We start from the raw sequence: 55,664 nt of genomic DNA on the forward strand, positions 1-55,664 counted from the left end.
GGCTTCCCGCACGACATCAAGGGCCAGGGCATCTACGCCTATGTCACCCTGATGGCCGGCGTCGAGCCGACCGAGGACCTGCGCAAAGAGCTCGTGACCTGGGTGCGCAAGGAGATCGGCCCGATCGCCTCACCCGACCAGATCCAGTTCGCGCCCGGCCTGCCCAAGACGCGGTCCGGCAAGATCATGCGCCGCATCCTGCGCAAGATCGCCGAGGACGAGCCGGGCAGCCTCGGCGACACCTCGACGCTCGCCGATCCGGCCGTGGTCGACGACCTCGTCAAGAACCGCCAGAACAAGAAGCAGACCTCGGCGTAAGAACGCTCTCGTGCCCCGGACGCAGCGCAGCGCTTCTTCAGCGGTGCGCTGCAGAGCCGGGGCCTATCCATCCCCAACACTGGGTCCCGGCTCTGCGTCGCGTCATTCCATGCCGCGCCGCGTCCGGGAGACACGCGACTGCTTCCAGTCCGAAGCCATTTGATTCCGGCAAAACCCAACACCCTCACGCACTTGTCAGGGCGCGCGCCGGCGCGGCCGTATGTTTCCCGCCGAGTGTTGTTTTCCGGTCATTTACTTTAATTCGAACTTTTCCTTTGTTCCCCGTGCTGGCTGGACCCAAGGCGCGGCGCGTGGAAACCATCCGGTTAACGCGCGCGGTTAAGAATGCGTGGGCGAGCGGGCGATTTCCGGGTTTTGCGTGCATTTTTTGGACGACCCGTTCGGGGCAACGGATAAGGAAGCAAGTGATGTCGATGAGGATTGCGGTGGCGCTCGCCGCCACCATCGGGGCAGGGATATTGATGTCGACGGCGGCCGAGGCACGGCCGGAAATGGTGGGGCTGCACGGTGGCGAATATTCGCCGGGCACCATCGTGGTCAAAACCAACGAGCGCCGGCTCTATCTCATCCTCGATGGCGAGCACGCCATGCGCTACCCGGTCGGCGTCGGCAAGTCCGGCAAGCAGTGGGCCGGCACCACCCGCATCGACGGCAAGTACCGCAACCCGGCATGGTCGCCTCCGGCCGAAGTGAAGCGTGACAAGCCGAACATGCCCGACGTGATCCCGGGCGGCTCGCCGCGCAATCCGATGGGCGTCGCGGCGATGACGCTGGCCGGCGGTGAATACGCCATCCACGGCACCAACGTACCGGGCTCGGTCGGCGGCTTCGTCTCCTATGGCTGCATCCGCATGCTCAACGACGACATCAGCGATCTCTACAGCCGCGTCTCCGTCGGTACGACGGTGGTCGTCACGCGCTGAGAACCAACCGATTCAAGACGAAAAGCCGCGTCTTGACGCGGCTTTTTTCATTGCCAGAAGCGCCAGCTGCGCGCGCACCAGCCCTCGCGATGACCGCCATTGTAGCTGCGCGCATAACCGCCCGCGAGCAGCGCGGCCGAGACGTTGGGCGTGCGCTTGGTGGCAACATCGGCGAGAATGCGCCCGTATTTCTCTGGGCCAAGATTGTAGATCACAATGCCGCCCTGGCCGAGCAGATGGCGTAGCGCATCGGTGGCAGCTTCGGCCTTGTCCAACTCTTCCCGACAGGACGCCTTCATTTCGGGCGCATCGATGCCGCGCAGGCGAACCCGTGCGACGAGATCCCGCCCGTCGCGCTGATGCACGCGTGCGAGAAATGTGTCGCCGTCGATGGTGCGGATGACATCAACCGACTGGCGAATGTCGGGATTGCCTGCCTGCTGCAGGATGATCTCGGCGTCCTGCGCCCGTTCGTCACCGGCATGCGGCACGGGCCAGTTGGTGCCATGCCGGTAGATGAGCACGACCGCGGTTATGACAACGACCACGAACATCCACGGCAGCAAGCCCGCGAAGCGGCGGCCAAACGGTGCGCCACTGAACGAGGGCCGATACGGATTGATTCGGTCGCGGGGAGACATCAGCCGACGCTAGGGCTGAGTCGGGCGAGCCTGCAAGAGACCACCCGGTCTCAGAAATCCGAGGCGATGCCCTTGCGCTCCCAGTCGCCATAGCGCGTGGGCTCGGGACCCTTCGGCCCCTGCAATTCTTTTGGTGCGGCTTCGGCATTGGCCGCGGCGGCCTGCCGGCGTGCCTCGGCTTCCGCCAGCGCGCGCTGCGCGGCCGGCGTCAGCGGCTTGCGCTGGGGAGGGCTGGACGGAGTGTCGTTCATCTCTGGCTTCCTAGCCCAGGGACGCGCCGCGCGCGATCGGAAAAAACGCCGCGCATAGGGCAGAGATCGACATGCAGGGCTGAAAAAACCAGAGCCGATTCTTACATTTGGCATATTCGCGTGCCACAGATGCGCTTCTTCAGGCATGCGCCCATACCGGCGGAACTGCCGCTCGCTCAGAACCTTACCACCGCATGCCATCTCAACGTTTTGCTCCACCCTCCGAAGTGCCTGGTCTTGCGGCGCGGCGGATCGCCGCCGACATCGTCGACGGTGTCCTGCATAAGCACCGTACGCTGGACGACCAGCTCGACGGTGGCGGCGCCCATCCCGGGCTGAAGACGCTCGCCGATCGCGACCGCGCGCTGATGCGGCGCATGGTGGCAACCGTCCTGCGTCGGCTCGGCACGCTCGGCCACGTGCTGTCGCGTCTGCTCGACAAGGGCATCCCCGGCGAGGCGCCGCGCGCGCAAAGCGCGCTCCTGATCGGCGCTGCGCAAATTCTCTGGATGGATGTTCCCGATCACGCGGCCGTCGATCTCTCGGTCCGCCTGGTGCAATCCGATCGTCGAGCCGCGCGCTATGCCGGCCTCGTCAACGCCGTGCTGCGCCGCTGTGCGCGCGAGGGCAAGGCGCTGGTGGAGGAAGTCGCGACGCAATCGCTCGATCTGCCGCCCTGGCTGCTTGCGCGCTGGAGCGCGCATTATGGCGAGGCCACCGCGCGCGAGATGGCGCTTGCGCTCGGCCACGAGCCCTCGCTCGATCTGACGATGAAGTCGGATGTCGCGCAATGGGCGAGCCGCCTGCATGGCGAGGTGCTGCCGACCGGAACCGTGCGCACGCTGCTGCACGGCTCGGTGACCATGCTGCCCGGCTTCAGCGAAGGCCAATGGTGGGTCCAGGACGCCGCAGCCGCATTGCCGGCCCGGCTGTTCGGCGATATCGCCGGCAAATCCGTCGCCGATCTCTGCGCCGCTCCCGGCGGCAAGACGGCCCAACTGGTGCTCGCCGGCGCGAACGTCGTCGCGGTAGACCGTTCGCCGGCGCGCGTGGCACGGCTGCGCGAAAATCTCGCCCGATTGTCGCTACAGGCCGAAACCGTCGTCGCCGACGCCGTGGAATGGGCCGGACCGCAGCACGGCTTTGACGGCATCCTGATCGATGCGCCCTGCACCTCGACCGGCACGATCCGCCGCCATCCCGATGTGGCCTGGCTGCGCCAGGAGTCCGATATCGCGGCGCTCACGGCGCTTCAGCAGCGCCTGCTGCTGAAATCCGTCTCATTGCTCAAGCCCGGTGGAACGCTGGTCTATTGCACCTGCTCGCTGGAGCCCGAGGAAGGCGAGCACGCGATCGCCGCGCTGCTGGCCGCCGAGCCGGCGCTGCGCCGCGTGCCGATCCAGCCGTCCGAGGTCTTTGGGCTCAGTGAGATCATTACCACTGAGGGCGACCTGCGCACCCTGCCGAGCCACCTGCCAAACGCCGACCCAAGGCTCGGCGGGCTCGACGGATTCTTCGCTGCCCGGCTCGTTAAATCCTGATTTTGCACCGGATTTTGCGCCACTGATGCTGATTCGCCACCTTTCAAGGTGGTGTCAGCCGGCGGATTTTGGGATTAAAAGGATTCGTCAGGAATCCTCTCCCCCTTCAAGGCAAGGCGTGTCGGTCGCTCAACGCAGACGCATCTCGACGCTGGTCATGAACCGCTTCGCGCGGAACATGCTTGCGCGCGCGAGCGGCGGTTCCGTGGCGGTGTCGCGGCTCTGGCCAGGCCGCACCGACCGGCTGATCATCGCGCCGCACGACCTGCGCACCGCAGACGCCACGCGCGCGGCCGAGATCTATGCCGGGCGCTTCGTGTTCGCCGGCAAGATCGTCAATTGCCACGGCCGCTCGATCTTCGATCTCGAGCCGCCGTCGGAAGACTGGGAGGTCGCCCTGCTCGGCTTCGGTTGGCTGCGTCACTTGCGCGCTGCCGACACCGCGCTGACGCGGGCCAACGCCCGCGCGCTGATCGAGGACTGGATCTCCAATCCCGCCAACAAGCGACGCGCCGTGGCTCGTCGCGCCGACGTGCTGGCGCGGCGCGTGATCTCGCTGCTGTCGCAGGCGCCGCTGGTGCTTGGTGACACCGACAACAAATTCTATCGTCGTTACCTGCGGGCGCTGACGCGCGAGATCCGCTATCTGCGTTTCACCATGGTCGACATCCCGGACGGGGTGCCGCGGCTGCAAGTGTTGATCGCGCTCTGCTACGCCTCGTTGTGCCTTGCCAACCAGGCGCGCCACATCCGCAGCGCGTCGCGCAAGCTATCCGATGAATTACAGCGGCAGATCCTCCCCGACGGCGGACACGTCTGCCGCAATCCCGGCGCGTTGATCGAGCTCCTGATCGATTTGCTGCCGCTGCGGCAGACCTTCGCGGCGCGCAACATCGCGCCACCGCCGGCGCTGCTGAACGCGATCGACCGCATGATGCCCATGCTGCGTTTCTTCCGGCACGGCGACGGCAACTTTGCGCTGTTCAACGGCATGAGCGCGACGTCGTCGGATCTGCTCGCCACGCTGCTCGCCTATGACGACACCCACGGCGCGCCGATGGCGACCATGCCGCATACCGGCTTCCAGCGCCTCGATGCCGGAGCGTTGACGCTGATCATGGATACCGGTGCCCCGCCGCCGGCCAATGTCAGCCACGACGCCCATGCCGGCTGCCTGTCGTTCGAATTGTCCTCGGGCACGAGCCGCATCGTGACCAATTGCGGCATGCCGACGACGGGACGCGACAATTGGCGGCCATTCGCGCGCGGCACCGCGGCGCATTCGACGCTCACCTATCACGAAACATCATCATGCCAGTTCGTCGGATTGTCGGCGATGAAGAAGCTGCTGCACGGCGCGCCTGTGACCAGCGGGCCGGCCATGGTCGAGAATTATCGCGAGGTCGTGCAGAACGGCACGCTGCTGACGACGTCGCATGACGGCTATCTCGCCAAGTTCGGTGTGATCCACCGGCGCGTGGTGATGGTCGCCAATGACGGCACGCGGCTCGACGGCGAGGACACGCTGTCGCCGCCGCAGGGCGGACGCCTGAAGGGCGCGGGTACCGATTTCGCGCTGCGCTTCCATTTGCATCCGGCGGTGAAGGCGAGCCGGCTGTCGGATGCCCGCGGCGTGATGCTCGTGCTGCCGAACCGCGAGGTCTGGACCTTTGAAGCACTGGACGACAAGGTCGATCTCGAGGACAGCGTGTTCCTGGCCGGCAAGGACGGCCCGCGCCGCACCGCGCAGATCGTGATCCGGCAGGACGCGCGCCAGGCCCCCTCGATCCGCTGGAGCTTTGTCCGCTCCACGGCTTCGCCCCAAGTCACCAATGCCCGCCGCAACGCCCGGCGCGAGCCGGAACTTCCGCTGTAAACGCGCGCGGCCCACGCCTATCTAGCCGTTGTGAAGAGCACCGAAAGCTGGTACCGAGCACCCGCTCGCGCGACTGGCGACCTTGGATGGAGCACCATCGGGAAGCGCGGGATTTATCTGCCGCGCGCCTGGGCATAGGTACTCCCGACACAGAGGATCTTGCCCATGACTGATGCGATGACTGACCATCCCCGCCGCGTTACCCGCGCCCTGCTTTCCGTTTCCGACAAAACCGGTCTGATCGAGTTCGCCAGGGCGCTTGCCGCCCATGGCGTCGAGCTGGTGTCGACCGGCGGCACCGCCAAGGCGATTGCGAGCGCCGGCCTCAAGGTGAAGGACGTCTCCGAGCTGACCGGCTTTCCCGAGATGATGGACGGCCGCGTCAAGACGCTGCATCCGAAGGTGCATGGCGGCCTGCTCGCGATCCGCGACAACAAGGAACATGCGGACGCGATGAAGACGCACGGCATCGCGCCGATCGATCTGCTCGTCGTCAATCTCTATCCGTTCGAGGCAACCGTCGACAAAGGCGCGGGGTTCGAAGAGTGCATCGAGAACATCGACATCGGCGGTCCCGCGATGATCCGCGCCGCCGCAAAGAACAATGACGACGTCGCCGTGGTCGTCGAGGCGCAGGATTACCAGGCCGTGCTCGACGAGCTCGCCGCCCACAACGGTGCGACCACGTTGAAGCTGCGCCGGCGCCTCGCCGCAAAGGCCTATGCGCGCACCGGCGCCTATGATGCCGCGATCTCCAACTGGTTCAACCGGCAGCTCGAGATCGATGCGCCCGACTACCGCGCCTTCGGCGGCAAGCTGATCCAGGCCCTGCGCTATGGCGAGAACCCGCACCAGACCGCGGCGTTCTATGCGACGCCCGACAAGCGGCCGGGCGTCTCGACCGCGCGGCAGCTGCAGGGCAAGGAGCTCTCCTACAACAACATCAACGACACCGACGCGGCCTATGAGTGTATCGGCGAGTTCGATGCCAAGCGCACCGCGGCCTGCGTCATCGTCAAGCACGCCAACCCCTGCGGCGTCGCGGAAGGCTCTGATCTCGTCACCGCCTATCGCCGGGCGCTGGCCTGCGACTCGACCTCCGCCTTTGGCGGCATCATCGCGATGAACCGCGCGCTCGATGCCGACACCGCGCGCGAGATCACAAAGATCTTCACCGAGGTGATCATCGCACCCGATGCCAGCGAGGAAGCGATCGCCATCATCGGCGCGCGCAAGAATCTGCGCCTGCTGCTCGCCGGCGGCCTGCCCGACCCGCGTTCGGCGGGTCTCACCGCCAAGACCGTTGCCGGCGGCTTGCTGGTGCAGAGCCGCGACAACGCCGTGGTCGACGACATGACCTTCAAGGTGGTGACCAAGCGCGCGCCGACCGACGCCGAGATGCGCGACCTGAAGTTCGCCTTCCGCGTGGCAAAGCACGTCAAGTCCAACACCATCATCTACGCCAAGGATCTCGCCACCGTCGGCATCGGCGCGGGCCAGATGAGCCGGGTGGATTCAGCGCGGATCGCGGCACGCAAGGCGCAAGATGCGGCGAACGAGCTGAAGCTCGCCGAGCCGCTCACCAAGGGATCGGTCGTGGCCTCTGATGCGTTCTTCCCGTTCGCCGACGGCATGCTTGCCTGCATCGAGGCCGGCGCCACTGCCGTGGTGCAGCCCGGCGGTTCGGTGCGCGACGACGAGGTGATCAAGGCCGCAGACGAGCACGGCATCGCCATGGTGTTCACGGGGACGCGGCACTTCCGGCATTAACTCTCCACGAGTCGTCCCGGCCTTCGCCGGGACGACTGCAGAAATCATGGCTCCCTCACCCGCGTCAACAGCGCGAGCCCGGCGGCGAAGAACGCCACCAGCACGCCCATGCCGGCTTTTTGGCTCGCGGTCCCGGCCGTGATTGCGCCGATCAGCAGCGGGCCGATGAAGGACGTCACCTTTCCGGTGAGCGCGAACAGGCCGAAATACTGCGCGATGCGGTCCTTTGGCGCCAGCCGAATGAGGAGCGTGCGCGAGGCGGCCTGGAGCGGGCCGCCAGCGGCGCCGATCAGGCAGCCCAGCACGAGGTAGGCACGCTCGGCCGCGCCCGCGAACAGGGCGCCGCCCGGCTCGGGCGGCGCGACGCTGATGAACAAGATCGAATCCTTGTCGACCAGCAGGATCGCGGCGAGCGACAGCAGCAGGATCAGCATGCTGATGGCAATCACGCGCTTCGGTCCCAAGAGATCATCGAGCTTGCCGCCGAGCCACGCGCCGAACGTACCGGCGATCGCCAGGATGATGCCGAAGGTGCCGATCTGGATCGTGTGCCAGCCGAACGTGCCGGCGGCATAAATGCCGCCGAAGGCGAACAGCGACACCAGGCCGTCGGTGTAGATCATGTTCGCGAGCAGGAAGATCGCGAGCGATTTCTGCCGCGGCAGTTCGCCGAGCGATTGCTTCAGTTGCGCGAGTCCTGCGCGCAGCGCCGCGCGCACCGGCCGCTTGGCGGGATAGTCCGGCGTGAACAGGAACATCGGCGTCACGAACACGATGAACCAGAGTCCCGTCAGCGGTCCGGTGATGCGATCGCCCTCATGCATGGCCGGATCGAGCCCGAACAGCGGCTTGAAACCAAGCAGCGTGCGCCCCGTCTCAGGGTTCGCGGCGAGGAAGCCGAGCACGATGATCAGGCTGATGATGCCGCCGACATAGCCGGTGGCCCAGCCATTGCCGGAGAGGCGGCCGATTCGCTCCGGCGGCACAAGTGTCGGCATCATCGCATTGTTGAAGACTGTCGCGAACTCCGCGCCAACGCTCGCGAGTGCCACGGCCGCAAGCAGCGGCGGGATGATGGTGGGATCGCCGGGCTTGCCGATCCAGAGCGCCGAGGAGCCCAGCACCAGTATGGCGCCGAAAGCAGCAATCCAGGGCTTGCGGCGGCCCGCGGCGTCCGCAACGGCGCCTAACACCGGCGACAGCAGGGCGATGACCATGCCGGCTGCCGCCATCGCAAATCCCCACAGCGACTGTCCGGTCGCAGGGTCGGGCGCGACGCTGGTGGCGAAATAGGGCGCGAAGACGAACGTCGTGATCAGGGTGAAATAGGGCTGCGCAGCCCAGTCGAAGAAGATCCAACTGACAACGGCAACGCGCGGCGGATAGGTCCGCTCCTTATCGGCCATATCGGTGTCAGAGGCGATCGTCGTCATCAGCATTCCTTATCACGAACAGTTTTGCCTCTCTTGGCGCAAACGGTATAGCATTGCCGTGACGGCTGTGGAGTGACGGCAAGACACGACAGAAACAAGACACGGCGAAATTTTGATGATGTCGTTTGTCCTGACACGACGAAAAGTCGTAGCTGCCCTCACGCTTCTAGGTATCAGCCTGTTTCCAGCGCGCGCTCAGGATGCGCGCCGCATCTATGAACCGCCCGCACTCGGCACCGTTCACGCCATCGCCGCCGAGCACGGCATGGTGGTGGCGCAGGAGAGAATCTCCGCACAGATCGGCGCAGACATCCTGCGGAGCGGCGGCAACGCGGTGGACGCCGCGGTCGCGACCGGTTTCGCCATGGCCGTGACCTATCCGCGCGCGGGCAATATCGGCGGCGGCGGCTTCATGGTGATCCATTCCGCCGACCGCAAGGAAGACGTCGCGATCGACTATCGCGAGACCTCACCAGCTGCGACCACATCAGACATCTTCCTCGGCGCCGACGGCAAGCCCGATATCGCGAAGTCGCGCGATTCCGCGCTCGGCATCGGCGTGCCCGGCACGGTCGCAGGACTGTCGCTGGCGCTCGAGAAATACGGCTCCGGCCAGTTCACGCTGGCGCAATTGCTGGAGCCCGCGATCGCGCTCGCGCGCGACGGTTTCGTCATCAGCGACGACATCGCCGACACCTTGCCGGGCGCACACAAGCGATTTGCGCGCTGGCCGGCATCGGCGAAAATCTTCTCGCGACCGGACGGCACGCCGCTGCAAGAGAATGACCGGCTGGTGCAGGGCGATTTGGCGCAGACACTGTCGACCATCGCCGCCCAGGGTCCGCGCGGATTCTACGAGGGACCGGTCGCCGACAAGCTCGCCAAGGCCGTCACCGATGCTGGCGGCATCATGACATCAGGGGATCTGCAGACATACAGGCCCGTGATCCGCGAGCCGGTGCGCGGCAGCTATCGCGGCTTCGACATCGTCTCGATGCCGCAGCCCTCGTCGGGCGGCGTGGTGCTGGTGGAGACGCTGAACATCCTGGAAGGCTTTCAGCTTTCCGATCTGAAGCAGGGCTCGCCGGCCTCGCTGCATCTGCTGATCGAAGCCATGAAGCGCGGCTATGCCGATCGCGCGCGCTATCTCGGCGATCCCGCTTTCGTCAAGGCGCCGATCGAGACCCTGATCGCCCAGGACTATGCGGCTAAACTTCGCGCCAGCATCAGGGCCAACAGCGCCACGCCGGCGAGCGAGATCGTGGCGAGCGCGACGCCGCCGCGCGAAGGCAGCAACACCACGCATTTCTCGGTCGTCGACAGCCGCGGCAATGCGGTGAGCAACACTTATACGCTGAACTTCAGCTATGGCGTCGGCCTGGTCGCCGACGGCACCGGCGTGCTGCTCAACAACGAGCTCGACGATTTCACCGCGGCGGTTGGCGCCTCCAATGCCTATGGCCTCGTCGGCTACGAGGCCAATCTGCCAGGGCCGGGCAAGCGGCCGCTGTCCTCGATGTCTCCGACCATCGTACTGAAGGATGGCAAGCCGGTGCTGGTCACGGGCTCGCCCGGCGGCAGCCGCATCATCTCCACCGTGCTCCAGGTGATCGTCAACGTGCTCGATTATCATATGGATGTCGCCGCCGCCGTTGCAGCGCCGCGGCTGCATCACCAATGGCTGCCGGATGAAGTGCGCGTCGAGCGCGGCTTTTCTGACGACGTGCTGTTCGAGCTGAAGGCGATGGGTCACCTCGTCGTCGAGCCGATGGGCCAGACCTCGGCCAACTCGATCGCGGTGACGCCGAACGGCCCGTTCGGCGCACCCGACCCGCGCACGCGGGGCGCTGCGGCGGAGGGGCAATAACTTTCATGGTTTGAGCATCGAACCCGGAATCACGCGCCACAACTTCGGGATTCCGGGTTCGCCCACGTAAGGACGCGGGCGCCCCGGAATGACGATGGGAACGACGCTACCGCCCGACCTGGTACGGCCCGCCCTTCTCCAGCGCGCGTTGATAGGCTGGACGCGCGTGGATGCGCTCGAGGAACGCCATCGCCTTGGGATGGCCCTGCTCCAGGCCGCCGCGCGCTTGCGCCGCTTCCAGCGGAAAACTCATCTGGATGTCGGCCGCGGTGAAGTCGGGCCCGGCGAACCACTCGGTCTTGCCGAGCTCGCCTTCCCAATAATCCATGTGCTGCTTGATCTGCGGATTGACCAGCGCGGTCAGCGCCTGGTTCGAGACCTTGCGCACCAGCGGACGGAGCAGCGCCGGCGCGCGCTTCGGCATCAAGGTGAACAGCAATTTGAGCAGCAGCGGCTGCATCGCCGAGCCTTCGGCATAGTGCAGCCAATAGGTGTAGCGCAGCCGCTCCGGCGTGTTCGGCGGCGGAATCAGGCGTCCCTGACCATAGGTGCCGACGAGGTATTCGACGATCGCGCCCGATTCGGCGATGGTGTTGCCGTTGTCAGTGATCACGGGCGACTTGCCGAGCGGGTGGATCGCACGCAGCTCCTTCGGCGCGCGCATGTCGGGCTGACGCTGATAGCGCACGATCTCGTACGGCACGCCCAGCTCCTCGAGCAGCCACAGCACGCGCTGCGAGCGTGAATTGTTGAGATGATGAACGGTCAGCATTTGAGGTCCCCCGCTGGTCTCGGGCGCGTTCGTGCCAGCCCGGCGGGCGAATGTCGAGCCGGACGGTCGTTATTTTTACCCGGGCATATTGACGCTTCTATTTTACCCGGATATTAAGCGGGCCATCGTGTCAGATTTCGCAGTGATTTCAATGCAGGTAACCTTCACAGCCTTTGTCGGCCAGCGGCGCCTGGCCTCCGGGCCGATCGCGGACGTGGTCCTGGCGGTCAAGCGCGCGGACGCGTGGGCGGGCTCGCCGATCGTGATCTTCAGTGACTTGAGCGGGCGGGCGGTCGATTTCGACCTGCGCGGCGACGACCAGGAAGTGCTGGCCCGCCTGCCGACGATCGCGCCGGCGCAATCCGACGGGCACATTGAGTTGCCGAGTGCGCCGCGCGGCCGCGGCCGGCCCAGACTCGGCGTGGTGGCGCGCGAGGTGACGCTGCTGCCGCGGCACTGGGAATGGCTCAACGCGCAGCCGGGCGGCGCCTCGGTCGCGCTGCGCAAGCTCGTCGACGAGGCGCGGCGTGCCCGCGGCGATCGCGACCGCGAGCGGCAGGCGCGCGATGCCACCTACCACTTCATGTCGGCGATGGCCGGCAATCTCGCGCATTTCGAGGAGGCCTCGCGCGCGCTGTTCGCAGGCGATCGCCGGCGCTTTGCGGCAGAGATCGCCGACTGGCCCGCCGACATCCGCGACCACGTCGTGAAACTCGCAAGCAGCGACCGCGCGTAGGCAGAAGGCGCCTCCGATCAAAGTAGTATTATGGCCATCATGAAACGGGTGGACCTGCCGCGCGCGCTGCGCCACAATGTGCGCAAAGCGAGCTCACGGGAGGACGGTTTGACGCGCGCGGCCCCACAATTCCTGTTCGATTTCGGCAGTCCCAATGCGTTTCTCAGCCATGAGGCGATCCCCGCGATCGAGACGCGGATCGGCGTGAAATTCGAGTATGTGCCGATCCTGCTCGGCGGCATCTTCAAGGCGACCAACAACAAATCGCCGGCCGAGACGCTCGCCGGCATCAAGAACAAGCGCGAATTCCAGGCTGTCGAGACCGAGCGTTTCCTCAAACGCTTCCACGTGCAGCCCTATGTCTGGAACCCGTTCTTCCCCGTCAACACGCTGAACCTGATGCGCGCGGCGATCGCGGCCCAGCTCGAAGGCGTGTTGGAACAATATGTCGAAGCCGCATTTCATCACATGTGGCGCGAGCCGAAGAAGATGGACGATCCGGAAGTCGCGATGAAGGCGATCACCTCGTCAGGCCTCGATGCGCAGAAGCTGTTCACACGTGCCCAAGAACCCGATGTGAAGGCAAGGCTGATCAAGAATACCGAGGAGGCCGTCGCGCGCGGCGCGTTCGGTTCACCGACATTCTTCGTCGGTAACGAGATGTTCTTCGGCAAGGAGCAGCTGCGCGAGGTCGAGGAGATGGTGTCGGGAAAGTGATTCTGACCCAACGAGCGAAGTGAGGTATCTCCCCGGTGTCGTCCTGGCGAAAAACATGACGACGGCGAAAAAAGAGCAAGAACAAACGGAGCACCCGCATGCGCATTCTCGTCGTCGGCGCCGGCGCCATCGGCGGTTATTTTGGTGGCAGGCTGCTGCAGGCCGGGCGCGATGTCACCTTTCTGGTGCGGCCGCGGCGCGCGAGCGAGCTTGCGAGCGCCGGCCTCGTCATCAAGAGCCCGAACGGCGATGCGACGCTGACGAACCCGCCGGCGGTGCAGGCGGGCAAGCTCGCCGAAAAGTTCGACGTCGTGCTGCTGAGCTGCAAGGCGTTCGACCTCGACGATGCCATCAAATCGTTCGCGCCGGCGGTCGGGCCGAACACCACGATCATTCCCGTGCTCAACGGCATGCGGCATCTCGACGTGCTGGACCAGAAGTTCGGCGCCGAGCGCGTGCTCGGCGGGCTCTGCGCCATCGCCGCGACGCTGAACGAGAAGCGCGAGGTGGTGCAGCTCCAGCCGATGCAGGCGATCAATTACGGCGAGCGCGACGGGAAACTGTCGGCGCGTGTGAGGGCGATCGACGAAGTCTTCACCAGCGGCATCGCCGGGGCGAGCGCGAGCCACAACATCATGCAGGACATGTGGGAGAAGTGGGTTTTCCTCTCCTCGCTCGCGGCGTCGACCAGCCTGATGCGTACCTCCGTCGGCAACATCCTGGCGGTGCCCGGTGGCAAGGATTTTCTCTTAGGGATGCTGGACGAGACCAGCGCCACTGCGACCGCAGCGGGCTATGCGCCCGGCGGCCCGTTCTTCGAGCGGGTCAAGGGCTTGATCACCACCGAAGGTTCCCCGATGACCGCGTCGATGTTCCGCGACATCAAGGCGGGCCTGCCGGTCGAGGCCGATCACATCATCGGCGACCTCATCGCGCGCGCCGATACTGCGAAAGTGCCGGTGCCAAAACTGCGCATCGCCTATACGCATCTGAAGGCGTATGAGAAGCAGCGCGTGGGGTAGCTAGCTCGCCCCACACATCCCCGTCGTCCCGGACAAGCGTAGCGAAGCGGAGCGCAGATCCGGGACCCCCGCGCGAGCGCTTGCGCTCGTCGCGATAGCACAGGGATTGGTTATGGCGCGAGCTGGTAACCACGAGTCTTCGTCAAACTCGATCCTGTGGTTATGGGTCCCGGGCTCGCGCATCGCGCGCCCCGGCACGACGGCCGGTGTTGGCGGCTACAGTTCTCCGCTACTGCAAATGCGCCAGGTAATGCGCGAGCGCGGTGATCTCTTCCTCGCTGAGCGAATAGGCGATGTCGGCCATGGCGGCGACGCCGCCGCCGACGCGCTGGCCGGCTTTGTAGTCGTGCAGCGCCTTCACCAGATATTCCTCACGCTGGCCGGCAAGGCGGGCGACGGCCTTGGTGCCGGCATAGCTGTCGGTGTGGCATGAGGCGCAGCGGCGGCCGCTAGCTGCTTCCTTGCCTTTCTTCGACAGGTCGGGATCCTTGTCCTCCGGGACTTTCGGCGGCGTGAGCTGCGAAAAATAGGCACCGAGACTGCGGATGTCCTCGTTGGCGATCTCTTCCGCAATCGGCTGCATCTGCTCGTTCTTGCGCGAGCCGGCGCGGAAGAACACGAGCTGCCACTGCAGGAACTGATCCGGCTGGCCGGCGAGCGAGGGGATGTTCTCGGTCTGCGAGATGCCCTTGTCGCCGTGACAGGCGGCGCAGACCGCGGCCTTCTCCTTGACGTCGGCAGCGTGCGCGACAAAAGCGGGAAGACTGACGAGCGCTGCGATCGAAAAAGCGAGCGCGCTGAGTGCGCGCGAAACAGGTTGCCGGTGCATGACGAGATTCCGATTTGCTCGTCATTCCGGGGCGCCCGAAGGGCGAACGCGGAATCTCGGGATTCCGGGTTCGATGCTCCGCATCGCCCCGGAATGACGAGCGTGTAACTTCAAACGAAAGGCTGCGGCGGCCTCCAGGCAACCGCAGCCTCATGTTCACGTCGCGCTACTTCTTACTGTAGCTGATGCGATAGATCGCGCCGGCCCAGTCGTCGGCGACGAGGATCGAGCCGTCCTTGGCGAGGATGATGTCGTCGGGACGGCCGAGATAGCCCTGGTCACCTTCGAGCCAGCCGGAGGCGAACACCTCCTGCTTGGGGTTCTTGCCGTCGGGCCCGACGATCACGCGCACGATGCGCGCGCCCTGGTACTTGTGCCTGTTCCAGGAGCCGTGCTCGGCGATCAGGATGTTGTTCTTGTACTCGGCGGGGAACTGGTCGCCGGTATAGAACTTCATGCCGAGCGGAGCGACGTGCGCGCCGAGATTCAGCACGGGCGGCGTGAACTCCGAGCACTTGTGACCCATCGCGAATTTCGGGTCCGGCAGATCGCCCTGGTGGCAATAGGGATAGCCGAAATGCTCGCCGATCTTCGAGATCATGTTCAGCTTGTCTGACGGCAGATCGTCGCTGACCCAGTCACGCGCGTTCTCGGTGAACCAGTATTTGCCGCTGCGCGGATCGACGTCGCCGCCGACCGAATTGCGGACGCCAAGCGCCCAGACTTCGGCGTTGCCGGTCTTGGGATCGACGCGCCGGATCTGCGAGACGCTGGTCGGCGGAATGCCGACGTTGAAGGGCGGTCCGAACGGCAGGAAGAACCAGCCGTCCTTGTCGGTCGCGATGTACTTCCAGCCATGCGCGGCATAGGACGGCATGTCGTCATAGACGACCTTGCCCTGGCCGAGATTGTCGAGGTTGGCTTCGGCGTTGTCGTAGCGGATCAGCTTGTCGACGGCGATGACGTAGAGCGCGCCGTCCTTGAAGGCGAGGCCGGTCGGCATGTTCAGACCCTTGAGGACGGTCTTGACCTCGCGCTTGCCGCCATTGTCCTTGATCGCATAGACGTTGCCGAGGCCGAACGAGCCGACGAACAGCGTGCCCTTGTCGCCCCAGGCCATCTGCCGCGCGGCGAGAACGCCAGGCGCCCAGACCTCGATCTTGAAGCCGGCCGGCAGCTTGATCTTCTTCACGATGTTGGCGAGCTCGGCTTCGGACGCGCCGGTCGGCGGGCCCGATGGGGGCGCAAGACCCTTCTGTGCCTCGGTCTCATCCCCTAAGAACCAGTCATCCGGCGGATGCGTCCAGAATTCCTTGGTGCCGGATTCGTATTTCTTCAGCGCCCGGTTCTTGTCCTGCTGCTGCTGCGCATTCACGACGCTTGTCCCCGCGAGCAGGGCAACCGCCGCAAACGCAAAGATGGATCGATGGAATATGGATTTCATCGCGTCACTCCCCTAAGGCGGCCGTGGCGGCCACACCGTTATTGTTTTGCTATTCGAGAGGCGAAGTTCGGAGTCTGTCGACAGAGGCAGACTCAAAAAGGTTAGCACATCTGCAAGCGCTGAGAAGCATGCGCTGCACATCGCGATCAGCCTCAATAAAAATTGAGAGAGAGTTTCTCCGCATGCATGGCATGCGCGTGCGCGCGTTCTCGCTGCAACGCGGAATCATGAAGCAAGCGGCTATTTGGCAGGCAGCGCTCGCGTGCACGCGATGAGAATTATGAGACTACGGGATAAGGCCCGCGCTCGAAGACCGTGTCATGATAACCTTTTGAGCCGACCTGACGCGCCAGCTCGCTGCGAAAATCGCGAGTCTTCCGCAGGCTGCTCAGCACATGGGCAAAGTCGAATGCGGGCCGCCAACCCAGCTCGCGGCGCGCACGATCGTTGACGTAGACGCGGTCGATGGTCGGAAACAGGCGCCAGCCCCGCGCCGCGTAGAGTTTTGCGCAATCGGGATAGAGCGTATGCACGAGGCGCGCGGCGTCCTCAGCCAGGGCGACGAGGTGGCTTTGCGTGAACGGGCTCGTCGCCGAGACGATGTAGCGCGCGAAGCCGATGCTGGTAGCGCGCTCGTCGGCGAGGAGGTGGGCGCTGACAGCGTCCGCTATATCCAGCCGGCGATAAAGCAGCTCGTTGGCCTGCGCGTTCTCGGTCGCAAAATTCTCCCGCGCGGCCGCATCGTCGTCCTCCTCCGGAAAGAAGCGCGAGGTTCGCAAGACGATGACGGGAAGCCCGCGCTCGCGGAAGAACAGCTCACACAGATTCTCCGCCATCAGCTTGGAGGTGCCGTAGATGTTCTTCGGCACCGAGGGCAGATCCTCGGTGACCCAGACGGCGGCGTTCCCCGCCTCGGGCCGAAGCTGCGAGCCGAACGCGCTGGTGGTGCTGGTGAAGACGAAGCTCTTCACGCCGGCCTCAGCGGCGGCCTCGAGCAGGTTGAGCGTGCCGGTAACGTTGGTGTCGATGAAGTCCTGCCTGGAATGCGTGGCGACATGCGGCTTGTGCAGGGTGGCGGTGTGAATGACGGCGGTGACGCCCGCCATCGCGGCCCGCACAAAGCCGGGATCGGTGATCGAGCCCACCTGATCGGTGAACTCCGATTTCTTCAAATCAACCCCATGCACAGTAGACCCGCGCGCGTGAAGTGTCCGGAGAATCGCTTCCCCGAGGTGGCCTGCGCTGCCGGTGACCAGAATTGTCATTCTCACGTCCAACGTGCGTCCCGGACGGAGCCGCCAGACGGCGATCCGGTCCTGTCAGGCTTGACGCTGGGAGAAATTGGAGCGGGCGAAGGGGCTCGAACCCTCGACCCCGACCTTGGCAAGGTCGTGCTCTACCACTGAGCTACACCCGCGTCCTGTGTCGGTCGCGTGACGCGCCGGCAACGGCTGTCGTATGCCAAAAGCGGGCGGCGAATGCAACAGCTACCGGCGGCATCTATTCGCTTTCGGAGACCTAAATGAGCCCCGAATCGGGTCGAAAGCGACCCGAAACGCCCAGGAACCACCGAATCACGCACCATGGATTGAAATTCGGCCGTCCCGGCCCAATTTAGGAGCCGGGACAGCAGCATATGGGACGGCGTCGTGCTAAAGAGCCGCCTTTCCGGACATCAGACGAGGGGACTCCTGTGACGATCATTGACCAGGGCAACGGAGCGGCGGGCCAGGCTGCGCCCGATCTGATCAAGGACACGACCACCCAGACCTTCGTCAAGGACGTCATCGAGGAATCGAAGCGCCAGCCGGTGCTGATCGACTTCTGGGCGGAGTGGTGCGGCCCGTGCAAGCAGCTCACCCCGGTGCTGGAAAAGGCCGTCAAGGCGGCCAAGGGCAAGGTCAAGCTGGTCAAGATGAACATCGACCAGCATCCGGCGATTCCGGGCCAGATGGGCATCCAGTCGATCCCGGCCGTGATCGCCTTCGTCAACGGCCAGCCGGCCGACGGCTTCATGGGCGCGGTGCCCGAGAGCCAGGTCAACGCCTTCATCGAACGCCTGACCAAGGGCGTCACCGCGCCGGGCGAGGTCAATGTCGCAGAGATCGTGAAGGAAGCAGACGCCGTGCTCGCCGAGGGCGACGTGGCGGCCGCGGCGCAGATCTATGCCGAGGCGCTGTCGCACGATGCGACCAACATCGCCGCGCTCGCAGGCCTTGCGAAATGCTACGTCACGTCGGGCGCCATCGAGCAGGCCAAGCAGACGCTCGCCATGGTCCCGGAGTCCAAGCACGGCGATGCCGCGGTGAAAGCGGTGCAGGCCGCGATCGATCTTGCCGAGCAGGCCGAATCGCTCGGGCCGGTCGCGGAGCTGGAACAGAAGGTCGCTGCAAACCCGCTCGATCATCAGGCGCGGTTCGATCTTGCGACCGCGCTCAATGCGCAAGGCGACCGGGCGGCCGCGACCGACCAGCTGCTCGAGATCGTCAAGCGCGACCGCAAATGGAACGATGATGGCGCCCGCAAGCAGCTCATCCAGTTCTTCGAGGCCTGGGGCGGCGCGGACGATGCGACCGTCGAGGGACGCAAGCGGCTGTCGACGATCCTGTTTTCCTAAAGTGCGATGAGATTAGGACAAATCGTCATCGCGCTTTGGCTTATTGTTTGAGTATGATCTCCGCGCAAACGCATTCCACGTTTGTCGCGAGGGAAAGCCGCTTCGCACTTTGCGCTGACGCGGCCCTTCGGGTCCGGATCATGCTCTAAGGCCACGGACGCCATGTAGATCAGCGGGGAGCGGGTATGCCGATCAATATCGAATATCGCGGGCCCGCCGATCTTCCCGAGATCATCCCGGTGTTTCCGCTGCCCGGCGCGCTGCTCTTGCCGCGCGGGCAGATGCCGCTCAACATCTTCGAGCCGCGTTATCTGTCGATGGTCGACGACTCACTTCGCGATGGCCATCGCCTGATCGGCATGATCCAGCCTGATGTGGCGCATTCGCCGAAGAACTCGGACAAGCCGGTGCTGTTCAATGTCGGCTGCGTCGGCCGCATCACTCAGCTCGCCGAATCCGGCGACGGCCGCTACATCCTCGAGCTCACCGGGATTGCGCGCTTCAAGGTGGTCCAGGAGCTCGAGGTGCTGACATCCTACCGGCAGTGCAAGGTGGACTTCTTCGCTTTCACCGATGATTTCACCGCGCGCAAGGGCGAGGACGCGGTCAATCGCGAGGCGCTCCTGGTGGCGCTGGCCGACTTCCTGAAGGCCAACAACCTCAAGGTCGACTGGGAAGGCGTCGAGAGCGCACCCAACGAGGCGCTGGTCAATGCGCTGGCGATGATGTCGCCCTATGGTCCCGCGGAAAAGCAGGCGATGCTGGAAGCGCCCGACCTCAAGACCCGCGCCGAAATCCTGATCGCCGTCACCGAGATGGATCTCGCCAAGAAGCGCACGAGCGGCGATCCGCCGCTGCAATAGTGCGGAATGCCTTTAGGTTGAATCGATCGAGCCGCGGGCTCGCCCAACCTCTCCCGCTTGCGGGGAAGGCATAGGCCGCCTTTGGCGGCCGTCCTCATAAGAGACGCCGAGGCGACGCCTCGGCTATGGCGAAGCGCCGGGTTGAGGCTTTCTCGGCATTGGGAGTCTCATTGCGGAACCACCCTCACCCCGACCCTCTCCCGCAAGCGGGAGAGGGAGCGCACCGACTTTGCGGACGCAACAGGACCTGATTTCATCACGCTCTGGCGCTCGCGGCATCACGCCGCGCGGCGAACGTCCGGATATTGCCGGCGCAGCCAGCCCGCCCAGGACAATTTGCCGCGCACGCCCTGGCTGACGACAAAGCCCATGCCGCGGGCTCGCGTTTCCGACAATGATATCGGCAAGATCTTCCGGTGGAGACCACGCGCGTGCTGATACTGGCGCGCAAACTCGGTAAGGCTGAGATCTTCGGGACCGCCGATCTCCGCTCGCGCTCCACGCGCACCATCGAAGGCACAGGTCACGACGTAGTCGGCGACATCAGACGTATCGACCGGGTTGAACACCGTCGTCGGCATGGGCCACGCCGGAAGCCAGGCCTGGCGGGCCAGCAGCTTGTCGAGCAGGTAATAGAACGGCATTGCGCGAACGACGGACCATGACAGCGTCGAACTGCGGACGAGCTTTTCGCCGGCGAGCTTGACGCGGGCATAGGGCAACGTCGCCTCATCGAGGCCGACGATCGAGACGTGGAGAAAGTGCCGGATGGATTGGTCGCGCGACAGTGACAAAAGCCGCTCGGTGCCCTCGACGTCGACGGCGGAAGGCGAGCTGAAGAAATCCACCGGCCTGAAGCCGCCCCGGCGCGCGATCGGCGAGTAGGTCGCTGCATTGATGACGGTGTCGACACCGTGCAGCGCCTCCGGCAGCCCGGCGCCTGTGGCGAGATCACCGACTGCCCATTCGACATCTGATCGAGGACCCGGCGTTCTTGCCAGAACGCGGATGCGATGCCCGGAGGAGACGAGGCGATCGACGATATCCTGGCCCAGATGTCCAGTGCCCCCGGTTACGAGCGTCAATGGCATGTGTCACTCCTCATCTCGGTCGCCGTCCTGGTCACGCAGGGGAACCAGAATGGTTTCACCGGTTGCGACCAGCGAAATGTTTCCAAGCCTGTCTTCGGTAAAGAGTTCCGCCCGGGCAAAGACCTGCCTGCACCCGGCGCGCATCAATCTGCCCTTGGCAACGAGAGCGCTGCCCACCGCCGGCCTCATGCAGTTCATCGAGAAATGCGATGCGGTCACCGAACCGGCCTTCGTGGCCGCGGCGAACCCACAAGCGGTATCGAGCAGGGCAGCGATCATGCCGGCATGGAGATGTCCGGAATATTGCGTGAAGCTGTCGTTCCACTTCATGCGAATTTCAGCTTCACCGTTTGCGGCCGCGACCACCTCGAACCCTGCGCGCAGATTGAAGTTGGCCCAGGCATTGACGGCGGCGAGATGCCAGAGATCCAGGCCGGCGTCGGAATGGTCGCGCTGCTCCATCGCGACCCCGCTAGTAACCCGCGACCGCCAGCGCGACCACCGCGCTCATCCCGATCCAGCCGGGATGCACCGTGCGCGTCGCCCACGCATTGGCGATAGCGGCAAAGCCGAACACCACCGCGAGCGTTGCGATGATCCAGTGTCGCGCCGCGTCCGATCCCATCCAGGGTGCGGCGATCAGGAGCACGCCGCCGGCAAACCACGCCACCGTACCGGCCTGCCAGACCAGACGGATGAGCGTTCGCAGTCGCGGCGGCTCGATGGTGGCGCGGGCAAAGACCTGGGTCTCGCCGAGCACGGCATGGCCAATCGTGACGAGGATCGCGATGACGCCCGCTGCTTGCAGAAGCAGATCGCGCATTGGCACCTCCATCTCCTAACATACAGTACTGTATGGTTTATAGAGAAATGCTGGCGCCTGTCAATACAGTTATGTATGGTGCGGCATCATGGGAGGCAGGAACCGATGGCCGATCAGCTCTCGGCGGGGGATTGGGTCGATCTGGGCCTGAAGACACTGGCAAAGAGCGGCTTCACGGCGCTGAAAGCCGATCCGCTGGCGAAGGCGATGGGGGTTTCCCGCGGCAGCTTCTACTGGCACTTTGCCGATCTCGCCGCATTCCATGCCGCCATCCTCTCCCGCTGGCGCGAAGTCGCCACCGAGCAGATCATCGCCGCCGTCGAGGCGGCCAAGAACGAGAACAAGCGCGAGAACACGAGCGAGAACTTGGGCGATAGCGGGGGCCAGGACCCGCTCGCGGTGCTGCTGAAGCTGACCTTCGGCAGCAAGCTCATGCTGGAAAAGGCGGTGCGGAGCTGGGCCGCCAACGATGCGCGGGCGCGCGCCGCGGTCGTCGCGGTCGATCGCCGCAGGCTCGACTATATCGAGAGCCTCTTGAAGCAGGCCGGGCTCACTGAGGAGGTCGCACGCCCGCGCGCGCAGATCCTGTTCTGGGCTTTCTTCGGCTTTGCCCTTTCGGACCAGACACTGCCGGCGGACAAGCAGCAGGCAGCGCTCGACGAGCTCCGGCGAATTGTCGCACGATGAAGCTTGCGGATCGCCTCGAACGAGTGCTCAGCCTGCGGCGACCGCGTGCCGGGGCGGCTCGGATCCGACCAGCCGCATCAAGGCGATCGTGACCAGGACGACGGCGGCGTAGATCACGAGCTGCATCCCGGTCGGCTGGTCGGTGTAGCCGATCAGCGTGTGCAGGGTGCGGCCCAGGATGCTGTCCTCGGAGAGCAGCCAGCTCGTGTCCCACACCACGGTGTCGAGCGCGGTGAGCCAGTTGGCGCGTTCGAGGAACGAGACCGCCTGCGCGGCCATGCCGGCGGCGAGCAGGGTGATCAGCACCGTCGTGGTCGTAAACAGCGCGCGTGGCGGAATCCGCAAGAGGCCGAAATAGGTGAAGAGACAAACTGCGCCGCCGAGCACGAGGCCGAGCAGGCCGCCGACCAAGAGGCTCATCGCCGATCCGCCGTCGGACGCGGCAACGCCATAGAGAAACAGCGCCACCTCGCTGCCTTCGCGCAGCACCGCAACCCCGACCACCACGGCAAGCGCCAGCAGCGATTTGGATCCTTCGGCGACGGCCTGGCCGACGGCGCGCAATTCGCCCGCCATCTCCTTGCCGTGCCGCGCCATCCAGACATTGTGCCACGTCAGCATGACGACGGCGACGCCGAGAATCGCCGCGTTGAACAGCTCCTGTCCCATGCCCTCGAAGAGCTGCGACAGGGCACCCGCGAACGCCGCGACCACGCACGCGCCCAGAACGCCCGCCAGCACCCCGCCGGCGATCCAGCGGTTGCGACGCTTAACCGAGCGCGTCACCGCGAGCACGATGCCGATGATCAGACCGGCCTCGAAGACTTCGCGGAAGACGATGATGAGCGCGGCGAGCACGAGCTGAGCCTTATTCGACGACGAGGCTGCCGCGCGCCTTCTCGTTGAACTCGTCGAAGAACTCGTAGCGGCCGGCCTTCTGCGCGCGGACGTTGACGACGGCCTCACCCTTCGACGGAATGACCTTCTCGACCTTGAGCGTCTTGCTCTCGAACTCCATCGCCTTGGCGGTGTTGTTCTTAACCTTGACGGTGATCGGCTTGCCGGCCGGTGCGCGCAGCTCGTTCGGCTGGAACGCGCCGTCATAGGTGATCTGGATTTCGGTGGCCTGCTGCGCGTTCGCGGCGGAGAGCGGCAGCATCGCGGCGGCGCAGAGCGTGGCGAGGGCGAAAGTCCTTGTCGTGAGCGAAGCAAACATGGATCGGCGTGTCTCCGGCTAAATGGTCAAAATCGATGGCAAGCGCAGGCTGCGCTCGCCCCGTCCTGCAAACCAAAAATCAGCGCTGGCGGCTAGGCTGCGCCCTCGCAAAAGGACTTACTCTAAAGCTATTCTAAGTTATGACGACACGCGGAAAGTGCTGTCACACCAGGGATCGCAGAGCGGCCGAGAGCCTTGTGCGGCGACACGCCGCAGCTTTCTGTGCTAAGGGCTGGACCACCGCCGGAGACCATCATGACCACGCCAACCGAACGCCCCGAAGCCACCGTCGATCCCAAGCTGCTGGAGATCCTGGTGTGCCCGCTGACCAAGGGGCCGCTCGAATTCGACGCCGCCAAGCAGGAGCTGATCTCGCGCTCCGCCAAGCTCGCCTATCCCATCCGCGACGGCATCCCGATCATGCTGCCGGAGGAGGCGAGGAAGATTGATTGATTGGATGCGGCGCATTGCGCGAGGGCCGCTCCAAACATTCGGTGTCATCCCGGCGGAGGCCGGGATCTACGCTCCGCTTCGCTGCGCTTGTCCCTGATGGCGAGAGGAGGGAGTTGCGCTGGCCCGCCTTACAACGCCTCACCCTTCAACAGCCTCGGCACTTCGCCGGTGAGACCGGCGGCCTGGCGGATGAAGAGATTTTTGAGCGGCGGGGCGCGGTCGACGATGCCGAGGCCGATGTCGCGCACGGTGCGCAGAAGTGTCGACCTGTTGGAGAACAGGAAGTTCAGCGAATTCGTCGCAAGCCCCATCGCCATGGTGTCGAAACGCCGCCAGCGCTGATAGCGCTCGAGCACATCGCTCTGGCCGATATCCATGCCGAGCCGCGCGGCATCGACGACCACTTCGGCGAGCGCGGCGACATCCTTCAGGCCCATGTTGAGGCCCTGGCCCGCGATGGGGTGAATGACATGCGCGGCATCGCCGACCAGCGCGAGGCGCTCGGCGATGAAGGAGCGCGCCACGAAATAGGACAGCGGAAACGCGCGCGGCTTGTCCAGCGCCTTGATCTCGCCGAGATGCAGGCCAAAGCGCTGCTCGAGCTCGCCGTGGAATTCGTCCTCACTCAATGCCGTGATGCGCGCGGCCTCAGTGCGGCCCTCGGTCCACACCAGCGAGGAGCGCTTTCCCGTGAGCGGCAGGATCGCGAAGGGACCGGCGGGCAAAAAATGCTCCTCGGCGCGCCCTTCATGATCGCGCTCATGACCGACGGTGACGACGATGCCGGATTGATCGTACTCCCAGCCATGGGTGACGATGCCGGCGCGCTCGCGCAGCTTCGACTTCGCACCGTCGGCCGCGATCAACAGGCTCGCCGCGACCACGCTGCCGTCGCCCAGCGTCACGTCGATGCCGTCGGGGCGCGCGTCATAGGAGGTGACAGCGGTCGCCCGGAGATCGATGCCTTCGGCCTCGGCGCGCTTGACCAGCACGTCAATGAGCTGGCGGTTCTCGATCATGTGAGCAAAGGGCTCGCCGGGCTCGACATCGCCGGCGAAAGTCAAAAACACCGGACGCGTGGCGTCCTCCAGCTTGGAATCGGTCACGACCATGTCGAGGATCGGCTGCGCGCCGCCCTTGACGTCGTCCCAGGTGCCGATCGCCTCGAACAGCCGCCGGCAGGCCGCGACGATGGCGGTGGCACGCGGGTCGCGGCTCGGCCGCGTGGCGAGCGCCGGATCGGCGACGATCACCGGAATGTCGGGACCGAGGCCCTGGCGCAATGCGAGCGCGAGCGCGAGGCCCGCAAATGCGCCGCCGCCGATGACAATGCTACCCTGTACTGACATACCCTAGATCCCGGCTAACTCTTGGTCTTGCTAGCAGACTTGAGCTGGGCGAAACAGTGCGGTGAAACAAGGGCCGCAAGGCCTCATGCAGTCATTCCGGGACGCGCGACCCGAACTCGGGTTTACCCGAGTTCGGCTTGTTAAGTTAACCAAGTCGGCAACAGCCGGCTTGGTTGGCGAACCCGGAATTCAGAGATTATTGGCTCGAGATTCCGGGTTCGCGCTCACGCGCGCCCCGGAATGACGAAATCCCTTGAAAGTGCCACCATGTCCAAAAGCCTGATCGACCTCATCTCCATCCTCGATATCGAGCCGCTCGAGGTGAATTTGTTCCGCGGCAACAGCCCGAAAACGAGCTGGCAGCGGGTGTTCGGCGGGCAGGTGATCGGGCAGGCGATGGTCGCGGCCTGCCGCACGGTGGAGGGCCGGCTGCCACATTCGCTGCATTGCTATTTCATCCTGCCGGGCGACCCGCAGGTGCCGATCATCTACCAGGTCGAACGGCTGCGCGACGGCAAGAGCTATTCGACGCGACGCGTCACCGCGATCCAGCATGGCAATGCGATCTTCTCGATCATGGTCTCGTTCCATGCCGAGGAGGAGGGCGCCTTCGACCACCAGGACAAGATGCCCGATGTGCCGCCGCCGGAGAAGCTGACGGCGGAGGAAGTGTCGAAGCAGCCGATGTTCCGCGAGATGCCGGACTTCATCCGCCGCTACTACGAATCCGACCGTCCGATCGAGCTGCGTCCGGTCGAGCTCGGCCGCTATTTCGGCCAGAAGATCGAGGACGGCCGCATTCACGTCTGGATCAAGACCGCAGCGAAGCTGCCGGACGATCCGGCGCTGCACATGTGCGCGCTCGCTTATGCCTCGGACTTCTCGCTGCTCGATGCGGTGATGGCGCGCTACGGCCGCACGCTGTTCGACAAGCGCATGATGCCGGCGAGCCTCGATCATGCGATGTGGTTTCACCGCCCGTTCCGCGCCGACGAATGGCTGCTCTATTCGCAGGATTCGCCGAGTGCGCAATCAGGCCGCGGCTTGACCCGCGGCCTGATCTTCAAGCCCGATGGCACGCTGGTGGCCTCCGTCGCGCAGGAAGGCTCCGTGCGCGAGCGGAAGAGCTGAGCGCTAAACCGACCCCTTCGGCACGAGCTCGGTCTGGGAGGCCAGCCAGCCCATCATCCAGCGATACATCCAGGGAATCGGGATGATGAAGCTGCAGAGGATGGCGGTCACGATCGCGCGCCAGAGAAACTCGAGGCCAGTGCCCTTGAAGACGATGTCGCGCCGTGTGCCCTCGATGTTGCGGCACATCCAGCGGATCTGGGCGACCATGACCCACGCCCAGCCGATGATGGTGATGAAGGAGATCGCCACCAGCAGGTTCCAGCCGATATAGATCCAGACCGGGCCCGTGAAGCTGAGGCCCATCGGCTGCCCGTTCGAGGCGAGGTTCGCGACCATCCATTTGAGGAGCAGCCAGGCCAGCCCGATCTCGACGATGGAGATCAGAGTGTTGAGCAACTGGATGCCGGTGAACCTGACCGCGATCACCAGAACGACGAAGCCGAAAAACCAGGGCACCAGCGTCATCGCATTGCCAGTGAAGCTGAGGTTCGGCCGTCCCGGAACCTTTACGCAGGGCACAATCCACTGCAGGTACCAGACGAACACCCAGGGCGCGGGAATGACCAGCATCGAGCCGATCACCATGACGATGGTGCGCCAGCTGAACTCGAGGATCTCGAAATCGATCGAGGGCGAGGAGCCGCCGCCGCTGTAACCGCCGCCGCCATAGCCCCCGGCGGAGGCCATCGCAGGCGGCCCGCCTGCCGGAATGATCGGCGGCGCGCCGCCGCCAGCCATCAATCCCGGAATTTCGGCAGCCCTCTGCCAACCGGCCATGCCCTCGGTCCACACCAGTGTGTCGGCGCGGACCACGCCCTGGGCAATGAGATCGCGGAATTGCCCCTCCGGATAGGGCCCCTGCTGCTTGCCCTCAGATGCGTAGAACCAACTCGCCATGACGCGCCCCCTCCCTCAAACATACTTTTGTACCGGCCGGGACGGTTCGGTTCACCGCATCCATGCCAAAAAATGCATTTTGGAGGACGTCCGGCCGCTCTGTACAGGGGCGACGGCCCTGGTTGCTTCAGCTTTTTCTCTCTTCAACCTGCAACATTTTTGTGCCATTTGCCCGGAAAGATGCCAGATTGACGCAGCGCCACCTGCGTATTGCGTGGCGAAGCTCCGGGGAAACAGGCCTGACCATGAAACTCGTCGTCGCGATCATCAAACCCTTCAAGCTCGATGAGGTCCGCCAGGCGCTGACGGCGATCGGCGTGCACGGCATGACCGTCACCGAAGTGAAGGGCTACGGCCGCCAGAAGGGTCATACCGAAATCTATCGTGGCGCCGAATATGTCGTGAACTTCTTGCCCAAGCTCCGGATCGAGATCGCGGTCCCCTCCGACATCGCCGAGAAGGCCGTCAACGTCATCACCGCGACGGCGCGCACCGGGCAGATCGGCGACGGCAAGATCTTCGTCACGCCGATCGACCACGCGCTGCGCATCCGCACCGGCGAGACCGACAGCGACGCGCTCTAATTCTTTGCTTCGAAACGCGCGGGCGACGCCGCCACAGCGTGCGTTTGATTTGCATGCTGGGGAAGGCCTCGACATTTCCCAGCAGGGCGAGGCGTTGCAGTAGGACCGTCCGCTGCCTGCGGGCACCGCAAGCACTGGAAAGCCTCGGATCGCTTCGGGCTTGCGCGACACATAAGTGTGTGCTTATGTGTTGTCATGATCGAAGCCGACATCTTCAAGGCGCTGGCCGACCCGACGCGCCGAAAGGTCTTTGAAAAGCTCGCTGGCGGAAGCCTGAATGCCAGCGCTTTGCGCGACGGATTGGAGATCAGCCAACCGGCGATGTCGCAGCATCTCGCGGTTTTGCGTGAAGCAGGTCTCGTGCGCGAACAGCGGCAGGGCCGATTTGTGAACTACGAGGTCGACCCGGACGGCATCGCCACCATCGGAACATGGCTTGCCCGCTACCGCGCCTACTGGCCGAAGCGCATGGAAGCGCTCGGCGACCTGTTGAAGGACATGGATCAATGAGCGACGCAGCCAAGCCTGATCACGCCGACACAGACCTGGTGCTTGAATATGACTTCGACGCGCCGCCCGAAAAGGTCTGGCGCGCCGTGACCATTCCGGCGCTGCGCGAACGCTGGCTGCCGGATGCCGACCTGGTTGGCGCCGAGCCCGAATCATCGGTCGCCCGCGAAGAGGTGCGTTACCGGCTCCGCGATTCCGAGGCCCCGTTTCGAGAAAGCCACGTCACCTTCAGGATCGAACCGAACGAGGCCGGCGGCACCCGCTTTCGTATCATCCAGCGGTCCTGCGACATCCGCACGAACTTGCCGAAACCGGCCAACACCAATTGCTGCCTGATGCGCGCGGCGGCCTAACAACACAACGACTTCATCACCTGCAGACATGGAGGTCGCCGATGCGCGACATGCTTCAGCTCGTCCCTATGGTCGTCGAACAGTCCGCGCGCGGCGAACGATCCTTCGACATCTACTCCCGGCTCTTGCGCGAGCGCATCATCTTCCTCAACGGCGAAGTCAACGATGCAATGTCAGGGTTAGTCTGCGCGCAGCTGCTGTTCCTGGAAGCGGAGAACCCGAACAAGCCGATCAATCTCTACATCAATTCCTACGGCGGCGTGGTCACCAGCGGGTTTGCGATGTACGACACCATGCAGTTCATCAAGGCGCCGGTTCATACGCTGTGCATGGGCACCGCGCGCTCCATGGGGTCGTTCCTGCTGATGGCCGGCGAGCCCGGTCACCGCGCCGCCCTGCCCAATGCGAGCCTCCACGTGCATCAGCCACTTGGCGGCTTTCAAGGCCAGGCGTCTGACATCCTGATCCATGCCACCGAAATGCAGGAAACCAAGCGGCGCATCATCCGGCTCTATGCACGACATTGCGTGCGCCCCGAGCAGGAGGTGGAACGGACCCTGGACCGCGACCACTTCATGACCGCGCAGCAAGCGGTCGAATGGGGACTGATCGACAGGGTTTTTGCGGAACGCGACACCGCCTGATCGAGGTCACCCGCAGCAACTCCTGATCCAGCTTTGCGGGGCTGCCGAGCTTCGTCCTGCTCTAGCGGGTCGCGCGATTCATGCCTTTGCGCGTCGCGCGTGGGCACGAATTGGAAGGCCTCGGCATTTCCCAACACGGCGAGGCGCTTCGGTGAGCGCTGTCACGTACCTAAATACCGTTTTGTTGCCCGACACGTGAGCAAGATTGTGTCGGTAGCCTGCCCTGCATTCGTTTTAAGCAGGCATGACTACGTTTTAGGCGCGACGTATTAGCGCAGTGCAGCGCGACACCCGTAAAGCGGGAAAAGTCTCGCATTCATAATCCGTTAGGCAACGCCATCGATCTGGCACGGCATTTGATTCTCAGGGCCCGGCTGTGCCCGCGGTGTGAAGCTTCTCCTCGTGGTGAACCAGTCGAGAACGCCCGGCCACGTCCGGACCGGGCCCAAGCGGGGATAGGACCCATGAAAATTGTTATGGCGATTATCAAGCCATTCAAGCTGGAAGAAGTCCGGGACGCCCTGACCGCCATCGGCGTTCACGGTCTCACGGTGACGGAAGTCAAGGGATACGGCCGGCAGAAGGGCCATACGGAAATCTATCGCGGCGCCGAATACGCCGTGAGCTTCCTGCCCAAGATCAAGATCGAGGTGGCCGTCGCCTCGGACCAGGTCGACAAGACCATCGACGCCATCACGTCGGCTGCGAAAACCGGACAGATCGGCGACGGCAAGATCTTCGTCATCAGCCTCGACCACGCGGTCCGCATCCGCACCGGCGAGGCCGACGCCGCGGCACTTTGATTTCGCGCTCAACCTTATCGAATCAGGAGAAAATGAAATGACGTTTAAGCGTCCCTATGGCGCGGGACTGGCCGCCCTCGCAGTCGGCATGTTCGCTGCGACCGCAGCCTACGCCGAGCCAACGGTCAACAAGGGGGATAACGCCTGGATGCTGACATCGACAGTGCTCGTGCTGTTGATGACGATCCCGGGTCTTGCGCTGTTCTATGGCGGTCTCGTCCGCTCCAAGAACATGCTCTCGGTTCTCGCCCAGGTGTTCTACACGGTCTGCGTCGTCACCGTGCTCTGGGCCCTCTACGGCTACAGCCTCGCCTTCACCGGCGGTTCCGACTTCATCGGCGGCTTCTCCAAGGCCTTCCTGATGGGTGTTACGACCGATTCGAAGGCGGCAACCTTCAGCGCCGACGTCAATATCTCGGAGCTGGTCTATGTCTGCTTCCAGATGACCTTCGCGGCGATCACGCCCGCCCTCATCGTCGGCGCCTTTGCCGAGCGCATGAAGTTCTCGGCGGTTGCGCTGTTCATCCCGCTCTGGGTCACGCTGATCTACTTCCCGATCGCGCACATGGTCTGGTACTGGGCCGGTCCGGACGCGATTTCTGCTGCGCTCAAAGCGGTAGAAACAGCGGCTGACGACACCGCCAAGAAGGCAGCTACCGCAGCATTCGAGACAGCCAAGACCGACTTCCTCGCCGACGCTGGCTGGATCTTCAAGAAGGGCGCGATCGACTTCGCGGGCGGCACCGTGGTGCACATCAACGCCGGCATCGCCGGTCTCGTTGGTGCGCTCCTGATCGGCAAGCGCACCGGCTACGGCAAGGAGCTGATGGCCCCGCACTCGCTGACCATGACCATGATCGGCGCCTCGCTGCTCTGGGTCGGCTGGTTCGGCTTCAACGCCGGCTCCAACCTGGAAGCCAACGGCGGCGCAGCCCTCGCCATGACCAACTCCTTCGTCGCCACCGCAGCTGCCGCGCTGTCGTGGATGTTCGCGGAGTGGATCGTGAAAGGTCATCCCTCGGTGCTCGGCGCGCTCTCCGGCGCGGTCGCAGGCCTCGTGGCGGTGACGCCGGCGGCCGGCTACTCCGGCCCGATGGGTGCGATCGTGCTCGGCCTCGTCGTCGGCATCGTTTGCCTGTTCTTCTGCACCGTGGTGAAGAACGCGCTCGGCTACGATGACTCGCTCGACGTGTTCGGCGTGCACTGCGTCGGCGGCATCGTCGGCGCCCTCGGCACCGGCATCCTGGTCAACCCGGCGCTCGGTGGCACCGGCGTGATGGACTACACCATCGGCAAGGTCGGGGAGTACGTTCTGGCCGACCAGATGATCGCCCAGGTCTGGGGCGTCAGCACCACGCTGGTGTGGTCGGGCATCGGCTCGGCGATCCTCTACAAGGTCGTCGACGTGATCGTCGGCCTGCGCGCCAATGTCGAGACCGAGCGTGAAGGCCTCGACATCACCGAGCACACCGAGCGCGCCTACAACATGTAACGCTCTCCTCCCGGGTGCGATCTCCCTCGGGGATCGCATCCAGAACTACGGTTTGGGCACATACCCGGCAATGCCCCGACCGTTGAGGGGCTCCAGCGCAAGTTGGAGCCCCTTTCTTTTTTCGGTGTCACAAAAGAAAAACTTGCCAAGCAAGCCGGCTAGCGCAGAAATAACGAACAACAAAAGGGAGGTCGTCATGCGCTTGGAAGGTGGATGCTATTGCGGCGAGGTGCGCTACGTCGCGGAGGGCGACCCGATGATGCAGGCGCAATGCCATTGCCGCGAATGCCAGTACATCTCTGGCGGCGAGCCCAACACCTTCATCGCGATGCCGGCGAACGGCTTCACCTACATCACCGGCCAGCCCAAGCAATTTACCCGCAAGGACCTCGAACGCGCGGTGACGCGGGAGTTCTGCGCCGAATGCGGCACCCACCTGGTGACGAAAGTGCCGGGGTTGCCGGCCGCGATCGTGAAGGTCGGCACGCTGGACGATCCCGCGCAGTTCAAGCCGCAGATCGCGATCTATACCTGCGACAAGCAGGAGTTCCACCAGATCCCCGCCGGCATCCCGACTTTCGAGAAGCTGCCACCACGCTAGACCGAGATGATTCTGGTTGAATCGGTGCGAGCCCAGGGCGCAGATCACCTCTCCCCACGGGAGAGGTGATCTCACGCGGCCACGAGCGCGCGCTCGTCGGCTTCGACGACGCGATCACGGCCGCGGCGCTTGGCAGCGTAGAGCGCGCGGTCGGCGATCCGGATCAGCTCGGCGAGCTCGGCATCGGCACAGGACACCGTGAAGCCGAGGCTGATGGTGACGCGCTCGAGATTCTCGCCGATCGGGATTTCGCGGCTCGCGCAGGTCGTGCGCAGCGCCTCCGCATGCCGTTCGGCCTGATCGCGGGTGACGCCGACCATGAGGCCGGCAAATTCCTCGCCGCCATAGCGCGCGACCAGCACGCCTTCGGCCCGGGCGAGCTGCCGCAGCACGTCGGCGACCTCGACCAGCACCTTGTCGCCGGCGTCATGGCCGAAGCGGTCGTTGATCGACTTGAAGTGATCGATGTCGCACAAGAACACGGTCACCGGCACGCTGCGCTTGCGCGCCGAGGTCAGCGCGAGCGCGGCCGCATCGTCGAAGCCGCGGCGGTTGAAGAGGCCGGTGAGCTGGTCGGTCTGGGAGATGCGCGCGAGCTCGCTGCGGGTCAGCGTCAGTTCCTGCATCAAGAGCCCCGAGCGATAGCTGAGCGCGGCGGACAGCGAGGCCGAGATTGCGGTCGCAATGCAGAGACTGAAGCCGATGATGTAGCCGACGCTCACCGTGGCGCTGAAATCAGTGCCGAGATGCAGCAGCAGCGTCGATGCGGTCATCACGATGGTCAGGCTAGCTGCGATCGCCGCGCGCCTCGCCGTGTGGCGAAGCACATCGCCATGTGTCGCAATCTGAATCGTCACGCGCCGCCCCCGCTTGTCGTCAGCAGCCATAACACCGGCGGCGCCAGCGAATCGCGAACACGAAAACCTTCTTGGAGGAGGGGGTTAACGATGCGCGACGGTCTTGCCTAAAATGCCGGGAAACGGAACCGTCGATGGACCGTATCTCCTTGTTAACGAGCGGCAATTATTCGGCTCTGGACGGGGGGACCGACCGATGGTTAATCGCGTCTTAACCTCGCCCTATCTATGGTGAACTGAACCGCTTCCGGCCGGTGCGACCTGCAACCGGCAGTTCCAAGAGTGCTGGCGCCCCAACGTATGGCTATGACCGCTTCATCCCGTGCGCCGCAGGGCAGTGGAAGCTCTGATACCGAACGCTCGCCCTTTGTCCGGCTGAACGAGCTGCTGGCTCCGCACCAGCCGGGCAAGCCCTTGATTTCGCTCGCGGTTGGCGAACCGCAGCATCCGGTGCCCGACTTCGTCGGGCCGGTGCTGGCAAAGCACATCGCCGATTTCGGCCGCTATCCGCTGAACAATGGCATCGAGCCGTTCCGGAAAGCCGCCACAAGCTGGCTCGGCCATCGTTTCAAGCTGCCGCGGCCGATCGATCCCGAGAGCGAGGTCCTCGTTCTCAATGGCAGCCGCGAAGGGCTGTTCTTCGCCGCGATCACGGCCGCGCGCTATGTCGGCCCGCGTCCCGGCAAGCCGGCGATCCTGATGCCGAACCCGTTCTATCCGGTCTATGGCGCCGGGGCCCGCGCAGCCGCTTGCGAGCTGGTCTACCTGCCGACGACGGTCGAGAACGGTTTCCTGCCCGACCTCGATGCGATCGACGAGACGACGCTGGCGCGCACCGTCGCCTTCTACATCGCCTCGCCCGCCAACCCGCAGGGCTCGGTCGCCTCGCGCGATTATTTCACCCGCCTGAAGAGCCTTGCCGACCGCTACGGCTTCGTCATCCTGAGCGACGAGTGCTACTCGGAGATCTATACGCGGGAAGCGCCCGGCAGCGCGCTCGAATGCGCCGGCCCCGACTTCACCCGCGTCGTCGCCTTCCAGTCACTCTCCAAGCGCTCGAACCTGCCGGGCCTGCGCGTTGGCTTCGCCGCCGGCGACAAGAAATTCTTGCGCCAGTTTCTCGAGCTGCGCAGCGTCGCCGCACCACAGGTGCCTGTGCCGCTCCAGCATGTCGCAACCGTTGCCTATGGCGACGAGGCCCATGTCGAGGAGAACCGCAGGCTGTACCGCATCAAGTTCGATCTCGCCGATCAGATCCTTGGCAACCGCTACGGCTATCGCCGGCCCGAGGGCGGCTTCTGCGTCTGGCTCGACACCTCGCCGCTCGGCAACGACGAAGCGGTGACCTTGAAACTCTGGAAGGAGGCTGGCGTGCGCGTCGTGCCGGGCAGCTACCTGGCGCGGCTCCAGCCGGACGGTTTCAATCCGGGCGCGGGCTTCATTCGCCTGGCGCTGGTGCAGAGCGGCGAGATCACCGCCGAGGCGCTGCACCGGCTGGTCGCAACGTTGGGTTAGGCGGATGAGCATGTCGGCAATCGAACGTGTCATCCCACTGGTCGCTCACCTGCCGCCGTCGATCCGTGACGCGCTGACGCGCCGCGTGCGCGAGCTGACCGGTCTTGGCCTGGTCGCGCTGTCCGGCGTCGCCGCGACCGCGCTGATGACCTGGTCGGTGCAGGATCCGAGTCTGAGCCACGCCACCTCGCGGCCGATCCGCAACATCCTCGGCTATGCCGGCGCGATCGGTGCCGATCTGGCGATGCAGATTCTCGGTCTCGGCGCGATCATGCTGATCCTCACCGTCGCGGTGTGGGGCTGGCGCATGATGACCCACCGACCGTTCGATCGCGAGGCGCTGCGGCTCGGCTGCTGGATCCTCTGCACGGTGATCGCGGCGGGTTTTGCGAGCTGCTGGCCGCATGGCGGCGCATGGCCGCTGCCGACCGGCCTCGGCGGCGTGGTCGGCGACGCGCTGGTGCGCGCACCGGCCGTGATCTTCGGACCCGCAGGCGCCATCTATCGCATGGTGTTCGGGACGATCCTGTTCGTCGCGATGGCCACGACGTTCCTGATCGCCTGCGGCCTCGGCGCGCGCGAGCGTGACGACGACGAGCTGACGCCGATCGAGGACGACGACACCCCGTTCGAGGAAGAAAGCGAGGATCGTGGCTCGGTGTCGCTTGGATGGCTGTTCCATGCGCTGATGAGCACGAAGGCGCGGATCGTCTGGCTGTGTGGTGCCGCCTATCGCTCGCTGGTCTCGAGCGGCTCAAAGCCGCGCGCTGCGGCTTTCGATCGCCAGGAGCCCAGCCTCGGCGGCCGCGCCGCGCCCTCGATCTCGCCGCATGCCGAGGACGAGGAGTACGAGGAAGAAGAGGAAGAGAGCGACGAAGAAGAAGAGGAGAAGGCGCCGGCTGCGCGCGCTCCGCGCAAGAAGGCTGCGCCGAAGGCCGCTGCCAAGAAATCCTCGGACAAGTTCGACCTTCCGTCCGTCTCCATGCTGGCCGCACCAAAGGCCGGCGATCGTCAGCCACTCAGCAAGGCCGAGCTGGAAACCAATTCGCGTTCGCTCGAAGGCGTGCTCGGGGATTTCGGCGTGCGCGGCGAGATCGTCAAAGCCAATCCGGGTCCGGTCGTCACGCTGTATGAATTGGAGCCGGCGCCCGGCATCAAGTCGTCGCGCGTGATCGGCCTTGCCGACGACATCGCACGCTCCATGAGCGCGCTGTCGGCGCGCGTCGCCGTCGTGCCCGGCCGCAACGCCATCGGCATCGAATTGCCGAACGCGCATCGCGAGAAAGTTTACCTGCGCGAACTCTTGGTGGCGAAAGAGGCGACCGAAACGGTGGCAAAACTGCCGCTCTGTCTCGGCAAGACCATCGGCGGCGACCCCGTCATCATCGATCTGGCGCGCACGCCGCACATGCTGATCGCCGGTACCACCGGCTCGGGCAAGTCGGTCGCGATCAACACCATGATCCTCAGCCTGGTCTACCGGCTGCGCCCGGACCAGTGCCGGCTGATCATGGTCGATCCGAAGATGCTCGAACTCTCCGTCTATGACGGCATCCCGCATCTGCTCACCCCGGTCGTGACCGATCCGAAGAAGGCGGTGGTCGCGCTGAAATGGGCCGTGCGCGAGATGGAAGAGCGCTACAAGAACATGGCCAAGCTCGGTGTGCGCAACATCGACGGCTACAATGCGCGCCTGCTCGAAGCCAAGGGCAAGGGCGAGGAGATGACGCGCACGGTGCACACCGGCTTCGACAAGGAGACCGGCAAGGCGATCTACGAGGAAGAGAAGCTCGCGCTCGATCCGCTGCCCTACATCGTCATCATCGTCGACGAAATGGCCGACCTGATGATGGTCGCCGGCAAGGACATCGAAGGCGCGGTGCAACGCCTCGCACAGATGGCGCGCGCCGCCGGCCTGCACGTGATCCTCGCGACGCAGCGTCCGTCGGTCGACGTCATCACCGGCACAATCAAGGCGAACTTCCCGACCCGCATCGCCTTCCAGGTCACCTCCAAGATCGACAGCCGCACGATCCTGGGCGAGATGGGCGCCGAGCAGCTGCTCGGCCAGGGCGACATGCTCTACATGGCCGGCGGCGGCCGCATCAGCCGCGTGCACGGCCCGTTCGCCTCCGACGAGGAAGTCGAGAAGGTGGTGCGTCACCTCAAGACGCAGGGACAGCCGGAATATCTCGAAGCGGTCACCGCGGAAGAACCTGCCGAGGACGAAGACGGCGCGGTTTTCGACGCCACCGGCATGGGTGCGGATGGCGGCGGCGACCTGTTCGCGCAGGCCGTTGCGATCGTCAAACGCGACCGCAAGGCCTCCACCAGCTACATCCAGCGCCGGCTCCAGATCGGCTACAACCGCGCCGCCTCGTTGATGGAGCGCATGGAACTGGAAGGTATTGTCGGACCGGCCAATCATGCCGGCAAACGCGAGATTCTGGTCGAGGAAGAGGACAGCCATATGTGAGGCAAGGCGCAAAGCGCCGAACCGGGCCTCACAATGAGTTTTTCACGCAAAAACCATATCTGCTTTTGACCGAAACCACGGTAAAAGGGCGCCCAGCCACACAGGACGACGCTTTGACTGGAAATCCCGATATTCGATCCGCTGCCTGTTTCGCCGCGCGCAGCGCGCGGCTGGCGGGTGCGCTCGTCATCGCCGCCTCGATCACTGCCGCCAGCGCGACGTCGTTCGCGCAGACCGTGCCCGTTCCGAAACCCGCGCCGAAGGGCCGCGACGGCGGACAGATGAGCGGCGGGCCCGCCACGACCGGCGCCACCCAGACACCGCCCAATCCGATCATTCCGGATCCGCGCCGCAACGTGCCGAGCAGCATCTTCCAGACTTTTGACGACAAGCAGAAGGCACAGGCCGCCAGGGTCAGCACCTATCTGTCGTCGTTGCAGACACTGGTCGGTAATTTCGTGCAGGTCGGGCCCGACGGCAGCAAGACGCAAGGCGACTTCTACATCCAGAAGCCCGGCAAGATGCGCGTCGAATACGATCCGCCCAGTCCGATCGACATCATCGCCGACGGATCCTCGCTCGTGGTCCGCGACCGCAAGCTCGCGACCCAGGACGTCTATCCACTGTCACAGACGCCGCTGCGCTTCCTGCTCTCGGACCGCATCGACCTGATGAAGGACACCAACGTCATCAACGTCAGCGCGGACGATCTCTTCATCAGCGTCACCATCGAGGAGAAGCAGGCGCTGATCGGCACCAGCCGCCTGCTGCTGATGGTCGGCGCCAAGGACGGCCAGCTGAAGCAATGGACGGTAACCGACCCGCAGGGCTACGACACCACCTTCGCGGTCTATAATCTCGACAGCACCAAGAAGCTCGATCCGAACATGTTCAAGATCGACTTCACCAATTACAACGTCCCGTCGCCGGGTTGAGCCCTTGTAGGGTGGGTTAGCCGAAGGCGTAACCCACCGCTTCTGTCGCCGCTGAAACCAAAGAGGTGGGTTACGCTTCGCTAACCCACCCTACGAAGCCACAAGCGCTTCGTCGTCCTGTGGACAAGCGTCTCCACCGCATCAATCCATGCTATGACGCATCCCCCATGCGTCTTTCCCTGACAACCTGGAACATCAATTCGGTGCGGCTGCGCATCGATCTCGTCGCCAAATTCCTCAAGAGCGCGCGGCCGGACGTGCTGTGCCTCCAGGAGACCAAGTGCATCGACGATGCCTTTCCGCTGAAGCGCTTCAAGCGGCTCGGCTATGAGCACGTCGCGCTGAACGGGCAGAAGGGCTATCACGGCGTCGCCATCGTCTCGAAAATTCCGTTCGAGGCAACCGATATCCGCACCTTCTGCGACAAGATCGATTCACGGCACATCTCGGTGTCGTTCGGCGAGAAGGCGCAGATCGCAAAGCCGCTGGTGCTGCACAATTTCTACGTTCCCGCCGGCGGCGACATTCCCGATCCCGCGCTGAACGAGAAGTTCGACCACAAGCTTCGCTTCCTCGACGAGATGAAGGCGTGCGACCCGCTGCATCCGCGCGGGGAGGATCGCCACATCCTGGTCGGCGATCTCAACGTCGCGCCGCACGAGAACGACGTCTGGTCGCACAAGCAGCTGCTGAAGGTGGTCTCGCACACGCCGATCGAAACCGAGAAGCTGCTGGCAGCGCTCTCCGCCGGCGAATGGGTCGACGTCGCGCGCGAGCGCATTCCGCTGTCGGAGAAGGTTTATACGTGGTGGAGCTACCGCGCCGCCGACTGGACCGTCGGCGACCGCGGCCGCAGGCTCGACCACATCTGGGTCTCGCGCGCGCTCAAGGACGCGGTCAGCGACTTCAGCATTCTTCGCGATGCGCGGAGCTGGGAGCGGCCGTCGGACCACGTGCCGGTGACGGTGACGCTGGAGGTCTAATCGTCGCCCTGGCGAAAGCCAGGGCCCATTACCACCAGTCTTCGTTGTTGCACCAGGACGTCGGCAACCGCACCAAGCCACAAGCATTCGGGGTAATGGGTCCTGGCTTTCGCCAGGACGACCGAGTCAGTTATTTAGCTTCGAGCCCGCCATCAAAATATCGCTCGCGATCTGGCTCGACCTTATCGCGAACTCGTCGCGCAGTCGGAGGGCGGCGGCCGGATCGCTCTCCAGCACGCGCTGGAACAGGCTGCGGGCGACGCGGATGACGGAGGAATGCTCCAGCGCGATCGCGCTCGAGGGACGCTTCATCGGCACCACCAGCGCAAGCTCGCCGATCAGGGTACCGGGGCCGGCGATCATCTCGGCACCGGCGCCGTCCTCGACGCGAAAGGCGCCGCGCTGAACCACGAAGCCGGCGTCCGCGTCTTCGCCCTGATTGAAGAGGACATCGCCGCGCACGAAATCGCGCTGCTCGGAGCCGATCGCCAACATGCGCAGCGAGGCGTCTCCCAACAGGCGCAGTGTCGGGACACGCTCGAGCAGCGCTACGTCGTCGTCGATTGACATTCAGGTCCGTGGCTCAAAGGCCCGCGATTTCAAACGATTCGCGGGACGTTCGGAGCGTATCACGGCACCAGCTTGTAGCCACCGGCTTCCGTGACCAGGATTTCCGGGTTGGCGGCATCCTTCTCGATCTTCTGGCGCAGACGGTAGATGTGGGTTTCCAGCGTGTGGGTGGTGACGCCGGAATTATAGCCCCAGACCTCCTGGAGCAGCGTCTCGCGCGAGACCGGCATCTGGCCGGCCCGGTAGAGGAAACGCAGGATCGCGGTTTCCTTCTCCGTCAGCCGCACCTTGCGGGCGTTGGCGGCGGTCAGCATCTTGGAGCCCGGGCGGAAGCTGTAGGGCCCGACCGAGAACACCGCGTCTTCGCTCGCTTCGTGCTGACGAAGCTGGGCGCGGATGCGCGCCAGCAGCACCGCGAAGCGGAAGGGCTTTGCCACATAGTCGTTGGCGCCGGATTCCAGGCCCAAAATCGTGTCGGAATCCGTGTCGTGTCCGGTCAGCATGATGATCGGCGCCTTGAAGCCGCCCTTGCGCAGGCTACGCACCACCTCGCGGCCGTCGGTGTCGGGCAGGCCGACATCCATCAGCACGAGATCGGGGGAATTGGCCTTTGCGGCGCTCGCGCCCTTCGCGCCGGTATCGACGGCGGAGGCTTCGAACTCTTCGTGCAGCGATAATTGCTCCACCAACGTATCGCGCAGATCGGAATCGTCATCCACGATCAGGATCTTGCGGGCATTGGCCATGGGGTCATCCTTTTGGACTCGAACTCCGACGCGCGCATGCCGCGTGAGAGCTGCGATTGGTAAGTTAGAGGTCGCCGTTATTATTGTTGTTCGTGTTGAAGTAGTGGGCTGTTACCGATTCTCAAGCCAGAACTACTCTAACGCAGAATAGCAGGGCTTTTCGATGAATGTCCTGTAATGAAGCCGACGCCGCGCATTCACATGAAAAATCAAGATATCTCAATAGCTTACGCCAAGAACAGACCGCTTTCCGCGATCCGGGTGAGGGCGTCGGCTGGTAATCCGCGGCGGGGCTGGCTGACCGCCGGACCCCTGACGATTCCCGTGGCGCTCGGCCGCGGCGGCATTCGCGCCAACAAGCGCGAGGGTGACGGCGGCACGCCGAAGGGCAGCTTTCGGCCGCGGCAGCTCTGGTGGCGGGGCGACCGCCACAGGCGGCCGCGGACCTTTCTGCCGGTCCGTGCCATTCAGCCTGACGACGCCTGGTGCGAAGATCCAGGCGACCGCCATTACAACCGGCCGATCCGGCGCGGGGCGGGGCAGGGCGGCGACCGGCTGACGCGCGCCGACCGGCTCTACGACTTCATCGTCGAGATCGATCACAACACGCGGCCGCGCATTCCCGGACGCGGCAGCGCGGTGTTTTTGCATCTGGCGCGCGACAATTTCGGGCCGACGGCCGGCTGCGTGTCGATGACGCAAGCGGCGATGCTGCAATTGTTGCGGCGCCTGGGACCAAAGACCAGGATCATCATCGGGTGAGGGACCATGCTCGACGAGAACCAGATCAGGGCTGCCTCGCATATGCTCGCGGGTCATTGGCGCGCCGGCACCAAGCTTGACGTGCTTGAGAGCTCCTTGCGGCCGCAGACCCGCGCGGAGGGCTACGCCATCCAGGCCGCGCTCGAATCCTCTTCAAGCGGCAAGCTGTTCGGCTGGAAGATCGCGGCGACCAGCGAAGCCGGGCAGAAGCACATCAACGTCAGGGGACCGATGGCCGGGCGCATCCTGAGCGACAGCGTCATCGCCGATGGTGGCACGGCCTCGATGAGGGGCAACGAGATGCGGGTGGGCGAGCCGGAATTCGCCTTTCGCATGGCGCGCGATCTGCCGCCGCGATCTTCAAGTTATGGCGTCGATGAGGTGCTTGCGGCGGTCGACACGCTGCATCCCGCGATCGAAATTCCGGACTCGCGCTTTTCTGATTTCGTCAGCGCCGGCGAGGCGCAGCTCATCGCCGACAATGCCTGCGCGCATCTGTTCGTGCTCGGGCCGCCGGCGACGGCAAACTGGCGCGCGATGGATCTCGTGGAGCAGCGGCCGGAGATCACGCTGCGTGGCCAGCGCTATGTCGGCCACGGCAAGAACGTGCTCGGCGATCCCCGTGTCGCGCTCGCCTGGCTTGCGAACGAGCTGCGCGCGCTCGGGATCACCCTCAGGGCAGGGGAGGTGGTGACGACGGGCACCTGCCATCCACCGCTGCCGATTCAAGCTGGCGATCACCTCGCCGCAGATTTCGCTGTGCTGGGGAAGGTGTCGGTGAGGTTCGCGTAAGCGCCACCCCATCGTCGTCCTGGCGAAAGCCAGGACCCATACCGCGTGATCTCTGCAAGGGGCAGGACGGTCGTTGCCAGAGTCTTCGCCAAACTTGCTATCGGGGTAATGGGTCCTGGCTTTCGCCAGGACGACCAAAATCAAATACGCCCACGGCTACTACCGATGACCGAAGATCGCCGACCCCACGCGGACATGCGTGGCACCTAGCATGATGGCGGTGGCGAAATCGGCGCTCATGCCCATCGACAGATTCTTCAATCCGTTGCGCGCGGCGATCTTGGCGGTGAGGGCGAAATGCGCGGCCGGCGGCTCGTTCGCCGGCGGGATGCACATCAGGCCGGATATGTTGAGCCGATAGGTGTCGCGGCAGCTTGCGATGAAGGCGTCGGCCTCGCCGGGCGCGACGCCGGCCTTCTGCGGCTCCTCGCCGGTGTTGATCTGGACGAAGAGCTGCGGGTGCCTGTTCTGGGATTCGATTTCCTTGGCTAACGCTTGGCAAATGCTCGGACGGTCGACCGAATGAATGGCGTCGAACAGCGCGACCGCCTCTTTCGCCTTGTTCGACTGCAGTGGCCCGATCAGATGCAGCGCGATATCCGAGTAACTCGAAATTAACGCCGGCCACTTCGCCTTGGCTTCCTGCACGCGATTCTCGCCGAATACGCGCTGTCCGGCCGCGATGACCGGTGTAATTGCATCCGCAGCAAACGTCTTCGACACCGCGATCAGCGTCACCGCGGCGCGCTCGCGCTGCGCGTCCTTGCAGGCGCGCGCGATCTCCTGCTCCACGGCGGCGAACGCATTTGGTGAATGCCCGGTTAGCGGCAAGGCGTTGGCTTCTGTCATGACGTCGCTCGAGACCGTGTCTAACGGAGGTAGTTCCAATTTTACCGAGTTCAAGAAAGGCTTCTTGAACCCTTGGAACTAGGTTGCGCGCGGGGTGGGTAGCACAAATGGCCAACATCAGTCTCAACCGCAAACGCGCGAAACTCAAGCAGGTTCTCGGAATCCGGGCGCGGTTCGCCTTGCTCGCGGTGATTCTGGTGGCACCCTTGATGCTGGAGCGCATCCGTTCACTCGAGGACGCGCGCGCAAAACAGATCGCGCAGGCGACGACCGAGTTCACCACCGTCGCGAGGCACAGCGCGGACGCGCAGCGCGAGGTGATATCCTCGGTCGAGACGATTCTGAAATCCGAGGCCTTCATCCGCGCTTCCGCCGGCGGCGTCAGCAAGAGCTGCGACGTGCTGCGCGCGAGCCTGCCGGCCAGCCTGCCCTGGATCCGCACGCTGCTGATCGCCGGCCAGGACGGACGCATCCAGTGCTCGACCAACAACATGTATGTCGGCCTCGACTTGAGTGACCGGCCCTATTTCCAGCAGGCGCAGGAGACCGGCCGCTTCGTGCTCTCCGATTTCCTGCTGTCAAAACCCTCGCAGACGCCGACCGTGATGGCGGTCTATCCGGTCTCCGCGCTCTCGGGCACCTCCGACGCCGTCGTGCTCGCGACCGTGAACCTCGACTGGATGTCGAAGATCATGAACAATCTGGGCGGCCGCTCCGGCATTTCGGCCGTGCTGGTCGACAGCGCCGGCACGGTGCTGGCCGCGCCCGCCGATCAGTCCAGCTCGGTCGGTCGTCCGCTCGACAATCTGCCGCTGATGTCGGCAATTGCCGACATGGCGCTGCGCTCGGACCAGGACGAGGGATCGCTGTCCTTCATGGCGGTCGATGGCTCCCGCCGCGCGGTCAGCTACATCCGCATCGCCGGCACAAATGCGCGCCTGATCGCCAGCATCGACGAGGACAAGGTTTCCGCCGCGGTCAACCGCGACATCCGCACCGCCTATCTGCAGCTCGCCTTCGTCGTCGTGTTCGTCCTGCTCGGCGCGCTGATCGCGGCCGAGAAGCTGGTGATCAAGCCGATCGAGATGCTGGCCGACATGGCCAAGCGTTTTGGCGAGGGCGACCTGTCGGCCCGCGCCGCGCGCAACCGCCTGCCCGCCGAGTTCGTGCCGCTCGCCCGCGCCTTCAACGCAATGGCAGCCCAACTCGGCCAGCGCGAGCGCGAGCTGATCGCGAGCAACGACCGACTTACTGTCATGGCCTCGATCGACATGCTGTCGGGCCTTGCCAACCGCCGCGGCTTCCAGAGCCGCCTCGATTTCGAATGGATGCGCGCGCAGCAGTACGACAACGACCTGTCGCTGCTGATGATCGACGTCGACCATTTCAAGCTCTTCAACGACACCTATGGCCATCTCGAGGGCGATTCCTGCCTGACCAGGCTCGGCGAGACGCTGTCGGGGATCGCGGCCGACACCATGGGTTTTGCCGCGCGCTATGGCGGCGAGGAATTTTGTCTCCTGCTGCCGAACACTGATCTGGCCCGCGCCATCGAGATCGGCGAGACCGTGCGTGCCGCGGTGCTGCGGCTGTGCCTGCCGCACATCACCTCGAGCCACATGATCGTCACCGTCTCGATCGGCGTCGCCGCGGCGCGGCCCAGCGAGGCCTTGCGTCCGGGCGATCTGATCGAAGCGGCCGATGCCGCGCTCTACGCCGCCAAACATCGCGGCCGCAACACCGTCGTCGAGCACGGCTTGGTGCAGGACAGCGAAGGCGCCGCGGAGATCGCGATGGCGGGCTGAAACAGCCCCTGCTCAGGCCGTTTTGAAGGCCTTAGACGTTGACCCCACAGCGGTTTTTGTGGCCTAGTCCGCCGTCTTTAGGACGGCCCGAACCCTAGAAAACCGCAACGATTCCATGACCTCCGAACGCTACAACGCCCGCGATTCCGAACCGCGCTGGCAAGCCGCCTGGGACGAAAAGGCGATCTTCGTCTCCCGAAACGACGATTCGCGGCCGAAATACTATGTGCTCGAGATGTTCCCCTACCCGTCCGGGCGCATCCATATCGGCCATGTCCGGAACTATACGCTCGGCGACGTGCTGGCCCGCTTCATGCGCGCCAAGGGTTTCAACGTGCTGCACCCGATGGGCTGGGACGCCTTCGGCTTGCCGGCAGAGAACGCCGCGATCGAGCGCAAGGTCGCGCCGAAAGCCTGGACCTACGACAACATCGCAGCGATGAAGAAGCAGCTTCGCTCGATCGGGCTGTCGCTGGACTGGAGCCGCGAGATCGCGACCTGCGATCCCTCCTACTACAAGCACCAGCAGAAGATGTTCCTGGACTTCCTGCGCGAAGGCCTCGCCGAGCGCGAGAAGCGCAAGGTGAACTGGGACCCCGTCGACATGACCGTGCTTGCCAACGAGCAGGTGATCGACGGCCGTGGCTGGCGTTCGGGCGCCGTCGTCGAACAGCGCGAGATGAACCAGTGGGTCTTCAAGATCACGAAGTACTCGCAGGAGCTGCTCTCAGCACTGGATACGCTCGACCGCTGGCCGGACAAGGTGCGGCTGATGCAGCGCAACTGGATCGGCCGCTCGGAGGGCCTCTTGATCCGTTTCGCGCTGGATCAGGCGACGACGCCTGCCGGTGAGAGCGAGCTGAAGATCTTCACCACGCGCCCGGACACGCTGTTCGGCGCAAAGTTCATGGCGATCTCGGCCGATCACCCGCTGGCGCAAGCTGCCGCCGCCAAGAACCCGAAGCTTGCCGAGTTCGTCGCCGAGATCAAGAAGATCGGCACCGCGCAGGAGATCATCGACACCGCCGAGAAGCAGGGCTTTGACACCGGCATCCGCGCGGTCCACCCTTTCGATCCCAGCTGGAAACTGCCGGTCTACGTCGCGAACTTCGTGCTGATGGAATACGGCACCGGCGCGATCTTCGGCTGCCCGGGCCACGACCAGCGCGACCTCGACTTCGTCAACAAGTACAATCTCGGTGTCACGCCGGTGGTGTGCCCCGAAGGCCAGGATCCGAAGACGTTCGTCATCACGGACACCGCCTATGACGGTGACGGCCGGATGATCAATTCGCGCTTCCTCGATGGCATGACCATCGACGCGGCGAAGGAAGAGATCGCAAAGCGCCTGGAAAACGAGATGCGCGGCAACGCGCCTGTCGGCGAGCGGCAGGTGAACTTCCGCCTGCGCGATTGGGGCATTTCGCGCCAGCGCTATTGGGGCTGCCCGATCCCGGTGATCCACTGCCCCAAATGCGACGTCGTGCCGGTGCCGGATGCCGAGCTGCCCGTGAAGCTGCCTGATGACGCGACCTTCGACAGGCCGGGCAACGCGCTCGATCATCATCCGACCTGGAAGCACGTCACCTGCCCCAAATGCGGCGGCCACGCTAGCCGCGAAACCGACACCATGGACACCTTCGTGGATTCGTCCTGGTACTTTGCGCGCTTCACCGATCCCTGGAACGAGGCCTCACCGACGACGCCTGCGGTGGCGAACCGGATGCTGCCCGTCGACCAGTATATCGGCGGCGTCGAGCACGCGATCCTGCATCTGCTCTACAGCCGCTTCTTTACCCGCGCGATGAAGGCGACCGGGCATATCGCGCTGGACGAGCCGTTCGCCGGCATGTTCACCCAGGGCATGGTGGTGCACGAGACCTACCAGAAGGCCGACGGCACCTATGTGCAGCCGGTCGAGGTGAAGGTCGAGACAGGTGGCAACGGCCGCCGCGCCACGCTGCTTGCGACCGGCGAAGACATCCAGATCGGCGCGATCGAGAAGATGTCGAAGTCGAAGAAGAACACGGTCGACCCCGACGACATCATCGAGACCTACGGCGCCGACGTCGCGCGCTGGTTCATGCTGTCGGACTCCCCGCCCGACCGCGATGTGATCTGGAGCGACGAGCGCGTCCAGGGCGCCTCGCGCTTCGTGCAGCGGCTGTGGCGGCTGGTGAATGAATCCGCCGAAGCCTCCAAGGGCGCGCCGGCGGCCCGGCCGGCGAGCTTTGGCGCCGATGCGCTGGGCCTGCGCAAGGCCGCCCATGGCGCGCTGGACAAGGTCACGGTCGGAATCGAGCGGCTGCACTTCAACGTTTGCCTCGCCCATATCCGCGAATTCGCCAATAGCCTGTCCGAGGTGCTCCAGCGCCCCGGCCAGCCGGCGGACGACCTCGGCTGGGCGATTCGGGAGGCCGGGACCATCCTGGTCCAGCTGTTCTCCCCGATGATGCCGCACCTGGCCGAGGAGTGCTGGCAGGTGCTGGGCCAGACCGGCTTTGTTTCGGAGGCCTCATGGCCCCAAATCGAACGCGATTTGCTGGTTGAAGACGCCGTGACCCTGGTGGTCCAGGTCAACGGCAAGAAGCGGGGTGAGGTCACGGTTGCAACAGTGGCCCAGAATCCGGAAATCGAGGCTGCCGTTTTGGCGCTCGATGCGGTAAAACTGGCCCTGGACGGCAAGCCCGTCCGCAAGGTGATCATCGTCCCCAAGAGGATCGTGAATGTTGTCGGCTAGGATCCGCATCGCAGCCCGCCTCGTCGCGGTCGCCGCCCTCGCGGCGCTCACGGCCGGCTGCTTCCAGCCGATGTATGCCGAGCATGCCGACGGTACTCCGGGATTGCGCGACAAGCTGATGGGGGTGGAACTCCCCCCCGTCGACAAACCCAACGCCTCGCGCGAGGCCAGGGTCGGGGTGGAGATTCGCAACGCCCTCGCCTTCAAGCTTTATGGCACAGCTACGGGCGCACCGCCGACCCATCGCCTGGTGCTGCGATTCTCGACCAGCCGGTCTTCGCTGATCGTCAGCGCTGCGACAGGACTGCCGACCAGCGAGAATTACGGCATCGACGTTCAGTATAATCTGATCGACAACGCGACTGATAAATCGGTAATGACCGGTACCACGTTCTCGCGCGTGTCCTACGACATTCCGGGCTCCTACCAGCGCTTCGCCCGTCAGCGCGCCGTTCGTGATGCGGAAGACCGTGCCGCCAACGAGGTCGCCGAGAACATCTCGACCCGCCTCGCCGCGTTCTTTACCGCCGGCACCTGACGTTCTTGGTCGCGCTGCGCGGAAAAGAGATCGACGCTTTCCTGGCCCGGCCCGATTCGGGCCGCCCGATCATCCTGCTCTATGGCCCCGATGCTGGCCTCGTGCGCGAGCGCGCCGACGCGCTGATCGCATCCGCGGTCGATGATCCCAACGACCCCTTCTCGATGGTCAAGCTCGACGGTGATGAGCTCTCGGCTGAGCCCTCGCGCCTCGTCGACGAAGCCATGACCGTGCCGCTGTTCGGCGGCCGCCGCGCCATCCGCGTGCGCGCCGGCTCACGCAGCTTTGCCAGCGGCGTCGACACGCTGGCCGAGATGAGTGTGAAGGACTGCCGCATCGTGATCGAGGCTGGCGAGCTGCGCCCGGAATCGCCGCTGCGCAAGGCCTGCGAGCGCGCCAAGACGGCGGTCGCGATCGGCTGCTATCCCGACACCGAGCGCGATCTTGCCAAGCTGATGGAGGACGAACTCCGCATCGCCAACTTGCGTATCGCGCAGGACGCGCGCGCCGCGTTGATGTCGTTCCTCGGCGGCGATCGCCAGGCCTCGCGCAACGAGCTGCGCAAGCTGACGCTCTATGCTCACGGCAAGGGCGAGATCACGCTCGACGCCGTGATGGCTGTCGTCGCCGACGCGTCCGAGCTGAAGCTCGATCCGATCGTCGACGGCGCCTTCGCCGGACGCCCCGACATCGTCGAAAGCGAGTTCGCCAAGGCGATGATCGCCGGCACCTATCCCGGCATGATCATCTCGGCCGCGCAGCGCCAGGCGGCGTGGCTGCACAAGTCGGCGCTCACCGTCGCCGAGGGCACGCCGATCTCCGCCGTGCTCGAAGGCGGCTTTCCGCGGCTGCATTTTTCACGAAAGCCCGCGGTCGAAACGGCGCTGCGTAATTTCAGCGTGGCGCGGCTCGCCGGCGTCATCGAGCAGCTCGCAACCGCCGCGCTCGACACCCGCAAGCAACCATCCCTCGCCGCCGCGATCGCCCAGCGCACGCTGATGGCGATCGCCGCGAACGCGAAGCGGCGGGGCTGAGGCTCTACTCTATCTACGAGTCATTGCGAGCGCAGCGAAGCAATCCAGAGTCCCTCCGCGGAAAGATTCTGGATTGCTTCGCTGCGCTCGCAATGACGATGTGGAGGCAGATGCGCGCCAAATGCTCGATGTCATTCCGGGGCACGCGAAGCGTGAACTACGGCGCGCAATTGCGCGCCTGAGAATCTCGCGCCACAATCTCTGGATTCCGGGTTCGCCCTGCGGGCGCCCCGGAACGACGATCGTGGCTTAGAGCGCGCCCTTCGCCAGCCGCTTCATCACCTCGTCGAGCTGCTCGAGGTTGCGGTAGTTGATCTGCACGGAGCCGCCGGGATCGCGGTGGTTGACGGTGACCTTGAGACCGAGCGCGTCGCTGACGCGCTTCTCCAGATCAACCGTATCGGGATCCTTCTCCTTGGCCCCGGCGCGCGCCTTTTGCGGCTTGCGCTCCGGCACGCCCTCCTCGTGCGCCAGCGCTTCGGCCTGGCGCACGTTGAGGCCTTCCTCGACGATGCGCCTGGCGGCGGCGAGCGGATCGGGCACGCCGATCAGCGCGCGGGCGTGGCCGGCGGTCAACTGCCCGGTCGCGATGAAGGCCTGCACCTCCGCCGGCAGCTTCGTCAGCCGCATCATGTTGGCGACGTGGCTGCGGCTCTTGCCGACGACTTTCGCGATGTCGTCCTGGCTGCGTTTGAACTCATTGGCGAGCGCGTGATAGCCCTGTGCCTCTTCCATCGGGTTGAGGTCTTCGCGCTGCACGTTCTCGATGATCGCGAATTCCAGCGCGTCGCTGTCGCTGATGTCGACCGGGACGATCGGCACCTCATGCAGGCCTGCGAGCTGCGAGGCACGCCAGCGCCGCTCGCCGGCGATGATCTCGTAGCGGTCCTGCGAGCCCTTCACCGGTCGCACCACGATCGGCTGGATCACGCCATGCTGCTTGATGGAGTCGCTGAGCTCCTTGAGCTCGGTCTCCGAGAAGGTGCGGCGCGGGTTGCGCGGATTGGCCTTCAAGAATTCGATCGGCACCTTGCGCTGCGCGCGCGGCCGCTCGACATGCGCAGCCTCGCCGCCGACGTCACCGATCAGACTCGCAAGACCCCGGCCCAGTCGCGAACGCGCTTCGTCGGCCATCGCCAGCTCCCTTGGATTCACTTGGCAGCACTCCAGAACTGAATTTCAAAAACTTGTAGGATGGGTAGAGCGAAGCGAAACCCATCTCGCGGGCGACAATGGTGATGATGGGTTTCGCTGCGCTCTACCCATCCTACGGATCAACGTCGCTTCAATGCGTGGTGCGCAGCTCACGCTCGCGCTGGATCACTTCCGTGGCGAGCCGCAAGTACGCTTCGCTCCCGACGCATTTGAGATCGTAGACCAGCACCGGCTTGCCGTAGGACGGCGCCTCGGAGATGCGCACGTTGCGCGGGATCATGGTCTTGTAGACCTTCTCGCCCATGAACTGGCGGACGTCGGCGACGACCTGGTTCGACAAATTGTTGCGCGAGTCGAACATGGTCAGCACGATGCCGTGGATCGACAGATTGGGATTGAGCGTCGAGCGCACCTGCTCGACCGTCTGCAAAAGTTGCGACAGACCTTCGAGCGCGAAGAACTCACATTGCAGCGGCACCAGGATCGCATCGGAGGCCGCCATCGCGTTGACCGTGAGCAGGTTGAGCGAGGGCGGGCAATCGATCAGCACATAGGTGTAGTCGGCATCCGGCGAGACGTTGTTGTTGAGCGAAGAGATCGCATCGCGCAGGCGGAAGGCGCGGCCGGGCGTGGTGCCGAGCTCGAGCTCGAGGCCGGAGAGGTCCATGGTCGAGGGCGCGATGGCCAGCCGGGGCACCGCGGTCGCGACCACCGCTTCGCGCAAGGCCGCTTCGCCAACGAGTACGTCGTAGGTCGAGCAGGAGCGATTGCGGCGATCGATGCCGAGACCGGTCGAAGCGTTGCCTTGCGGATCCAGATCGACGATCAGGACGCGCTCACCAATCGCTGCGAGTGCCGTGCCGAGATTAATCGCCGTGGTTGTTTTTCCCACGCCGCCCTTCTGATTCGCGAGCGCCAGGATCCGCGGATGGCCCTGCGGCACCGTCTCGGTATGCTCCTGCTGAGGTTCGTCAATCACGGTCATGCCACTTCCCCACTCGACCCCGGTTTCCGGGCCTCACCCACGCCGCTGGATAGTGTCCAGCTCCACGATCCAACCGTCGCCCGTCCGGCTTTGATGGAGCTTGGGCTGAATAGTCCAATATTTAGCGGCTTCGGTCAATTCAGCCTCTACATCTTGACCCTTGGGAAACAACGCTTTTGCACCGCTGCGAACCAAAGGCTCCGCAAAGCCGATGAGTTGATGTAGCGGAGCCAGCGCGCGCGCGGTGACGCAATCGACCGGGCCGGTGATTCTATCCACATTATCCCCGATCTCGGCGAGATGTACGACCCCCGGCGAACCCGTGACGCGGATGGCCTCGCGCAGGAACGCGGCCTTCTTGGCGATACGTTCAACGAGGTGGACGCTTGCGCCCGGCACCTCCGCCATCACGCAGGCCAGGACCACACCTGGGAAGCCGCCGCCGCTGCCGAGATCAACCCAGTGCTTCGCTGATGGCGCGAGCGAGACGAGCTGGAGCGAATCAGCGATGTGGCGGGTCCAAAGATGCGGCAGCGTCGAGGGCGCGACCAGATTGGTCTTGGCCTGCCATTCCCGAAGCAGAGCGACGTAGCGATCAAGACGCGCCTCCGTTTCACGTGAAACGGGGGCGAGCTTGAGGGCTGCGGCCTTGTCCGCCGCCAGAGCCGAGTCCAACGCCTGCTCGCCTTGCGATGGCGCCGGCTTCCGGACCCCCTCGCCCGCGTCAGATTGCCGTGATGAGGATTTGCCCCTGGCCGGTCTGCGCTGTTTCACGTGAAACGCCCTAAGCAGTCGCCTTGGAGGTCTTGCGGCGTGCCTCGCGGCGCAGATAGGCCGCCAGGATGCCCAGGGCGGCCGGCGTCATGCCGTCGATCCGGCCCGCCTGCCCGACCGTGAACGGCCGCGCCTTCTCCAGCTTGGCTCGCACCTCGTTGGAGAGCCCGGGCACGAGCTGGTAGTCGACATCGGCCAGCACCAAGCCCTCGTCCCGGCGGAAGGCCTCGACGTCGGCGCTCTGGCGTTCGAGATAGACATCGTACTTGGCGTCGATCTCGAGGTGGGTCGCGATCACGGGGTCAATGGCCGACAGCTCCGGCCAGATCGCGCGGACCTGGCTCCAGCCGACGTCCGGATAGGCCAATAGCTCAAAGGCCGACCGGCGCTGGCCGTCCCTATTCAAGGACAGACCGTGCTTAGCCGCTTCGTTCGGCGTCAGCGTCAGGGATTTTGACAGCGTCTTGGCCGCCCCGAGAGCCGCCATCTTGGCGCGATGGTGCTTGGTCCGGGCGCTGCCGACGCATCCGAGGTCAATGCCCTTCTCGGTCAGGCGCTGGTCGGCATTGTCCGCCCGCAGGGTCAGCCGGTACTCGGCGCGTGAGGTGAACATCCGGTAGGGCTCGGAGATGCCCCGGGTGACGAGATCGTCGATCATCACCCCCAGATAGCCGTCGGCGCGGTCGAATACCGTGAGCGCCGCCCCGCTCGCGGCCAATGCCGCGTTCAAACCGGCCACAATGCCTTGGGCCGCGGCCTCCTCGTATCCCGTGGTGCCGTTGATCTGTCCGGCCAGGAACAGCCCCTGCACCCGCCTGGTCTGGAGGGTCGGATCGAGCTCCCGCGGATCGATATGGTCGTATTCGATGGCGTAGCCCGGCCGGACCATCTTTACCCGCTCGAGACCCGGGATGCTGGCGAGGATCGCGAGCTGGACTTCCTCCGGCAGCGAGGTCGAGATGCCGTTGGGGTAGACGGTCGGATCGTCGAGCCCTTCCGGCTCCAGGAAGATCTGGTGGCCGTCCCGATCGCCAAAGCGGACGATCTTGTCTTCGATCGACGGGCAATAACGCGGCCCGGTGCTCTTGATCTGGCCGGAGTACATCGGCGAGCGGTGGACGTTGGCCCGGATCACCTCATGGGTCGCAGCCGTGGTGCGGGTGATGCCGCACTGGATCTGCGGGGTCGTGATCCGCTCCGTCATGACCGAGAACGGCTCCGGCGGATCGTCGCCGGGCTGCATCTCCACGGCGGACCAGTCGATCGTCGTGCCATCGAGGCGTGGCGGCGTGCCGGTCTTGAGCCGGCCCAGTGTGAAGCCGGCCTGCTCAAAGGACTTCGACAGACCCATCGCCGGCGCCTCGCCGACGCGGCCGGCGGGCCAGTTCTTCTCACCCAGATGGATCAGGCCGCGCAAAAAGGTGCCGGTGGTGACCACGATGGCCCCTGCCCGGATCGTCCGGCCATCGGCCAGACGGAGCCCTGTGACGCGACCATCCGAGACGATCAGCTCGTCCGCCTCGCCTTCGATCACGCTGAGACCATCGGTCTGTCGGATCGCGGCCTGCATCGCCGCCGCATAGAGCTTGCGGTCGGCCTGGGTCCTGGGACCGCGGACGGCCGGACCCTTGCGACGATTGAGCATCCTGAACTGGATGCCACCGGCGTCCGCCACCCGGCCCATCAGACCATCGAGCGCGTCGACTTCGCGGACCAGATGGCCCTTGCCGAGTCCGCCAATGGCGGGATTGCAGGACATCGCGCCGATGGTCGAAAACCGATGCGTCACCAGAGCAGTCGCCGCACCCATCCGGGCAGAAGCAGCCGCGGCCTCACAGCCGGCATGGCCGCCGCCAATGACGATGACGTCGAAACTCTCTGGCTCTGTCCGCATGGCCGGACTTCTAGCTCAGGGAGGAAGAAGCCGGAAGTGGAAACCGAGTGAGTGGCTGTTTCACGTGAAACAGGGTCGCTGGGGCAAAGCGGTTTCGCGAAAACAACCCCATGCAAGGTAGAAGGACTAGCGCTCGCGCTGTTTCACGTGAAACAAGTTGGGGCGTGCGGCAGGAAAGGTGTCACGAGGAAGTCATAGCGCCCCACCCACTAGACAATTCGATCGGCAGCGCCACGACACTATCGTCATTGCGAGTGGAGCCAAGCAATCCAGACTATCTACGCGGCGAAAGCCTGGATTACTTCGTCGCAAGGGCTCCTCGCAATGACGAGATTGAGGGGCGAGATTCCAACTCTCAGCCATTACCGCCCTCGAGCCGAGTTTGAGTTGACGGCACGACCGCGAAGGCTTAGCCGAGCCGACATTCTTGTTTCACGTGACGCAAGCCGGAACCCGGAGGCTCGTGTTTCACGTGAAACACAAGGAGTGGAACAAGCGATAGTTCTACAATGAAGAACTAGCGCTACTTTCCGATACAGAACTTCTGGAAGATGGCGCCGAGCACGTCCTCGACGTCGACCCGGCCCAGCAATCGGCCGAGCGCGTACGCGGCGGCGCGTAGCTCCTCCGCGGCGAGCTCCTCGCCTTCACCGAGAAGGCCGAGGCCCCGCTCCAATGAGCCGGCGGCCTGGCTCAACAAATCGCGCTGCCGGGCGCGAGTGACCAGCGCGCCCTCGCTCGTTCCGAAGAACTCGGCAGCGAACTCCACCAATGCCGCGATCAGCTCAGGCAGTCCGTCGCCGCGCCGCGCCGAGATCGCAAACATCGTGGCGCGCGGGTCAGGCCCAATAGCCTTGTTCGCCTTCGGCCTCAAGGCCGCATGCGAGATCTCCTGCAAAGTCTCCCGCAAGCTCTCTTGCAAGCTCTCTTGGCCAAGGTCGATCTTGTTGCGCACCGTCCAGACCGGCGCGGTCCCGGCCGGCCGGCCCTCCTCGCTTCGATCGGCATCAGCCAGCCACAGCACAAGATCGGCGTCCGCCGCCCGTGCGCGGGCGCGACGCACGCCTTCCTGCTCGACGGGATCGTCGGTCTCGCGAATGCCGGCGGTGTCGATCACAGTCACGGGATAGCCGTCGAGGTCGAGTTGCACCTCGATCACGTCGCGCGTCGTGCCGGCGTGCGGCGAGACGATCGCGACCTCGCGCCGCGCCAGCTGATTGATCAGCGTCGACTTTCCGACGTTCGGCGGCCCGGCGATCGCGACCACGAGGCCATCGCGCAGACGTTCAGCCTGGCCCTGCGCTGCAAGCACTTTTGCGATTTCGTCATGCAGCGCCTTGATCTTCACGCGCGCCGGCGCCAGCAATTCCGCCGATACGTCCCCTTCATCGGAGAAGTCGATGCCGGCCTCGATCAGCGCGGACGCCTCGATGATTCGCTCGCGCCAGTCGCGCGCGCGTTCACCAAGCAATCCCTGCAATTGGCGCAGCGCCTGGCGGCGCTGCCGGTCGGTGTCGGCGTGGATGAGATCGTCGAGGCCCTCGGCCTCGGTAAGATCGAGCTTGCCGTTCTCGAAGGCACGGCGGGTGAACTCGCCTGGATCGGCCGCGCGCACATTCTGATTATCAGAAATCGCTGCGAACAGCGCTGCCAGCACCGCCCGGCCGCCGTGAACGTGGAATTCGGCGACGTCCTCGCCGGTCGCGCTCGCAGGCCCCGGAAACCAGAGCACCACGGCATCATCGATCGCCTGGCCGGTCGCATCGCGCAGCAGCACCCGATGTGCGAGCCGCGGCTTCGGCAACGTCCCAGCCAGCCTCGTCAGGACCTGGCTGGACTCTGCGCCCGAGACGCGGACGATCGCGATGGCGCTTGGTGGCCGCCCTGACGACAGCGCGAAAATGGTCTGGTCCCGCGGATGCATGACCTATTTGTCCGCGCGCCCGTCAAAACGCAATTCTCGTTTTTTGGGTCTG

At 64.7% G+C, this 55,664-nt stretch carries 54 protein-coding genes, 1 tRNA gene, 1 pseudogene and 1 riboswitch; of the genes and pseudogenes, 32 read left to right on the forward strand and 24 right to left on the reverse strand.

From position 1 onward, the window contains the following. Positions 1 to 318, forward strand: a 318-nt coding sequence (locus Q2941_RS23675; protein WP_458193894.1) for an AMP-binding enzyme, incomplete at its 5' end; no start/stop codon positions are given. Positions 319 to 746: 428 nt separating this feature from the next. Then, positions 747 to 1,262, forward strand: a complete 516-nt coding sequence (locus tag Q2941_RS23680) for a L,D-transpeptidase (RefSeq protein WP_027525051.1) — start codon at positions 747 to 749, stop codon at positions 1,260 to 1,262. Between the two features lie 47 nt (positions 1,263 to 1,309). Here Q2941_RS23680 and Q2941_RS23685 read toward each other — a convergent pair whose 3' ends face one another. Both Q2941_RS23685 and Q2941_RS23690 read right to left on the reverse strand, forming a co-directional pair. Then, positions 1,310 to 1,903 carry a thermonuclease family protein gene (locus Q2941_RS23685; protein WP_027525052.1) on the reverse strand — a complete coding sequence of 198 codons (594 nt, stop codon included), beginning with the start codon at positions 1,901 to 1,903 and terminating at the stop codon, positions 1,310 to 1,312. Between the two features lie 50 nt (positions 1,904 to 1,953). Beyond that, entirely contained in the window at positions 1,954 to 2,154 is a 201-nt protein-coding gene (locus Q2941_RS23690) for a DUF1674 domain-containing protein (RefSeq protein ID WP_027525053.1), read from the reverse strand. 194 nt (positions 2,155 to 2,348) lie between these two features. On the opposite strand from Q2941_RS23690, the gene Q2941_RS23695 reads away from it, so the two are divergent. From Q2941_RS23695 to purH, 3 genes are all read left to right on the forward strand, one after another. After that, a complete protein-coding gene (locus Q2941_RS23695) occupies positions 2,349 to 3,695 on the forward strand; it encodes an RsmB/NOP family class I SAM-dependent RNA methyltransferase (RefSeq protein WP_458193895.1) in 1,347 nt (448 codons plus the stop codon). Positions 3,696 to 3,852: 157 nt separating this feature from the next. Beyond that, positions 3,853 to 5,571 carry a heparinase II/III family protein gene (locus tag Q2941_RS23700; RefSeq protein ID WP_458193922.1) on the forward strand — a complete coding sequence of 573 codons (1,719 nt, stop codon included), beginning with the start codon at positions 3,853 to 3,855 and terminating at the stop codon, positions 5,569 to 5,571. Between the two features lie 59 nt (positions 5,572 to 5,630). Beyond that, a riboswitch (ZMP/ZTP riboswitch) is annotated at positions 5,631 to 5,712 on the forward strand. 36 nt (positions 5,713 to 5,748) lie between these two features. Next, positions 5,749 to 7,341, forward strand: coding sequence for a bifunctional phosphoribosylaminoimidazolecarboxamide formyltransferase/IMP cyclohydrolase (purH, locus tag Q2941_RS23705; protein WP_458193923.1), 1,593 nt, complete (start codon positions 5,749 to 5,751; stop codon positions 7,339 to 7,341). Positions 7,342 to 7,385: 44 nt separating this feature from the next. Here purH and Q2941_RS23710 read toward each other — a convergent pair whose 3' ends face one another. Then, on the reverse strand, positions 7,386 to 8,774 hold the full coding sequence (locus tag Q2941_RS23710; RefSeq protein ID WP_027525057.1) for an MFS transporter: 1,389 nt from the start codon (positions 8,772 to 8,774) through the stop codon (positions 7,386 to 7,388). 115 nt (positions 8,775 to 8,889) lie between these two features. Here Q2941_RS23710 and ggt point away from each other — a divergent pair, with 115 nt between their 5' ends. Further along, positions 8,890 to 10,641 carry a gamma-glutamyltransferase gene (ggt, locus tag Q2941_RS23715; RefSeq protein ID WP_458193896.1) on the forward strand — a complete coding sequence of 584 codons (1,752 nt, stop codon included), beginning with the start codon at positions 8,890 to 8,892 and terminating at the stop codon, positions 10,639 to 10,641. Between the two features lie 106 nt (positions 10,642 to 10,747). On the opposite strand, the gene Q2941_RS23720 is transcribed toward ggt, so the two are convergent. After that, positions 10,748 to 11,413 carry a glutathione S-transferase family protein gene (locus tag Q2941_RS23720; RefSeq protein WP_027525059.1) on the reverse strand — a complete coding sequence of 222 codons (666 nt, stop codon included), beginning with the start codon at positions 11,411 to 11,413 and terminating at the stop codon, positions 10,748 to 10,750. Positions 11,414 to 11,564: 151 nt separating this feature from the next. On the opposite strand from Q2941_RS23720, the gene Q2941_RS23725 reads away from it, so the two are divergent. The 3 genes from Q2941_RS23725 to panE all read left to right on the forward strand — a co-directional run bounded on the left by Q2941_RS23725 (position 11,565) and on the right by panE (position 13,888). Continuing rightward, entirely contained in the window at positions 11,565 to 12,149 is a 585-nt protein-coding gene (locus tag Q2941_RS23725) for a DUF2239 family protein (RefSeq protein WP_458193897.1), read from the forward strand. Between the two features lie 108 nt (positions 12,150 to 12,257). Beyond that, positions 12,258 to 12,866 (forward strand): 2-hydroxychromene-2-carboxylate isomerase, encoded by a 609-nt coding sequence (locus Q2941_RS23730; protein ID WP_027525061.1) that lies wholly within the window; start codon positions 12,258 to 12,260, stop codon positions 12,864 to 12,866. A gap of 98 nt (positions 12,867 to 12,964) precedes the next feature. Beyond that, on the forward strand, positions 12,965 to 13,888 hold the full coding sequence (gene panE, locus Q2941_RS23735; RefSeq protein ID WP_458193898.1) for a 2-dehydropantoate 2-reductase: 924 nt from the start codon (positions 12,965 to 12,967) through the stop codon (positions 13,886 to 13,888). 229 nt (positions 13,889 to 14,117) lie between these two features. On the opposite strand, the gene Q2941_RS23740 is transcribed toward panE, so the two are convergent. The 4 genes from Q2941_RS23740 to Q2941_RS23755 all read right to left on the reverse strand — a co-directional run bounded on the left by Q2941_RS23740 (position 14,118) and on the right by Q2941_RS23755 (position 17,578). Then, a complete protein-coding gene (locus Q2941_RS23740; RefSeq protein WP_458193899.1) occupies positions 14,118 to 14,717 on the reverse strand; it encodes a c-type cytochrome in 600 nt (199 codons plus the stop codon). A gap of 166 nt (positions 14,718 to 14,883) precedes the next feature. Continuing rightward, positions 14,884 to 16,161: a PQQ-dependent sugar dehydrogenase gene (locus Q2941_RS23745; RefSeq protein ID WP_027525064.1), complete on the reverse strand. Its 1,278-nt coding sequence runs from the start codon at positions 16,159 to 16,161 to the stop codon at positions 14,884 to 14,886. A 278-nt stretch (positions 16,162 to 16,439) separates the two neighbouring features. Continuing rightward, complete coding sequence (locus tag Q2941_RS23750; protein WP_027525065.1) at positions 16,440 to 17,426, reverse strand: NAD-dependent epimerase/dehydratase family protein; 987 nt, start codon at positions 17,424 to 17,426, stop codon at positions 16,440 to 16,442. Positions 17,427 to 17,503: 77 nt separating this feature from the next. Further along, positions 17,504 to 17,578: transfer RNA gene (locus Q2941_RS23755), tRNA-Gly, on the reverse strand. A gap of 276 nt (positions 17,579 to 17,854) precedes the next feature. Here Q2941_RS23755 and trxA point away from each other — a divergent pair. Together trxA and Q2941_RS23765 are read left to right on the forward strand one after the other, a co-directional pair. Beyond that, a complete protein-coding gene (trxA, locus tag Q2941_RS23760) occupies positions 17,855 to 18,778 on the forward strand; it encodes a thioredoxin (RefSeq protein ID WP_458193900.1) in 924 nt (307 codons plus the stop codon). A 185-nt stretch (positions 18,779 to 18,963) separates the two neighbouring features. Further along, on the forward strand, positions 18,964 to 19,641 hold the full coding sequence (locus Q2941_RS23765) for an LON peptidase substrate-binding domain-containing protein (RefSeq protein ID WP_027525067.1): 678 nt from the start codon (positions 18,964 to 18,966) through the stop codon (positions 19,639 to 19,641). 278 nt (positions 19,642 to 19,919) lie between these two features. Here Q2941_RS23765 and Q2941_RS23770 read toward each other — a convergent pair whose 3' ends face one another. From Q2941_RS23770 to Q2941_RS23780, 3 genes are read right to left on the reverse strand one after another with little or no spacing between them, the layout of a single operon-like run. Next, entirely contained in the window at positions 19,920 to 20,732 is an 813-nt protein-coding gene (locus Q2941_RS23770; RefSeq protein WP_458193901.1) for an SDR family oxidoreductase, read from the reverse strand. A 3-nt stretch (positions 20,733 to 20,735) separates the two neighbouring features. Further along, on the reverse strand, positions 20,736 to 21,194 hold the full coding sequence (locus Q2941_RS23775) for a PaaI family thioesterase (RefSeq protein ID WP_458193902.1): 459 nt from the start codon (positions 21,192 to 21,194) through the stop codon (positions 20,736 to 20,738). Between the two features lie 10 nt (positions 21,195 to 21,204). Further along, positions 21,205 to 21,555: a hypothetical protein gene (locus Q2941_RS23780; RefSeq protein ID WP_027525070.1), complete on the reverse strand. Its 351-nt coding sequence runs from the start codon at positions 21,553 to 21,555 to the stop codon at positions 21,205 to 21,207. Between the two features lie 105 nt (positions 21,556 to 21,660). Here Q2941_RS23780 and Q2941_RS23785 point away from each other — a divergent pair, with 105 nt between their 5' ends. Beyond that, the gene (locus Q2941_RS23785; protein WP_254109629.1) at positions 21,661 to 22,242 is read left to right on the forward strand and encodes a TetR/AcrR family transcriptional regulator; all 582 of its coding nucleotides are present in this window, start codon (positions 21,661 to 21,663) and stop codon (positions 22,240 to 22,242) included. A 27-nt stretch (positions 22,243 to 22,269) separates the two neighbouring features. Here Q2941_RS23785 and Q2941_RS23790 read toward each other — a convergent pair whose 3' ends face one another. Further along, positions 22,270 to 23,100 carry an FTR1 family iron permease gene (locus tag Q2941_RS23790; RefSeq protein WP_027525072.1) on the reverse strand — a complete coding sequence of 277 codons (831 nt, stop codon included), beginning with the start codon at positions 23,098 to 23,100 and terminating at the stop codon, positions 22,270 to 22,272. A 10-nt stretch (positions 23,101 to 23,110) separates the two neighbouring features. Continuing rightward, positions 23,111 to 23,458, reverse strand: coding sequence for a cupredoxin domain-containing protein (locus tag Q2941_RS23795; protein WP_458193903.1), 348 nt, complete (start codon positions 23,456 to 23,458; stop codon positions 23,111 to 23,113). Positions 23,459 to 23,713: 255 nt separating this feature from the next. Here Q2941_RS23795 and Q2941_RS23800 point away from each other — a divergent pair, with 255 nt between their 5' ends. Beyond that, positions 23,714 to 23,911: a Trm112 family protein gene (locus Q2941_RS23800; RefSeq protein WP_027525074.1), complete on the forward strand. Its 198-nt coding sequence runs from the start codon at positions 23,714 to 23,716 to the stop codon at positions 23,909 to 23,911. Positions 23,912 to 24,039: 128 nt separating this feature from the next. Here Q2941_RS23800 and Q2941_RS23805 read toward each other — a convergent pair whose 3' ends face one another. Continuing rightward, a complete protein-coding gene (locus Q2941_RS23805; RefSeq protein WP_027525075.1) occupies positions 24,040 to 25,260 on the reverse strand; it encodes a ubiquinone biosynthesis hydroxylase in 1,221 nt (406 codons plus the stop codon). A 267-nt stretch (positions 25,261 to 25,527) separates the two neighbouring features. Between Q2941_RS23805 and tesB the strand changes: the two genes are divergently transcribed. Then, entirely contained in the window at positions 25,528 to 26,391 is an 864-nt protein-coding gene (tesB, locus tag Q2941_RS23810; RefSeq protein WP_027525076.1) for an acyl-CoA thioesterase II, read from the forward strand. Between the two features lie 3 nt (positions 26,392 to 26,394). Here tesB and Q2941_RS23815 read toward each other — a convergent pair whose 3' ends face one another. Continuing rightward, complete coding sequence (locus Q2941_RS23815) at positions 26,395 to 27,291, reverse strand: DUF4339 domain-containing protein (protein WP_027525077.1); 897 nt, start codon at positions 27,289 to 27,291, stop codon at positions 26,395 to 26,397. Positions 27,292 to 27,536: 245 nt separating this feature from the next. Here Q2941_RS23815 and Q2941_RS23820 point away from each other — a divergent pair, with 245 nt between their 5' ends. The 8 genes and pseudogenes from Q2941_RS23820 to Q2941_RS23855 all read left to right on the forward strand — a co-directional run bounded on the left by Q2941_RS23820 (position 27,537) and on the right by Q2941_RS23855 (position 32,278). After that, a complete protein-coding gene (locus tag Q2941_RS23820) occupies positions 27,537 to 27,875 on the forward strand; it encodes a P-II family nitrogen regulator (protein ID WP_027525078.1) in 339 nt (112 codons plus the stop codon). 195 nt (positions 27,876 to 28,070) lie between these two features. Continuing rightward, positions 28,071 to 28,385, forward strand: a complete 315-nt coding sequence (locus tag Q2941_RS23825; protein WP_027525079.1) for an ArsR/SmtB family transcription factor — start codon at positions 28,071 to 28,073, stop codon at positions 28,383 to 28,385. Further along, positions 28,382 to 28,738, forward strand: a complete 357-nt coding sequence (locus Q2941_RS23830) for an SRPBCC family protein (protein WP_458193904.1) — start codon at positions 28,382 to 28,384, stop codon at positions 28,736 to 28,738. The genes Q2941_RS23825 and Q2941_RS23830 overlap by 4 nt, the downstream gene beginning before the upstream one ends. 41 nt (positions 28,739 to 28,779) lie before the next feature. Next, entirely contained in the window at positions 28,780 to 29,382 is a 603-nt protein-coding gene (locus tag Q2941_RS23835; RefSeq protein WP_458193905.1) for an ATP-dependent Clp protease proteolytic subunit, read from the forward strand. Positions 29,383 to 29,386: 4 nt separating this feature from the next. Beyond that, a pseudogene (locus Q2941_RS23840) lies at positions 29,387 to 29,537 on the forward strand (ammonia channel protein); the annotation flags it as partial. 309 nt (positions 29,538 to 29,846) lie between these two features. Further along, on the forward strand, positions 29,847 to 30,185 hold the full coding sequence (locus Q2941_RS23845; protein WP_027525082.1) for a P-II family nitrogen regulator: 339 nt from the start codon (positions 29,847 to 29,849) through the stop codon (positions 30,183 to 30,185). A 37-nt stretch (positions 30,186 to 30,222) separates the two neighbouring features. After that, complete coding sequence (locus Q2941_RS23850; RefSeq protein ID WP_027525083.1) at positions 30,223 to 31,677, forward strand: ammonium transporter; 1,455 nt, start codon at positions 30,223 to 30,225, stop codon at positions 31,675 to 31,677. Positions 31,678 to 31,873: 196 nt separating this feature from the next. Continuing rightward, complete coding sequence (locus Q2941_RS23855) at positions 31,874 to 32,278, forward strand: GFA family protein (protein WP_027525084.1); 405 nt, start codon at positions 31,874 to 31,876, stop codon at positions 32,276 to 32,278. Between the two features lie 71 nt (positions 32,279 to 32,349). On the opposite strand, the gene Q2941_RS23860 is transcribed toward Q2941_RS23855, so the two are convergent. Beyond that, positions 32,350 to 33,135, reverse strand: coding sequence for a GGDEF domain-containing protein (locus Q2941_RS23860; RefSeq protein WP_458193906.1), 786 nt, complete (start codon positions 33,133 to 33,135; stop codon positions 32,350 to 32,352). A gap of 300 nt (positions 33,136 to 33,435) precedes the next feature. Between Q2941_RS23860 and Q2941_RS23865 the strand changes: the two genes are divergently transcribed. The 4 genes from Q2941_RS23865 (at position 33,436) to Q2941_RS23880 (ending at position 39,044) form a co-directional block, all read left to right on the forward strand. Next, entirely contained in the window at positions 33,436 to 34,650 is a 1,215-nt protein-coding gene (locus Q2941_RS23865) for an aminotransferase class I/II-fold pyridoxal phosphate-dependent enzyme (RefSeq protein WP_458193907.1), read from the forward strand. Between the two features lie 4 nt (positions 34,651 to 34,654). After that, positions 34,655 to 37,126: a DNA translocase FtsK gene (locus tag Q2941_RS23870; protein ID WP_458193908.1), complete on the forward strand. Its 2,472-nt coding sequence runs from the start codon at positions 34,655 to 34,657 to the stop codon at positions 37,124 to 37,126. 170 nt (positions 37,127 to 37,296) lie between these two features. Beyond that, the gene (locus tag Q2941_RS23875) at positions 37,297 to 38,061 is read left to right on the forward strand and encodes an outer membrane lipoprotein carrier protein LolA (protein ID WP_027525088.1); all 765 of its coding nucleotides are present in this window, start codon (positions 37,297 to 37,299) and stop codon (positions 38,059 to 38,061) included. Positions 38,062 to 38,228: 167 nt separating this feature from the next. Next, positions 38,229 to 39,044: an exodeoxyribonuclease III gene (locus Q2941_RS23880; protein ID WP_027525089.1), complete on the forward strand. Its 816-nt coding sequence runs from the start codon at positions 38,229 to 38,231 to the stop codon at positions 39,042 to 39,044. 126 nt (positions 39,045 to 39,170) lie between these two features. Here the strand turns inward: Q2941_RS23880 and Q2941_RS23885 are convergent, their stop codons facing one another. Then, a complete protein-coding gene (locus tag Q2941_RS23885) occupies positions 39,171 to 39,614 on the reverse strand; it encodes a cyclic nucleotide-binding domain-containing protein (RefSeq protein ID WP_027525090.1) in 444 nt (147 codons plus the stop codon). Between the two features lie 59 nt (positions 39,615 to 39,673). Continuing rightward, a complete protein-coding gene (locus Q2941_RS23890) occupies positions 39,674 to 40,360 on the reverse strand; it encodes a response regulator transcription factor (RefSeq protein WP_027525091.1) in 687 nt (228 codons plus the stop codon). Positions 40,361 to 40,561: 201 nt separating this feature from the next. On the opposite strand from Q2941_RS23890, the gene Q2941_RS23895 reads away from it, so the two are divergent. Together Q2941_RS23895 and Q2941_RS23900 are read left to right on the forward strand one after the other, a co-directional pair. Beyond that, positions 40,562 to 41,122, forward strand: a complete 561-nt coding sequence (locus Q2941_RS23895) for a L,D-transpeptidase family protein (protein ID WP_254109641.1) — start codon at positions 40,562 to 40,564, stop codon at positions 41,120 to 41,122. A gap of 6 nt (positions 41,123 to 41,128) precedes the next feature. Then, positions 41,129 to 41,914, forward strand: a complete 786-nt coding sequence (locus Q2941_RS23900) for a 2-keto-4-pentenoate hydratase (RefSeq protein WP_458193909.1) — start codon at positions 41,129 to 41,131, stop codon at positions 41,912 to 41,914. A 159-nt stretch (positions 41,915 to 42,073) separates the two neighbouring features. On the opposite strand, the gene Q2941_RS23905 is transcribed toward Q2941_RS23900, so the two are convergent. Beyond that, complete coding sequence (locus tag Q2941_RS23905) at positions 42,074 to 42,763, reverse strand: YggS family pyridoxal phosphate-dependent enzyme (protein WP_027525094.1); 690 nt, start codon at positions 42,761 to 42,763, stop codon at positions 42,074 to 42,076. A gap of 107 nt (positions 42,764 to 42,870) precedes the next feature. On the opposite strand from Q2941_RS23905, the gene Q2941_RS23910 reads away from it, so the two are divergent. From Q2941_RS23910 to holA, 4 genes are all read left to right on the forward strand, one after another. Then, positions 42,871 to 44,568 (forward strand): diguanylate cyclase domain-containing protein, encoded by a 1,698-nt coding sequence (locus Q2941_RS23910; protein ID WP_458193910.1) that lies wholly within the window; start codon positions 42,871 to 42,873, stop codon positions 44,566 to 44,568. 115 nt (positions 44,569 to 44,683) lie between these two features. Continuing rightward, positions 44,684 to 47,308 (forward strand): leucine--tRNA ligase, encoded by a 2,625-nt coding sequence (gene leuS / locus Q2941_RS23915; RefSeq protein ID WP_458193911.1) that lies wholly within the window; start codon positions 44,684 to 44,686, stop codon positions 47,306 to 47,308. Beyond that, complete coding sequence (lptE, locus tag Q2941_RS23920) at positions 47,295 to 47,846, forward strand: LPS assembly lipoprotein LptE (protein ID WP_458193912.1); 552 nt, start codon at positions 47,295 to 47,297, stop codon at positions 47,844 to 47,846. Before leuS ends, lptE begins: the two co-directional genes overlap by 14 nt. A 5-nt stretch (positions 47,847 to 47,851) precedes the next feature. Further along, on the forward strand, positions 47,852 to 48,880 hold the full coding sequence (gene holA, locus Q2941_RS23925) for a DNA polymerase III subunit delta (protein WP_027525098.1): 1,029 nt from the start codon (positions 47,852 to 47,854) through the stop codon (positions 48,878 to 48,880). A gap of 249 nt (positions 48,881 to 49,129) precedes the next feature. On the opposite strand, the gene Q2941_RS23930 is transcribed toward holA, so the two are convergent. From Q2941_RS23930 to mnmE, 5 genes are all read right to left on the reverse strand, one after another. After that, complete coding sequence (locus tag Q2941_RS23930; RefSeq protein WP_027525099.1) at positions 49,130 to 50,014, reverse strand: ParB/RepB/Spo0J family partition protein; 885 nt, start codon at positions 50,012 to 50,014, stop codon at positions 49,130 to 49,132. A 151-nt stretch (positions 50,015 to 50,165) separates the two neighbouring features. Next, positions 50,166 to 51,020, reverse strand: coding sequence for a ParA family protein (locus Q2941_RS23935; RefSeq protein WP_254109652.1), 855 nt, complete (start codon positions 51,018 to 51,020; stop codon positions 50,166 to 50,168). Positions 51,021 to 51,053: 33 nt separating this feature from the next. Further along, a complete protein-coding gene (gene rsmG, locus Q2941_RS23940; RefSeq protein ID WP_458193913.1) occupies positions 51,054 to 51,695 on the reverse strand; it encodes a 16S rRNA (guanine(527)-N(7))-methyltransferase RsmG in 642 nt (213 codons plus the stop codon). 109 nt (positions 51,696 to 51,804) lie between these two features. Further along, on the reverse strand, positions 51,805 to 53,688 hold the full coding sequence (mnmG, locus tag Q2941_RS23945) for a tRNA uridine-5-carboxymethylaminomethyl(34) synthesis enzyme MnmG (RefSeq protein WP_458193914.1): 1,884 nt from the start codon (positions 53,686 to 53,688) through the stop codon (positions 51,805 to 51,807). Positions 53,689 to 54,211: 523 nt separating this feature from the next. After that, positions 54,212 to 55,612, reverse strand: coding sequence for a tRNA uridine-5-carboxymethylaminomethyl(34) synthesis GTPase MnmE (gene mnmE, locus Q2941_RS23950; RefSeq protein WP_458193915.1), 1,401 nt, complete (start codon positions 55,610 to 55,612; stop codon positions 54,212 to 54,214). Positions 55,613 to 55,664 lie beyond the last annotated feature (52 nt).

This window comes from Bradyrhizobium sp. UFLA05-153 (assembly GCF_054185185.1).

What these genes read in the sequence shown, in the direction of transcription:
- Q2941_RS23695 (WP_458193895.1), top strand. Translation starts at nt 2,349, where the DNA reads ATGCCATCTCAACGTTTTGCTCCACCCTCCGAAGTGCCTGGTCTTGCG.
- mnmG (WP_458193914.1), bottom strand. Translation starts at nt 53,688, where the DNA reads ATGCGGACAGAGCCAGAGAGTTTCGACGTCATCGTCATTGGCGGCGGC.
- Q2941_RS23855 (WP_027525084.1), top strand. Translation starts at nt 31,874, where the DNA reads ATGCGCTTGGAAGGTGGATGCTATTGCGGCGAGGTGCGCTACGTCGCG.
- Q2941_RS23885 (WP_027525090.1), bottom strand. Translation starts at nt 39,614, where the DNA reads ATGTCAATCGACGACGACGTAGCGCTGCTCGAGCGTGTCCCGACACTG.
- Q2941_RS23770 (WP_458193901.1), bottom strand. Translation starts at nt 20,732, where the DNA reads ATGCCATTGACGCTCGTAACCGGGGGCACTGGACATCTGGGCCAGGAT.
- Q2941_RS23895 (WP_254109641.1), top strand. Translation starts at nt 40,562, where the DNA reads ATGAAAAATCAAGATATCTCAATAGCTTACGCCAAGAACAGACCGCTT.
- Q2941_RS23700 (WP_458193922.1), top strand. Translation starts at nt 3,853, where the DNA reads ATGAACCGCTTCGCGCGGAACATGCTTGCGCGCGCGAGCGGCGGTTCC.
- Q2941_RS23680 (WP_027525051.1), top strand. Translation starts at nt 747, where the DNA reads ATGTCGATGAGGATTGCGGTGGCGCTCGCCGCCACCATCGGGGCAGGG.
- Q2941_RS23740 (WP_458193899.1), bottom strand. Translation starts at nt 14,717, where the DNA reads ATGCACCGGCAACCTGTTTCGCGCGCACTCAGCGCGCTCGCTTTTTCG.
- Q2941_RS23800 (WP_027525074.1), top strand. Translation starts at nt 23,714, where the DNA reads ATGACCACGCCAACCGAACGCCCCGAAGCCACCGTCGATCCCAAGCTG.
- purH (WP_458193923.1), top strand. Translation starts at nt 5,749, where the DNA reads ATGACTGACCATCCCCGCCGCGTTACCCGCGCCCTGCTTTCCGTTTCC.
- leuS (WP_458193911.1), top strand. Translation starts at nt 44,684, where the DNA reads ATGACCTCCGAACGCTACAACGCCCGCGATTCCGAACCGCGCTGGCAA.
- Q2941_RS23845 (WP_027525082.1), top strand. Translation starts at nt 29,847, where the DNA reads ATGAAAATTGTTATGGCGATTATCAAGCCATTCAAGCTGGAAGAAGTC.
- Q2941_RS23935 (WP_254109652.1), bottom strand. Translation starts at nt 51,020, where the DNA reads ATGACCGTGATTGACGAACCTCAGCAGGAGCATACCGAGACGGTGCCG.
- Q2941_RS23710 (WP_027525057.1), bottom strand. Translation starts at nt 8,774, where the DNA reads ATGACGACGATCGCCTCTGACACCGATATGGCCGATAAGGAGCGGACC.
- Q2941_RS23750 (WP_027525065.1), bottom strand. Translation starts at nt 17,426, where the DNA reads ATGACAATTCTGGTCACCGGCAGCGCAGGCCACCTCGGGGAAGCGATT.
- Q2941_RS23820 (WP_027525078.1), top strand. Translation starts at nt 27,537, where the DNA reads ATGAAACTCGTCGTCGCGATCATCAAACCCTTCAAGCTCGATGAGGTC.
- Q2941_RS23805 (WP_027525075.1), bottom strand. Translation starts at nt 25,260, where the DNA reads ATGTCAGTACAGGGTAGCATTGTCATCGGCGGCGGCGCATTTGCGGGC.
- Q2941_RS23780 (WP_027525070.1), bottom strand. Translation starts at nt 21,555, where the DNA reads ATGCGCGATCTGCTTCTGCAAGCAGCGGGCGTCATCGCGATCCTCGTC.
- Q2941_RS23785 (WP_254109629.1), top strand. Translation starts at nt 21,661, where the DNA reads ATGGCCGATCAGCTCTCGGCGGGGGATTGGGTCGATCTGGGCCTGAAG.
- Q2941_RS23725 (WP_458193897.1), top strand. Translation starts at nt 11,565, where the DNA reads ATGCAGGTAACCTTCACAGCCTTTGTCGGCCAGCGGCGCCTGGCCTCC.
- Q2941_RS23900 (WP_458193909.1), top strand. Translation starts at nt 41,129, where the DNA reads ATGCTCGACGAGAACCAGATCAGGGCTGCCTCGCATATGCTCGCGGGT.
- tesB (WP_027525076.1), top strand. Translation starts at nt 25,528, where the DNA reads ATGTCCAAAAGCCTGATCGACCTCATCTCCATCCTCGATATCGAGCCG.
- Q2941_RS23720 (WP_027525059.1), bottom strand. Translation starts at nt 11,413, where the DNA reads ATGCTGACCGTTCATCATCTCAACAATTCACGCTCGCAGCGCGTGCTG.
- Q2941_RS23865 (WP_458193907.1), top strand. Translation starts at nt 33,436, where the DNA reads ATGGCTATGACCGCTTCATCCCGTGCGCCGCAGGGCAGTGGAAGCTCT.
- Q2941_RS23765 (WP_027525067.1), top strand. Translation starts at nt 18,964, where the DNA reads ATGCCGATCAATATCGAATATCGCGGGCCCGCCGATCTTCCCGAGATC.
- Q2941_RS23690 (WP_027525053.1), bottom strand. Translation starts at nt 2,154, where the DNA reads ATGAACGACACTCCGTCCAGCCCTCCCCAGCGCAAGCCGCTGACGCCG.
- panE (WP_458193898.1), top strand. Translation starts at nt 12,965, where the DNA reads ATGCGCATTCTCGTCGTCGGCGCCGGCGCCATCGGCGGTTATTTTGGT.
- Q2941_RS23795 (WP_458193903.1), bottom strand. Translation starts at nt 23,458, where the DNA reads ATGTTTGCTTCGCTCACGACAAGGACTTTCGCCCTCGCCACGCTCTGC.
- lptE (WP_458193912.1), top strand. Translation starts at nt 47,295, where the DNA reads ATGTTGTCGGCTAGGATCCGCATCGCAGCCCGCCTCGTCGCGGTCGCC.
- Q2941_RS23745 (WP_027525064.1), bottom strand. Translation starts at nt 16,161, where the DNA reads ATGAAATCCATATTCCATCGATCCATCTTTGCGTTTGCGGCGGTTGCC.
- ggt (WP_458193896.1), top strand. Translation starts at nt 8,890, where the DNA reads ATGATGTCGTTTGTCCTGACACGACGAAAAGTCGTAGCTGCCCTCACG.
- Q2941_RS23850 (WP_027525083.1), top strand. Translation starts at nt 30,223, where the DNA reads ATGACGTTTAAGCGTCCCTATGGCGCGGGACTGGCCGCCCTCGCAGTC.
- Q2941_RS23910 (WP_458193910.1), top strand. Translation starts at nt 42,871, where the DNA reads ATGGCCAACATCAGTCTCAACCGCAAACGCGCGAAACTCAAGCAGGTT.
- Q2941_RS23930 (WP_027525099.1), bottom strand. Translation starts at nt 50,014, where the DNA reads ATGGCCGACGAAGCGCGTTCGCGACTGGGCCGGGGTCTTGCGAGTCTG.
- Q2941_RS23835 (WP_458193905.1), top strand. Translation starts at nt 28,780, where the DNA reads ATGCGCGACATGCTTCAGCTCGTCCCTATGGTCGTCGAACAGTCCGCG.
- Q2941_RS23880 (WP_027525089.1), top strand. Translation starts at nt 38,229, where the DNA reads ATGCGTCTTTCCCTGACAACCTGGAACATCAATTCGGTGCGGCTGCGC.
- Q2941_RS23825 (WP_027525079.1), top strand. Translation starts at nt 28,071, where the DNA reads ATGATCGAAGCCGACATCTTCAAGGCGCTGGCCGACCCGACGCGCCGA.
- mnmE (WP_458193915.1), bottom strand. Translation starts at nt 55,612, where the DNA reads ATGCATCCGCGGGACCAGACCATTTTCGCGCTGTCGTCAGGGCGGCCA.
- Q2941_RS23685 (WP_027525052.1), bottom strand. Translation starts at nt 1,903, where the DNA reads ATGTCTCCCCGCGACCGAATCAATCCGTATCGGCCCTCGTTCAGTGGC.
- Q2941_RS23815 (WP_027525077.1), bottom strand. Translation starts at nt 27,291, where the DNA reads ATGGCGAGTTGGTTCTACGCATCTGAGGGCAAGCAGCAGGGGCCCTAT.
- Q2941_RS23775 (WP_458193902.1), bottom strand. Translation starts at nt 21,194, where the DNA reads ATGGAGCAGCGCGACCATTCCGACGCCGGCCTGGATCTCTGGCATCTC.
- Q2941_RS23830 (WP_458193904.1), top strand. Translation starts at nt 28,382, where the DNA reads ATGAGCGACGCAGCCAAGCCTGATCACGCCGACACAGACCTGGTGCTT.
- Q2941_RS23870 (WP_458193908.1), top strand. Translation starts at nt 34,655, where the DNA reads ATGAGCATGTCGGCAATCGAACGTGTCATCCCACTGGTCGCTCACCTG.
- Q2941_RS23890 (WP_027525091.1), bottom strand. Translation starts at nt 40,360, where the DNA reads ATGGCCAATGCCCGCAAGATCCTGATCGTGGATGACGATTCCGATCTG.
- Q2941_RS23905 (WP_027525094.1), bottom strand. Translation starts at nt 42,763, where the DNA reads ATGACAGAAGCCAACGCCTTGCCGCTAACCGGGCATTCACCAAATGCG.